Annotated in this window: 50 protein-coding genes and 1 pseudogene (1 of these 51 cut by a window edge); 29 read left to right on the top strand and 22 right to left on the bottom strand. The window is 61.4% G+C overall.

Going from position 1 to position 44,512, the window contains the following annotated elements; translation table 11 throughout:
• Positions 1–227 precede the first annotated feature (227 nt).
• Positions 228–1,271 (top strand): DUF2278 family protein, encoded by a 1,044-nt coding sequence (locus tag G9X64_RS25630; protein WP_168313540.1) that lies wholly within the window; start codon positions 228–230, stop codon positions 1,269–1,271.
• Between the two features lie 40 nt (positions 1,272–1,311).
• On the opposite strand, the gene G9X64_RS25625 is transcribed toward G9X64_RS25630, so the two are convergent.
• Positions 1,312–2,532: an aminotransferase-like domain-containing protein gene (locus tag G9X64_RS25625; RefSeq protein ID WP_168313539.1), complete on the bottom strand. Its 1,221-nt coding sequence runs from the start codon at positions 2,530–2,532 to the stop codon at positions 1,312–1,314.
• A gap of 268 nt (positions 2,533–2,800) precedes the next feature.
• Here G9X64_RS25625 and G9X64_RS25620 point away from each other — a divergent pair, with 268 nt between their 5' ends.
• The 7 genes and pseudogenes from G9X64_RS25620 (at position 2,801) to G9X64_RS25590 (ending at position 6,088) form a co-directional block, all read left to right on the top strand.
• Positions 2,801–3,901: a branched-chain amino acid aminotransferase gene (locus tag G9X64_RS25620; protein ID WP_168313985.1), complete on the top strand. Its 1,101-nt coding sequence runs from the start codon at positions 2,801–2,803 to the stop codon at positions 3,899–3,901.
• Positions 3,902–3,940: 39 nt separating this feature from the next.
• A complete protein-coding gene (locus tag G9X64_RS25615) occupies positions 3,941–4,201 on the top strand; it encodes a hypothetical protein (RefSeq protein ID WP_168313537.1) in 261 nt (86 codons plus the stop codon).
• 69 nt (positions 4,202–4,270) lie between these two features.
• Positions 4,271–4,445: pseudogene (locus tag G9X64_RS25610) on the top strand (AbrB/MazE/SpoVT family DNA-binding domain-containing protein).
• The gene (locus tag G9X64_RS25605) at positions 4,445–4,822 is read left to right on the top strand and encodes a type II toxin-antitoxin system VapC family toxin (protein WP_171377621.1); all 378 of its coding nucleotides are present in this window, start codon (positions 4,445–4,447) and stop codon (positions 4,820–4,822) included. The pseudogene G9X64_RS25610 and the gene G9X64_RS25605 overlap by 1 nt, the downstream one beginning before the upstream one ends.
• A gap of 118 nt (positions 4,823–4,940) precedes the next feature.
• Positions 4,941–5,192: a ribbon-helix-helix domain-containing protein gene (locus G9X64_RS25600; protein WP_168313541.1), complete on the top strand. Its 252-nt coding sequence runs from the start codon at positions 4,941–4,943 to the stop codon at positions 5,190–5,192.
• Positions 5,176–5,511 (top strand): type II toxin-antitoxin system RelE/ParE family toxin, encoded by a 336-nt coding sequence (locus G9X64_RS25595; RefSeq protein ID WP_024320838.1) that lies wholly within the window; start codon positions 5,176–5,178, stop codon positions 5,509–5,511. Before G9X64_RS25600 ends, G9X64_RS25595 begins: the two co-directional genes overlap by 17 nt.
• Positions 5,501–6,088 (top strand): class I SAM-dependent methyltransferase, encoded by a 588-nt coding sequence (locus G9X64_RS25590; RefSeq protein WP_168313535.1) that lies wholly within the window; start codon positions 5,501–5,503, stop codon positions 6,086–6,088. The genes G9X64_RS25595 and G9X64_RS25590 overlap by 11 nt, the downstream gene beginning before the upstream one ends.
• A gap of 49 nt (positions 6,089–6,137) precedes the next feature.
• Here the strand turns inward: G9X64_RS25590 and ilvC are convergent, their stop codons facing one another.
• A complete protein-coding gene (gene ilvC / locus G9X64_RS25585) occupies positions 6,138–7,157 on the bottom strand; it encodes a ketol-acid reductoisomerase (protein WP_168313534.1) in 1,020 nt (339 codons plus the stop codon).
• Between the two features lie 50 nt (positions 7,158–7,207).
• Positions 7,208–7,873: a TetR/AcrR family transcriptional regulator gene (locus tag G9X64_RS25580; RefSeq protein ID WP_171377620.1), complete on the bottom strand. Its 666-nt coding sequence runs from the start codon at positions 7,871–7,873 to the stop codon at positions 7,208–7,210.
• Between the two features lie 140 nt (positions 7,874–8,013).
• Here G9X64_RS25580 and G9X64_RS25575 point away from each other — a divergent pair, with 140 nt between their 5' ends.
• Positions 8,014–8,493, top strand: a complete 480-nt coding sequence (locus G9X64_RS25575) for a hypothetical protein (RefSeq protein WP_171377619.1) — start codon at positions 8,014–8,016, stop codon at positions 8,491–8,493.
• 22 nt (positions 8,494–8,515) lie between these two features.
• Positions 8,516–8,881 carry a DUF4087 domain-containing protein gene (locus G9X64_RS25570; protein ID WP_168313531.1) on the top strand — a complete coding sequence of 122 codons (366 nt, stop codon included), beginning with the start codon at positions 8,516–8,518 and terminating at the stop codon, positions 8,879–8,881.
• A 12-nt stretch (positions 8,882–8,893) separates the two neighbouring features.
• Here G9X64_RS25570 and G9X64_RS25565 read toward each other — a convergent pair whose 3' ends face one another.
• From G9X64_RS25565 to G9X64_RS25555, 3 genes are all read right to left on the bottom strand, one after another.
• Complete coding sequence (locus tag G9X64_RS25565) at positions 8,894–10,576, bottom strand: hypothetical protein (protein ID WP_171377618.1); 1,683 nt, start codon at positions 10,574–10,576, stop codon at positions 8,894–8,896.
• Positions 10,576–11,634, bottom strand: a complete 1,059-nt coding sequence (locus G9X64_RS25560) for a glycosyltransferase family 2 protein (protein WP_168313529.1) — start codon at positions 11,632–11,634, stop codon at positions 10,576–10,578. Before G9X64_RS25560 ends, G9X64_RS25565 begins: the two co-directional genes overlap by 1 nt.
• A gap of 107 nt (positions 11,635–11,741) precedes the next feature.
• The gene (locus G9X64_RS25555) at positions 11,742–12,650 is read right to left on the bottom strand and encodes an AraC family transcriptional regulator (RefSeq protein WP_168313528.1); all 909 of its coding nucleotides are present in this window, start codon (positions 12,648–12,650) and stop codon (positions 11,742–11,744) included.
• Between the two features lie 204 nt (positions 12,651–12,854).
• On the opposite strand from G9X64_RS25555, the gene G9X64_RS25550 reads away from it, so the two are divergent.
• A complete protein-coding gene (locus G9X64_RS25550) occupies positions 12,855–13,901 on the top strand; it encodes an NAD(P)-dependent alcohol dehydrogenase (protein WP_012758194.1) in 1,047 nt (348 codons plus the stop codon).
• Between the two features lie 58 nt (positions 13,902–13,959).
• Here G9X64_RS25550 and G9X64_RS25545 read toward each other — a convergent pair whose 3' ends face one another.
• The 3 genes from G9X64_RS25545 to G9X64_RS25535 form a co-directional block, all read right to left on the bottom strand.
• Positions 13,960–15,915: an elongation factor G gene (locus G9X64_RS25545; RefSeq protein WP_168313527.1), complete on the bottom strand. Its 1,956-nt coding sequence runs from the start codon at positions 15,913–15,915 to the stop codon at positions 13,960–13,962.
• Between the two features lie 429 nt (positions 15,916–16,344).
• Entirely contained in the window at positions 16,345–17,607 is a 1,263-nt protein-coding gene (locus tag G9X64_RS25540) for an NAD(P)/FAD-dependent oxidoreductase (protein ID WP_168310067.1), read from the bottom strand.
• 108 nt (positions 17,608–17,715) lie between these two features.
• Positions 17,716–18,180 carry an Lrp/AsnC family transcriptional regulator gene (locus G9X64_RS25535; protein WP_168310066.1) on the bottom strand — a complete coding sequence of 155 codons (465 nt, stop codon included), beginning with the start codon at positions 18,178–18,180 and terminating at the stop codon, positions 17,716–17,718.
• A 158-nt stretch (positions 18,181–18,338) separates the two neighbouring features.
• Here G9X64_RS25535 and G9X64_RS25530 point away from each other — a divergent pair, with 158 nt between their 5' ends.
• The 4 genes from G9X64_RS25530 (at position 18,339) to G9X64_RS25515 (ending at position 22,232) form a co-directional block, all read left to right on the top strand.
• Positions 18,339–19,058 carry an aspartate/glutamate racemase family protein gene (locus G9X64_RS25530; RefSeq protein WP_168313989.1) on the top strand — a complete coding sequence of 240 codons (720 nt, stop codon included), beginning with the start codon at positions 18,339–18,341 and terminating at the stop codon, positions 19,056–19,058.
• 247 nt (positions 19,059–19,305) lie between these two features.
• Positions 19,306–20,223 (top strand): bifunctional helix-turn-helix transcriptional regulator/GNAT family N-acetyltransferase, encoded by a 918-nt coding sequence (locus G9X64_RS25525; RefSeq protein WP_168310064.1) that lies wholly within the window; start codon positions 19,306–19,308, stop codon positions 20,221–20,223.
• Between the two features lie 61 nt (positions 20,224–20,284).
• Entirely contained in the window at positions 20,285–20,908 is a 624-nt protein-coding gene (locus tag G9X64_RS25520; protein WP_168310063.1) for a TetR/AcrR family transcriptional regulator, read from the top strand.
• A 109-nt stretch (positions 20,909–21,017) separates the two neighbouring features.
• A complete protein-coding gene (locus tag G9X64_RS25515; protein WP_168310062.1) occupies positions 21,018–22,232 on the top strand; it encodes an MFS transporter in 1,215 nt (404 codons plus the stop codon).
• On the opposite strand, the gene G9X64_RS25510 is transcribed toward G9X64_RS25515, so the two are convergent.
• A complete protein-coding gene (locus tag G9X64_RS25510; protein ID WP_171377617.1) occupies positions 22,229–22,645 on the bottom strand; it encodes a winged helix-turn-helix transcriptional regulator in 417 nt (138 codons plus the stop codon). The two genes, G9X64_RS25515 and G9X64_RS25510, sit on opposite strands and share 4 nt — an antisense overlap.
• 123 nt (positions 22,646–22,768) lie before the next feature.
• Between G9X64_RS25510 and G9X64_RS25505 the strand changes: the two genes are divergently transcribed.
• Positions 22,769–23,656 (top strand): SDR family oxidoreductase, encoded by an 888-nt coding sequence (locus G9X64_RS25505; RefSeq protein ID WP_171377616.1) that lies wholly within the window; start codon positions 22,769–22,771, stop codon positions 23,654–23,656.
• 228 nt (positions 23,657–23,884) lie between these two features.
• Here G9X64_RS25505 and G9X64_RS25500 read toward each other — a convergent pair whose 3' ends face one another.
• Positions 23,885–25,615 (bottom strand): WG repeat-containing protein, encoded by a 1,731-nt coding sequence (locus G9X64_RS25500; protein ID WP_171377615.1) that lies wholly within the window; start codon positions 25,613–25,615, stop codon positions 23,885–23,887.
• Between the two features lie 277 nt (positions 25,616–25,892).
• Positions 25,893–26,645 carry a pyridoxine 5'-phosphate synthase gene (locus G9X64_RS25495; protein WP_168310058.1) on the bottom strand — a complete coding sequence of 251 codons (753 nt, stop codon included), beginning with the start codon at positions 26,643–26,645 and terminating at the stop codon, positions 25,893–25,895.
• Between the two features lie 451 nt (positions 26,646–27,096).
• On the opposite strand from G9X64_RS25495, the gene G9X64_RS25490 reads away from it, so the two are divergent.
• Complete coding sequence (locus tag G9X64_RS25490) at positions 27,097–27,789, top strand: MerR family transcriptional regulator (protein WP_171377614.1); 693 nt, start codon at positions 27,097–27,099, stop codon at positions 27,787–27,789.
• A gap of 85 nt (positions 27,790–27,874) precedes the next feature.
• On the opposite strand, the gene G9X64_RS25485 is transcribed toward G9X64_RS25490, so the two are convergent.
• Together G9X64_RS25485 and G9X64_RS25480 are read right to left on the bottom strand one after the other, a co-directional pair.
• Entirely contained in the window at positions 27,875–29,002 is a 1,128-nt protein-coding gene (locus G9X64_RS25485) for an ATP-dependent DNA helicase (protein WP_131666372.1), read from the bottom strand.
• Between the two features lie 72 nt (positions 29,003–29,074).
• Positions 29,075–29,998, bottom strand: a complete 924-nt coding sequence (locus tag G9X64_RS25480; protein ID WP_168313992.1) for a LysR family transcriptional regulator — start codon at positions 29,996–29,998, stop codon at positions 29,075–29,077.
• Positions 29,999–30,129: 131 nt separating this feature from the next.
• On the opposite strand from G9X64_RS25480, the gene G9X64_RS25475 reads away from it, so the two are divergent.
• The 4 genes from G9X64_RS25475 to G9X64_RS25460 all read left to right on the top strand — a co-directional run bounded on the left by G9X64_RS25475 (position 30,130) and on the right by G9X64_RS25460 (position 33,592).
• Positions 30,130–30,609 (top strand): carboxymuconolactone decarboxylase family protein, encoded by a 480-nt coding sequence (locus tag G9X64_RS25475; protein ID WP_012758208.1) that lies wholly within the window; start codon positions 30,130–30,132, stop codon positions 30,607–30,609.
• Between the two features lie 68 nt (positions 30,610–30,677).
• Complete coding sequence (locus tag G9X64_RS25470) at positions 30,678–31,433, top strand: SDR family oxidoreductase (protein ID WP_171377613.1); 756 nt, start codon at positions 30,678–30,680, stop codon at positions 31,431–31,433.
• Positions 31,434–31,500: 67 nt separating this feature from the next.
• Entirely contained in the window at positions 31,501–31,917 is a 417-nt protein-coding gene (locus G9X64_RS25465; protein ID WP_171377612.1) for a cupin domain-containing protein, read from the top strand.
• A gap of 193 nt (positions 31,918–32,110) precedes the next feature.
• Positions 32,111–33,592 carry a cyclic nucleotide-binding domain-containing protein gene (locus tag G9X64_RS25460; protein WP_171377611.1) on the top strand — a complete coding sequence of 494 codons (1,482 nt, stop codon included), beginning with the start codon at positions 32,111–32,113 and terminating at the stop codon, positions 33,590–33,592.
• 15 nt (positions 33,593–33,607) lie between these two features.
• Here G9X64_RS25460 and G9X64_RS25455 read toward each other — a convergent pair whose 3' ends face one another.
• Both G9X64_RS25455 and G9X64_RS25450 read right to left on the bottom strand, forming a co-directional pair.
• Positions 33,608–34,096 carry an RrF2 family transcriptional regulator gene (locus G9X64_RS25455; RefSeq protein WP_168310053.1) on the bottom strand — a complete coding sequence of 163 codons (489 nt, stop codon included), beginning with the start codon at positions 34,094–34,096 and terminating at the stop codon, positions 33,608–33,610.
• A 132-nt stretch (positions 34,097–34,228) separates the two neighbouring features.
• Complete coding sequence (locus G9X64_RS25450) at positions 34,229–34,780, bottom strand: MarR family winged helix-turn-helix transcriptional regulator (protein ID WP_168310052.1); 552 nt, start codon at positions 34,778–34,780, stop codon at positions 34,229–34,231.
• A 145-nt stretch (positions 34,781–34,925) separates the two neighbouring features.
• Between G9X64_RS25450 and G9X64_RS25445 the strand changes: the two genes are divergently transcribed.
• From G9X64_RS25445 to G9X64_RS25425, 5 genes are all read left to right on the top strand, one after another.
• Entirely contained in the window at positions 34,926–35,261 is a 336-nt protein-coding gene (locus tag G9X64_RS25445; RefSeq protein ID WP_171377610.1) for a cupin domain-containing protein, read from the top strand.
• A 56-nt stretch (positions 35,262–35,317) separates the two neighbouring features.
• Positions 35,318–35,734: a VOC family protein gene (locus tag G9X64_RS25440; protein WP_168313994.1), complete on the top strand. Its 417-nt coding sequence runs from the start codon at positions 35,318–35,320 to the stop codon at positions 35,732–35,734.
• A 345-nt stretch (positions 35,735–36,079) separates the two neighbouring features.
• Positions 36,080–36,460, top strand: a complete 381-nt coding sequence (locus G9X64_RS25435) for a COG4315 family predicted lipoprotein (RefSeq protein WP_171377609.1) — start codon at positions 36,080–36,082, stop codon at positions 36,458–36,460.
• Positions 36,461–36,490: 30 nt separating this feature from the next.
• Complete coding sequence (locus G9X64_RS25430) at positions 36,491–37,006, top strand: RNA polymerase sigma factor (protein WP_168310050.1); 516 nt, start codon at positions 36,491–36,493, stop codon at positions 37,004–37,006.
• On the top strand, positions 37,003–37,785 hold the full coding sequence (locus G9X64_RS25425; RefSeq protein WP_171377608.1) for an anti-sigma factor family protein: 783 nt from the start codon (positions 37,003–37,005) through the stop codon (positions 37,783–37,785). The genes G9X64_RS25430 and G9X64_RS25425 overlap by 4 nt, the downstream gene beginning before the upstream one ends.
• Before the next feature lie 3 nt (positions 37,786–37,788).
• Here the strand turns inward: G9X64_RS25425 and G9X64_RS25420 are convergent, their stop codons facing one another.
• The 3 genes from G9X64_RS25420 to nthA are packed head-to-tail and all read right to left on the bottom strand — an operon-like array spanning position 37,789 to position 39,453.
• Positions 37,789–38,157: a nitrile hydratase accessory protein gene (locus tag G9X64_RS25420; RefSeq protein WP_168313996.1), complete on the bottom strand. Its 369-nt coding sequence runs from the start codon at positions 38,155–38,157 to the stop codon at positions 37,789–37,791.
• A complete protein-coding gene (gene nthB, locus G9X64_RS25415) occupies positions 38,144–38,803 on the bottom strand; it encodes a nitrile hydratase subunit beta (protein WP_168310047.1) in 660 nt (219 codons plus the stop codon). The genes G9X64_RS25420 and nthB overlap by 14 nt, the downstream gene beginning before the upstream one ends.
• Positions 38,800–39,453 carry a nitrile hydratase subunit alpha gene (nthA, locus tag G9X64_RS25410; RefSeq protein ID WP_171377607.1) on the bottom strand — a complete coding sequence of 218 codons (654 nt, stop codon included), beginning with the start codon at positions 39,451–39,453 and terminating at the stop codon, positions 38,800–38,802. The genes nthB and nthA overlap by 4 nt, the downstream gene beginning before the upstream one ends.
• A gap of 97 nt (positions 39,454–39,550) precedes the next feature.
• On the opposite strand from nthA, the gene G9X64_RS25405 reads away from it, so the two are divergent.
• The gene (locus tag G9X64_RS25405) at positions 39,551–40,825 is read left to right on the top strand and encodes an SDR family oxidoreductase (RefSeq protein WP_171377606.1); all 1,275 of its coding nucleotides are present in this window, start codon (positions 39,551–39,553) and stop codon (positions 40,823–40,825) included.
• Positions 40,825–41,301, top strand: coding sequence for a DUF2269 family protein (locus G9X64_RS25400; RefSeq protein WP_171377605.1), 477 nt, complete (start codon positions 40,825–40,827; stop codon positions 41,299–41,301). Before G9X64_RS25405 ends, G9X64_RS25400 begins: the two co-directional genes overlap by 1 nt.
• Here G9X64_RS25400 and G9X64_RS25395 read toward each other — a convergent pair.
• Positions 41,293–41,886, bottom strand: coding sequence for a LysE family translocator (locus tag G9X64_RS25395; RefSeq protein ID WP_171377604.1), 594 nt, complete (start codon positions 41,884–41,886; stop codon positions 41,293–41,295). The two genes, G9X64_RS25400 and G9X64_RS25395, sit on opposite strands and share 9 nt — an antisense overlap.
• A 152-nt stretch (positions 41,887–42,038) precedes the next feature.
• Here G9X64_RS25395 and G9X64_RS25390 point away from each other — a divergent pair, with 152 nt between their 5' ends.
• Positions 42,039–42,887: an aldo/keto reductase gene (locus tag G9X64_RS25390; protein WP_168310042.1), complete on the top strand. Its 849-nt coding sequence runs from the start codon at positions 42,039–42,041 to the stop codon at positions 42,885–42,887.
• Positions 42,888–42,923: 36 nt separating this feature from the next.
• Here the strand turns inward: G9X64_RS25390 and ilvN are convergent, their stop codons facing one another.
• Together ilvN and G9X64_RS25380 are read right to left on the bottom strand one after the other, a co-directional pair.
• Positions 42,924–43,496 carry an acetolactate synthase small subunit gene (gene ilvN / locus G9X64_RS25385; protein WP_168310041.1) on the bottom strand — a complete coding sequence of 191 codons (573 nt, stop codon included), beginning with the start codon at positions 43,494–43,496 and terminating at the stop codon, positions 42,924–42,926.
• 20 nt (positions 43,497–43,516) lie between these two features.
• Positions 43,517–44,512: the 3' portion of an acetolactate synthase 3 large subunit gene (locus G9X64_RS25380; protein WP_171377603.1), read on the bottom strand. It continues 795 nt past the right edge of the window; 996 of the gene's 1,791 nt are visible here — the last part of the coding sequence; the start codon falls outside the window, past its right edge; its stop codon occupies positions 43,517–43,519.

Raw genomic sequence — 44,512 nt, 5'->3', positions numbered from 1 at the left:
CGTTTTTCCATCTTATCGGGGGCAACCACCCTCGCCAGCCATCACTCTTGAAAATGGTCCTGGGTGATCGCGCCGCGATTACCCCATGTTTTGCGACCACGACATGCTCAAATCAAAAACCTAAAGTGTGGCAGGCGAATCTGAGGATCGCGCCCTACTTTAGCCGTCACAAAAGATGCACTTTCGCCGTGTTACCGTAAGATCCCGCCATCCCCGCGAGGTTCTCCATGCTGAAGAATTACAAGGTCTTGAAGGGTACGGCGAGCGCACTCGCCCTTGATGACGACAACGATCCCCATATCGAGATCCGCATCGAGGCGGGCGGCGTCAGCTACCGGATCGCTCTGAATGTCCGCTCGAAGATGTCGCCGCACGACCTGCTCTATGCCAACATCGTCGATTTCAAGCATTCGGCACTGACGGACGCCCTCGAAGCCCTGCCGATGGGCCTGACCGACATCCGCAAGGACCGTCCGGAGCTTGCGATCGACTATGTCCGCGGCGGGCTGATCGAGCGCGAGGACATGAATGTCGCGCCCTTCCAGCTCTCCGGCCCGAAGAACGACCTGCGCGATTTCATCGAGCCGATCGTCGAGGAAGGCATTGCCGATCCCGACATCCATTTCTATGCCTTCGGCGAGGCCTGGGGCCCCGAGCACAACAAGCCCGACCAATATTTTGATTTCGAGCCGGGCAACGGCATCCACGACATCCACATGAACCAGGGCGATGGCGGCAGCTTCAAGGCCACCAACGGGCCGAACCAGGACGGCGCGCTGCTCGTCCATTTCAACGATACCGACGAATGGGCGGCGATCTTCCTCTGCTTTCAGTCGCAGAACTGGAATACCGATGCGGCGACCGGCCATCCGGTTTCCGACAGCCGTGGCGGCCAGGGCCGCGGCGAAGGGACACGCCGGCCGCAGCCGATCGTCGCCTCGTCGCTGCGCATCGTCGCCGCGCTGATCAACCCGGTCAACGGCGAAGGCGGCACCGAGGCCGAAACGGTGACGATCATCAACCGCTCCGACATGGAGGCATCGCTCGAAGGCTGGAAGCTGGAAGACGAAAACGGCAGGACCCAGACGCTGTCGGGATCGCTTAACGCAGGCGAGCTGCGCACCATAGCGCTCGATGCCGCAGCCGGCGGCCCGCAGCTTGCCAACCGGGGTGGCGACATCATCCTGCGCAATGCCGACGGTGCCGTTGCCGATCGGGTCGGCTACGGCAAGAGCGAGACGGCGAACGAAGGCTGGACGACGATCTTCTGATCGGCGCCCTGCCCTTGATCCGTCCGCCGGGCGGCTGGAATCAGCTGCCGATTTCGGCCGAGATCAGCGCGCTCAGGCGGCCGATGCCGTCTTCGATCATCTGCTCGTTGGCGCAGGAGAAGCTGAGGCGGAAGGTGTTGGCGCCCGAACCGTCGGCGAAGAACGCCTTGCCGGGCACGAAGGCGACCTTGGCGGTCTCGATCGATTTCGCCAGCAGCTTGGCGCCGTCCATGCCCTCCGGCAGCGTGATCCAGATAAACATGCCGCCCTCCGGCTTCGTCCAGCTGGTGCCTTCAGGCATGTATTTCTCAAGCGCGGCCAGCATGCAGTCGCGACGTTGGCTGTAGGCGGCCTTGATCTTGGCGACCTGCGCGTCAAAGCCGCGCTCGGCGACATCTGATATCGCCATCTGGTTGATCGTCGAAGAATGCAGGTCGGCCGCCTGCTTCATCAGCACAAGCTTGCGGATGACGGGCGCATTGGCGACGATGAAACCGACGCGAAGGCCGGGCGCCAGCGTCTTCGAGAAGCTGCCGCAATAGATCGTGCGCGTATCGTTGATATGACCCTTCTCGGCGATTTCGAGCGCCAGGATCGGCGGGATAGGATCGCCGTCATAACGCAGCGACTGGTAGGCCGCATCCTCGATGACCGCGATGTCGAGATCTTCCGCCAGTGCCAGGACCTTCTTGCGACCGTCAAGATCGACGGTCTCGCCGGTCGGATTGGAGAAGTCTGCGGAGAGATAGGCGAACTTGACCTTGCCGCCGGCAGCGGAAGCGGCCGCGCGGTAGGACTCGGGCGTCCGGTTGCCGTTCGGCGTCAGCTGGTCGTAGGCTGGTTCATAGGCGTTGAAGGCCTGCAGCGCGCCGAGATAGGTCGGCCACGTTACGAGCGCGGTGTCATCAGGCGACAGGAAGAGCTTGCCGAGATAATCGAGGCCCTGCTGCGAACCGGACACGATGAAAACGTTGTCGAGTTCGCAGGGGATGCTGAGAGCCGCCATCTGCCCGACCAGCCATTCGCGCAGCGGCTTGTAGCCCTCGCTGACCGAATATTGCAGTGCCGCGTTGACGGCGGCTCCGTCGAAGATATCGGCATAGGCCTGCTTGAATTCCTGATCGGGAAAGAGCGCCGGATCCGGAATGCCGCCGGCAAAGGAGATGATGTCAGGCCGGTCGAGAAGCTTCAAGAGCTCGCGGATCTCGGATGCGCGCATGCGCGACGAGCGCGACGCAAACATGGTGTCCCAGTTCAGCATGGGGGTTTCCTCATATTTTCTATACCGGCGACAAACCATGCCACGGAAATTATGTCAATAATACTGACCTATTTTCTTGTCATGATGACAAGTGTAGACGCCATCCAATAACGAAGGCGCTCGATCCGGAATTTGCTGCTCGACGTCAGCCCCATCAAGCGATTATTCCTCTGATCAAAGCGGAAACCGGTCGATTCAGACCTTCCAAGACCAGCCCGGCGGCGGTAGTGTCGCCGCCACTATCCAATGTACTATCAAGGTGCCAGCAATGACCGCGACGACGACCTCTCCTGAAATCAAAATCGAACTCCACAAGTCTCCCGTCTCGGACGCCGATCGCATCCAGGCACTGGAGACGCCCGGCTTCGGTAAGGTCTTCACGGATCACATGGTCCTAGCACGATGGACTGCCGACAAGGGTTGGCACGATACGAAGGTTACGCCGAGGCGTCCTCTGGAGCTCGATCCTGCGAGCGCCGTGCTGCACTATGCTCAGGAAATTTTTGAAGGCATGAAAGCCTACAAGGCAGATGATGGCCGGATTCTGCTCTTTCGGCCTGAAGAGAACGCCCGCCGCTTCGCGCAATCGGCGATCCGCATGGCGATGCCTCCCGTGCCCGAGGAACTCTTCCTGAAGGCGGTCGAAGAACTGGTCCGCGTTGACAAGGCCTGGATTCCGTCCGGCGACGCCAGCCTGTACCTTCGCCCCTTCATGTTCGCCAACGAGGCGTTTCTCGGCGTTCGTCCGGCTCAGGAATATGTCTTCTGCATCATCGCCTCTCCGGTCGGCGCCTACTTCAAAGGCGGAGCGAAGGCGGTCTCCCTATGGGTCGAGACCGAATACACCCGTGCTGCCGCCGGCGGCACTGGTGCTGCAAAATGCGGCGGTAACTACGCGGCCAGCCTCGTGGCGCAAGCCGAAGCGGCGAAGAAGGATTGCGATCAGGTCGTCTTCCTGGACGCCGCAGAGCATCGCTGGGTCGAGGAACTCGGCGGCATGAACGTCTTCTTCGTCATGAACGACGGATCCGTGGTGACCCCGCCTCTTGGCGGCACGATCCTGCCGGGTATCACCCGTGCCTCGGTGATCGTGCTCGCTCAAGAAAAGGGCTTACGCGTCGAGCAGCGTCCCTACTCCTTCGCAGAATGGCAGCAGGACGCAACCAGCGGCAAGCTGGTTGAAGCCTTTGCTTGCGGCACTGCCGCGGTCCTGGCGGGCATCGGCCTGGTTCGACATGCCGGCGGCGAGTTTCTGGTCGGAGACGGGCAGACCGGCAAGTTGACCAGCGAACTGCGCCAGCAGCTCGTCAGCCTGCAGAAAGGCGTAACGAACGATGAGCGCGGCTGGACCCGCCTTGTCCCGGCCTGAACTCCGGACGCTTCACGCAACGGCGGCGTCAATGCCGACATGGGCGCCGCTCTCCGCCTCGCCCGCAAAGCCGTCGGGCTGGCGATCTATTCCGCCCTCGCCGAAGTTCGTTTCGATCTGCACGATACGATGTTCTTCGATCCGACAGCCATTAAGCAATCCGCGATCTCTTTCGAAACCGGGCGCCGCCCGGTTTTTTGTTGCCGAGTCAGCCGGGAAAAACCCATCGTCGAGTTCCCATTTGGCGACCGAAATAGCACCAACGCCAAAAACGGTTCGCCATTGACCGATGCCAAGTGAATTCTTAATCCATAATCGATAGAGGAAGGGTAAGAATGGCAAACCGCAACCCTCTCTACAAAATTCCAGATCTCCATTCCCAAGGAAGTGCGCGAACAACAGCACTGGTCGGCGGGAGGAATTCGTGTTCATACCCAAAGGCAAAGGCGTATTGCTGATGCCGGTCCCGACGCTTGCCGATCTTCGCGGCATCGCCGAAGGCGCAGACAACAAAAACTACCGTGACCGAAACGACCGTTTCTGATGCGCGTGATCGACAGCTCCGCATGGATAGAATGGCTGACGAAAAGTGCTGCCGGAACCCAGCTGCAGGCCGAAATCCCGGAACGCGATCAATGCATCGCTCCGACGATCGTGCAGCTCGAGCTTTCCAAATGGCTAGCACGCGAAAGGGACGAGGAAGCCGTCGACAGCTTCATCGCTTATACCGCGAAATGCATGGTTGTTTCTCTCGACACAACGCTTGCTCGCCGGGCTGCCGAAATATCGGCAGCCCATAAACTCGCCACCGCCGATGCGATCATTTATGCGACCGCGGAGCGCCACGACGCCGACATCCTGACCTGCGGTGCCCATTTTAAGGATCTCGAACGCGTCATCTATATCGATAAAAAAGACTGATCCGCATGTGACCCAAGCCCTCGACGACTGGGCACAACGCTTCTATCACAAACTGGGAAATGATAATCTGGCATCTGGAATGGCTGAAAACCGGCATGTGCAGGCGGCACCGAATCCAATGGCGAAAATGACGATCTCGCTTCCGGATCATCTGGCGGAATACGTCGAAAACCGTGTCGCAAGCGGCAGATATAGCAATGCCGACGCATTCCTGGCGGAGCTTATTCTGAAGGATCAGCTCCATCACAAGCTTGATGACGAAGAACTGCGCAACATTCTGAGACAGGCTGAGGAAAGCGGCACGAGCGAGCGGCGTATTCCCGACATCCTGTCGGAAACGAAGGCAAAGCTGCGTGACAACCACCTATAGGCTAACCCGAACCGCAGACGCAGTGCTATCAGGCATTGACGAATATGCTTGCCTCAATTTCGGCGAGGCGCAGGCAGACGCCTATCTTCTCGACTGGGACAGGATTTTCGTGCTTCTTTCGCATGCTCCCTCCATGGGAGAAGAGTGCGACGAACTCGGCGCTGGCCTTCGCCGCCTCCTCCATATGCGTCACGTCGCCTTCTACCGGGTGACGTCAGAAGGGATTGTCGTCATTGACATCATCGACGCCGACCGGCTTCCTGAAAGACATCTTCAATCCAACCGACGCCCGCGATCGGCCGAACAGCATGCCTCTTAACCGCACCTCCGCCTTCTATGAGGGAAATGCCGAGACATACGCCAAGCGGGCGCGCAGCCTGCCGAAGCAGCAGCTCGATGCCTTCCTCGCTGGGCTTGTGCCGGGTGCGGCAATCCTCGAACTCGGCTGCGGCGGCGGGCAGGACAGCGCCTACATGCTGGCGCAGGATTTCGACGTGACCCCGACGGATGGCTCGACCGAGCTTGCAAGACAGGCGGAAGCGCTGATCGGCAGGCCGGTCAGGGTCATGCTGTTCAAGGAGCTCGACGCCGACAGCGCCTTCGACGGCGTCTGGGCGCATGCAAGCCTTCTCCATGTTCCGAGACTTGAACTGCCCGACGTCTTTGCCCGCATCCGCCGCGCCCTGCGGCCCAGCGGCCTCCTTCACGCAAGCTTCAAGGCAGGCGATGCAGAAGGCCATGACGGCTTCGGTCGTTATTACAACTATCCCTCCGCCGAATGGCTCTCGGAGCTTTTGACGAAAGGTGGTTGGCGGAATATCGCCATAAGCGAATACGACGGTGGCGGATATGACGGCAAGCCGACCCGTTGGCTCACCGTCAGCGCACAACGATAAAGGCCGGAGCTTTCGCCCCGGCCTTCAATTCCTACAGTCCGAAAACCGCTTAGTTGACCGACTTGTCGACCAGCTTGTTCTTGCCGATCCAGGGCATCATGCCGCGCAGTTTGGCCCCGACTTCTTCGATCGGGTGGCTGTCGTTCAGGCGGCGGATGCCCTTGAAGCGCGAGCCGCCGGCGCGGTATTCCTGCATCCAATCGGACGTGAATTTGCCGGTCTGGATGTCCTTGAGGACGCGCTTCATCTCGGCCTTGGTCTCGGCAGTGATGATGCGCGGACCGGAGACATATTCGCCCCACTCGGCCGTGTTGGAGATCGAGTAGTTCATGTTGGCGATGCCACCTTCATAAATCAGGTCGACGATCAGCTTCACTTCGTGCAGGCACTCGAAATAGGCCATTTCCGGCGCGTAACCGGCTTCGGTGAGCGTTTCGAAACCAGCGCGGATAAGCTCGACAAGACCGCCGCAGAGAACGACCTGTTCGCCGAAGAGGTCGGTTTCGCACTCTTCGCGGAAGTTGGTTTCGATGATGCCCGAACGGCCGCCGCCGACGCCGCAGGCGTAGGAGAGAGCGAGTTCAAGTGCATTGCCGGAAGCGTTCTGGTGAACGGCAACGAGGCAGGGAACGCCGCCGCCCTTCTGGTATTCGCCGCGAACCGTATGGCCCGGGCCCTTCGGTGCGATCATGACGACGTCGACCGAAGCCTTCGGCTCGATGAGGCCAAAGTGAACGTTGAGGCCGTGAGCGAAGGCGATGGCTGCGCCATCGCGGATGTTGCCGGCGATGTCGGCCTTGTAGATGTCGGCCTGCAGTTCGTCCGGGGTCGCCATCATCATCAGGTCGGCCCAGCCGGCAGCTTCGGCAACTGTCATGACCTTGAAGCCATCGGCTTCGGCCTTCTTGACGGTCGGCGAACCGGCCTTGAGCGCGATGACGACGTTCTGGGCGCCGCTGTCCTTCAGGTTCAGCGCATGGGCACGGCCCTGCGAACCGTAGCCGATGACGGCGACCTTCTTGGCCTTGATGAGGTTGAGATCGGCATCACGATCGTAATAGACGCGCATTTGAAGTTCCTTCCCTTGTGCTTGTCTTGTTGACTGTCATTAAAGCGGAATCAGCCGAGAACCGGCATCTCCGCCAGAACCTTGTCCGTGCCGTAGAGCCGGAGGAAGGCGGTGACCGCCTTCTCCGCCTGGCGAGCGGTATCCTTGAGGCCTGGTTCGCCGAGCAGCATGCGCACATGCAGGTCGGAGACAACAAGGCCGTAAAGCGTGTGATAGGCTTCGTCGGCATCGGAAAAACGCAGCAGCCCTGCCCTCTTTCCGGCATCGATCAGCGCCATGGCGCGCCGGTCGATCTGGCGGCGGCCGCGTTCGAGCAGCAGCTTGCCGAGCTTCGATCCGTCGCGGTTGGATTGGCCGATCGCCAGCCGGTTCAGCGCCAGCGAGACGTCGCCGGCCAGAACCTCCAGCAGGTCACGCGCGAAGATGACGACATGATCGTGCAGGCTCGCCGCCGTCAGCCGCTCGCCGTTGCGCTCGAAGGTGCGCACCTTGCTCGCCTGATAGGCAATCATCGCCGACAAGAGCCCGTCGCGGTCGCCGAACCACTTGTAGAGGCTTTCCTTGGAGCAGTTGGCGGCGCGCGCCACACCGGATGTCGTCAGCGCCTTCTCGCCGCCGTCCACGAGCAACCGCAGCGCCTGCTCCAGTACGGCGTTCTGGCGCGGCGAAAATTCGCTCGGCTCTGCGGTATCGACGGACACGGTCGTAGCTCCCATATACGTACCGTACGGTACGGTTCGTGACGTTTATGCGATAAACCAGCCACGTCGTCAAGAAGTCCAGATAGATTTTTTAATACGTGAAACCGCGATGAAACACCAGAATTGGATAGGCGCGAATCCTCGCCGATCGCATAATGTCGGGCTATACCATTTGCCCGGAGGCTTCGATGTCACGCCTTTCTGCAGCTCTTCTCCTGCTCGGAGCAATCCTCCTTGGCGGCTCAAGCGCTCTCGCGCAGTCCGACAACGACATCTATAATCGCATCGAAGAGCTGCACGGCGATGCCGCGGGCCTCGACCGACCGCTGCGCCAGCTTGTCAAGGCGATGCGCTCGGTCGACGCCAAGACCATCGCCGGCCTCGCCGAATACCCGCTGACGGTCAAGGCCAATGGTGAGACCTACGACGTCGAGAACGCCGAGGATTTCATCGACAATTTCGATGATCTCGTGACGCCGGAAACGCGCCGCGCCGTCGGACGCCAGCAATACGAGGATCTTTTCGTCAACAGCGACGGCGTCATGCTGGCCGGCGGTGCCGTCTGGATGGGCGCGATCTGCGAAGACAACGCCTGCGAGGCGAGCCATTGGGCGATCATCGCGATCAACAACTGATATCTGTCGAGGAGAAAAGGCAATGAGATACCGGATAGCCGCCGCGGTCATGATCGCAGCTCTTGTCGTCGCAGCCAATGCGCAGGCCGCCGAAACGCGCTGCGGCTGGATCGAGAATCCGACGCCCGCCAACTGGTGGCTGGAGGATGCGGAGAACACCTGGACGATCTTGACCCAGGGCGACGATGCCGGCGAGGTCGAAGGCATGGAGCTGATTTCCGACATCTCCGAACATGACTATGTCAGAACCAACGGCAATTACGGCTACGCCTGCGCCTGCATGAGTGTGGAAACGGATGGCGAGGACCGCATCACCCGCATCCTGTCCTTCCGCCAGCTAAAGCTCGCCAAATGCCGTGCCGACAAGGCGCTGAAATTCCCCGGCTGATCCAAGAAACGCCTATGATGCCACAGCGCAACCGGCAGGGATCACGAGAGGCTCCGCCGGCATCGTCTTCTCGATCGCGTATAGCTTCGCGAAACCGGCATCATCGACCAGTGTCAGGCCCGCCGGCATCAGGGTGCCGACATAGCGGTCGGGGATATCGGCATTGGCGACAAGGACGAAATCGAAACGTCTGCGCCAGTCCGACAGATAAGGCGTGAAATCGCGATAAGCTTGCATCATTGCCGGGCATGAAAGCACGCCGATCGACAGCAGATTGCCCTCGGGAACCGCGATCTCAGACCATGGCGACAGAACGGATAACGGCTGCTTGCCTTTTGCAGTGAAGAGCGTCGGCACGAAAGCATGCGACAAGGGGACGGCGAGCGTCGGCAGATGCCGGAAGGTGTCCAAGCCCCAGGCAAAATGGCGGCTGGAGTGAGCAAGGTTGCTCACCGTCTCGGGTTCGTGCCCCAGAGGCAACACGGCAGCACCGGCCGGCACCTTTTTCAGCACCGCCTCGACGGCAGCAACGTCCTTCTGCGCCAGCCACCAATTCCAGCCGACCCAGCCGGTACGGCCGAAGACTGCGAGATTGATGATGAGCGCCAGCAACAGCGCTTGCCGGCGCGTGAGATTGGCGAAGGGGCACACCATCGCCATGGCGACGAGTGCCGCCATGATCGGAAAGCGCCAGCTGATCCAGCCGGTGCCGAGCATGTGGCGAGGTGCAATGCAGGACAGCAGCAGCAATCCGCAGGCGGTGACGGCAAGCCCCGCATGCATGCGGATATCGCCCGCGCGGATGGCACGCGTGCAGATGAGTATCAGCGGCAGAACCAGAACGACATCCACCACCGGGACATAGGTGGTGATGGCGGAGAGCAGGTTCAGAACGATCAGGACGATGCCGTCGTTCCAGGCAAGGCCAAGACCGTCGCCCCCGGCATTAGGCAGAGCTGCCGTATGAAGATAGAGCGCAAGCGGCGGTAGGACGCAGGCGCCAAGCGCCAGTGCCAACCGGCCCGCGAGCCTCATCAGACCCGCCTTCGATCGCAGTATATCGAATCGCCAGGAAAACTCGAGCCCGCAGACGACCGCCATGTAGAAGCCGAGCGAGAAGATGTGCATCACCGTCAGCAGCAATGCGGCGGCGAGCCGCCAGGCAAAAACCAGGGCGGGATTTTTGCGCTGCAGCCGCAGGTCGACGCAGGCAAACAACAACGCCATGCCGAGGCCGATCTGGAAGTTGATGAAGCCGCCGATCATGGTGGCGCACCAGCCCAGCGACAGCATGGCGACCTGCCAGTAGTGCCGGCCGCCGAAAAGCGCGCGATGTAGGCCGATCGCGGCAAGCGGCGGCAGCACGATCGCCAGGAAAAGCAAAGCCCGCGCTAGCTTGTCGGCGCCGACAAGCGGTCCCAGCCAGGTGGCCAGAACGTCAATCCCGACATTGGTGAAGGTGCGGTTCCAATCGACTGCATAGATCTCTGGAAACGGCTGCTCCCCGATCCCGCCCGAAAGGAGCCAGATACGGGCGTAGTGATTGGCGTAATCGAGAACCGGCGGAAAGGGAAACAAGAGAACCAAAGCCGCGGCAAATCCGACGAAAGCGGCAATCGCAATGGTGGAATCCTGCCTGGCGATCGATTCCTCAGGCCCGGCTGTGGCCACAGCAGGCGTGGCAATCCGGTCCATTATCCGATCCGGCTGTTCTTTTGCGAGCGCGGCGGCTCTTCGGATGCAAAGGCCGCTTCCAGCGCGGCGCGTTTATCGCCGGCGCTCATCTCCGAAAAAGCCGTCGACAGCTCGGCGTGTTCGCTGCCGCGCAGGATCGTCTCGATCATAAATATCGGCCGTCTCTTGCTCTCCTGTACCAGACGGCCGAGATACTCGCCGATGATGCCGATGCAGATCAGCTGGATGGCGCTGAAGGCGCTGACCGCGGCCATAATCGACGACCAACCGGTGACCGTCTCGCCCTGCAGCCAGCGAACGAAGGTATAGACGAGCAACGCGATCGCGACACCGGCACTCATCATGCCAAGCCATGTGGCTATACGCAGCGGCGTCGTTGAAAAGCTGGTGATCGCATCCAGCGCAAAATTGATCATCTTGCGCAGCGGATATTTCGTCGAGCCGGCAAAACGGGCGTCGCGTTCGTAAGGCAGCGCCACCTGCCTGCCGCCGATCCAGCTGACCATGCCGCGGATGAAGCGATCGCGCTCCGGCATCGCCAGCAGGATATCGACGACGCGCCGGCGCATCAGTCGGAAATCGCCGGTGTCGCGCGGGATGGTCACGGAAGCGAGTTTGGACAGGGCGCGATAGAAAAGTGAAGCGGAGGCGAGCTTGAACCAGGTTTCGCCCTGGCGGCCCGTACGCTGGCCATACACGACATCGGCGCCGCGCTCCATGATTGGCATCATCATCAAAAGCAGTTCGGGCGGATCCTGAAGATCGGCGTCGATCAAAAGCACGCGCTCTCCCCGCGACGCGGCAAGACCCGCCGTAGATGCCAGCTGGTGGCCGTGATTGCGCAGAAGACGAACGCCGAGCAGCTGCGGCATACCGGCCGCCAGATCGGAGATGATCTCCCACGTGCGGTCGGATGAGCCGTCATCGACGAGAATGAGTTCGAAAGCATCGCCGGCAACGCTATGCGCGGCAGCAGCGGCGCGGCGGCAGAATTCGCGCAAGCCCTCTTCCTCGTTGTGACAAGGCGCGACGATGGAGAGGAACGGTGCTTGCGTCATGCGGACATCTGGGCCTGCTTGATATCTGCCGCAAGACTAGCCGGAAACGTCAAACAATCCTTTAATGATCGCACCGCGCTTGGCAGTTTCTTGCTGGGCGCGGTATTCTATTCCGCCGCCATGACATCGCGGGCGCCGTCGACATCGCGGGCCGGTGAAGCGCCATAGAGGCGGCTGTATTCGCGGCTGAACTGCGACGGGCTCTGATAGCCGACGCGATGGCCGGCCGTGCCCGCATCGAGCCGCTCCACAAGCATCAGACGGCGCGCCTCGTGCAGGCGAAGCTGCTTCTGATACTGCACCGGCGTCATCGCCGTGACCGATTTGAAGTGATGATGGAAGGACGACACGCTCATGCTGACGCGGTCGGCAAGGTCTTCGATGCGCAGTGGCCGCGCGAAATTCTCCTTCAGCCATGCTACGGCGCGCGCAATCCTGTTGCTGTGGCTGTCTGCAGTGGCGATGTTGATCAGCCGCCCGCCATCCGGCCCGGTCAGCACCCGGTAAAGGATTTCCTGCTCGATCAGCGGCGCCATAGCAGGAATGTCGCCTGGACGATCGAGCAAGCGCAGCAGGCGGACGGCCGCATCCAGAAGCTCAGGCGGAGCGACGTTCACCGCCATACCGCGCTGCCCATCAGTATCGGCGGCCGGGCGCGGAACATCGATGCGGCTGAGCAACTCCAGCAGCTTTTCGGAATCGATTGCCAGGCCCAGGCAGAGATGCGGAACCTCGGGGCTTGCCTCCGTGACGCGCCAGGCGACCGGCAGGTCGAGCGAGGTCAGCAGATAGTCGCCAGTTCCGTAGCTGATAAGTTCCGTGCCGAGGCGCAGGCTCTTGGCTCCTTGCAGCACAAAGGCAAAACAGGGCCGGTAGCTGCTGTGCAGTGGATCGCTAGGCTTGGACCGACGGCTGATATGAAGATTGCCGATATCCGTCGCAAACTCGCCGTCGCCAACCGCGAAGCGCATCGCGATATCGACAATTTCCTGATAGGGGCTGAAGGGCAAAGTCATGCGGCAACTCTTTCTGTCAACTGTCTGACGCCGGCGATACCGCTCTTATCTAGAGTGCCTTGGCCATTTCGCAAACAGGCCGGCGCCTCACTTTTGCAGGATCGTGCAAAAAGCTGAGAGGATCGCTCTAACCCTCTGACGCAGTTCCGGGCAATAGTCCAACATCTCTTTCAACCCCCACCACAATCGAAAAGGATGGTTCCCATGCCTATTGCAAGAGGCTACGCCGCGACCGACGCTTCCAAGCCGCTGACCCCTTTCACCTTCGAACGCCGCAACCCGAACCCCGATGACGTCGTTATCGACATCAAATTTGCCGGCATCTGCCATTCGGACATCCACACTGTCCGCAACGAATGGAAGAACGCCGTTTATCCGATCGTGCCGGGCCATGAGATCGCCGGCATCGTCTCGGCCGTCGGTTCCGATGTGACCAAATTCAAGGTCGGCGATCGCGTCGGCGTCGGCTGCTTCGTCGATTCCTGCATCGGCTGCGCCGAGCGCGACCTCGATCGGGAACAGTATATGCCGGGGCTCGCCGGCACCTACAACGACTTCGAAGCCGACCGCAAGACACGGACCCAGGGCGGCTATTCCGACTCGATCGTGGTTCGGGAAGGCTATGTCATGTCCATTCCGGACAATCTGCCGCTCGATGCCTCCGCGCCGCTGCTCTGCGCCGGCATCACGCTCTATTCGCCGCTGCGTCACTGGAATGCCGGCCCCGGCAAGAAGGTCGCGATCGTCGGCATGGGCGGCCTCGGCCACATGGGCGTCAAGCTCGGCGCCGCCATGGGCGCCGATATCACCGTTCTTTCCCAGAGCCTTTCCAAGAAGGAAGATGGGCTGAAGCTCGGCGCCAAGGAATATTACGCAACCAACGACCCGGAAACCTTCACGAAGCTCGCCGGCACTTTCGACCTGATCATCTGCACCGTCAGCGCCGAAATCGACTGGAATGCCTATCTCGGCCTCCTGAAGGTGGATGGTTCCTTCGTGGTGGTCGGCGCGCCGGAAAACCCGATCCCCGTGCATGCCTTCTCGGTCATCCCCGGCCGCAAAAGCATATCCGGCTCGATGATCGGCTCGATCAAGGAAACCCAGGAAATGCTCGACTTCTGCGGCGAGCACAACATCGTCTCCGAGATCGAGAAGATCAACATCCAGCAGGTCAACGAAGCGTATGAACGCGTCCTGAAAAGCGACGTCCGCTACCGCTTCGTCATCGACATCGCCTCGCTGGCGGCTTGAGAAAACGAGAGGCGGCTCGCGAGAGCCGCCTTTTTGATAACGGCATCCCCATCCGTCCTCATGCTGAGGCTCTCGTGGACTGCAGCCGCAGCAGATATTCGACTGGTTTGAACGGATCGAGGCCTGAGCGCTGGCGCGAGCGCGGCGGGCCGGCCATTGCGGCATAATGATCGAAAGAGGTTTCCATGGTCCCCGTCCCGCTCGTCAGGCCCGGCAATTGCTGCTGGACGCTCTGGATCATCGCGGACGCCATGGTGCCTTCCAGCCGGGCCATGCCGTCAGCAATCACGGAATCCGTCATCGTCGCAGCAGATTTCGCAAGCAGGGTCAGCAAGCCGCTCAAGCTCTCGGCGGGCGCTTCGAGATGAAAGCGGTCGATCGGTTCGCATAGGACGGTTTGCGCGGCCGACAGTGCATCTGCCAGCACCCAAGGCGTCAGCCGCCGGAAGTCGGCGGCGGTGCTTGCAGGCGAGCTATGCCGGGCTGCCGTCATCGCCACGTGGCAATCGATGATCTGCCAGCCGAAAATACCCTGCTTCAGCGTCTCGAACACGGTTTCTTCGACCGCCCTGTAAAAGCTGGCAGGCATCTGGCCTACGTCCACTTCAAGTGCAAAGCTGTTGCCTGCCCCGTCTCTACGCGCTTCGACGCGTAGACCGACGGTGGCGAGAAACGGATTGGGCTCCTTGAAGAGGATCTGCAGGCCTTCCCCGGTTCCCACAAGCCTTTCCACGAAGATGACCGTGCTTTCCTCGAACCCAGCCTCGAGACCGAAATCCGTCAGCAAGGTCGATTGGACGACTTCCTTCTGCACCTCGCCATAGAGCGATACGAAGATGTCGTCCGCATCATCGTTCCGGCGCAGATTGATCAACGGGTCCTGCTCGGCCATCTGGTTCAGCGCCAACCAGAGCGCCGCTTTGTCGGACGGCCGCCGGGCAAGGACGCGGGTTTCGAGGCTGGGCGGAGCAAACTGCGGCCGCCCGCCCGCGAGCAGGTCGCCGCCCACCGCATCCCCGATGCGTGCGCCGGCAAGGCCGCTTACACGCGCGATCCGCCCGGCGCGGAAGCTTGCGGCGCCATGAATCCGGCCGCCATCAAAAACCTCGATCGCGGTCACCCTATCCGGGCCTTTGGGCAAATCCAGATGTTGCCGCAGCCGGACCGTGCCTGACCTCAGGTACATATAGACCAGCTTTTCACCGCCCCAGCCGCGTTCGATCTTGAAGATTGTTCCGGCAATCGGCCCGTCCGGATCGAGGCGCCGGCCGGGCAATATCGTCGCAATGGCCGATGTCAGGGCCGGCACGCCGACGCCGGTCGTTGCCGCACCAGCGAAGACAGGATGCACCAGCCCCCTGGCGACCTGATCGGTCAGGCAGCGTTCAAGCCTATCCGCCGTCAGGCGATCGGGCGTCAAGACGTAATCGTCCAACAGTGCCTCGTCATTCTCCGCGAGCGCTTCGCAGAGCGGCGTGAAAAGCGGCTCGCATCCGGGAGCCAACGCCTCCACCCTGGCAAGCCTGCTGCCGGCATCGATCACGGAAGACATGGCGATGGAGCGAACGAGCAACTGGCTAGCAAGCGCCTCCAGCACCTCCGGATACCGCGCGCCGAGACGATCGACCTTGTTGACGAAGAAGATGAAGGGAACGCCAAGCCGCCGTAGCGCTCGCACCAGCACCCGCGTCTGGGCCTGCACGCCTTCGACCGCCGAAACGACGACGACCGCGGCATCCAGCAATCCGAGCACCCGCTCGACCTCGGCGATGAAATCCGGGTGACCGGGCGTATCGATGAGATTGACGATCCTGTCGCCGATCGTGAACGACACCACCGCGGCTCTGATCGTGATGCCGCGTTGCCGTTCGAGTTCGAGAGTGTCCGTTTGTGTATTGCCGGTATCGACGCTGCCGAGCTTGTCGATGACGCCGGCGTCAAAAAGCAGTCTTTCGGTAAGGCTAGTCTTGCCTGCATCCACATGGGCGAGGATGCCCAGATTCAAAGTGCGCATGAACCACCAACTTCTCGGAATTTCGAATGTGATTTTCGTGAGAAGTGAATCGGCGCATTGGAACCTCTACCTGATGACAGGACAGCTGGATGCGTAACTCCCGGTGGTTGGGAGACGCGGGCGGAATGCTAAGGGTGAGTGTGGAGACATGTCAAGCGGGGCGTACCCCTGCTTGGAAGCGGCGGGCGTCTGGATCGACGCTGCGGCAAGCACACCGATCAGCCCTCATGGTGAGGAGGCCCACAGGGCCGTCTCGAACCACGAGGGCGGGTGGTTGGGCGGGTGCGTGCTGCATGCCGATATCACTGGGTGAAGTGGCGGTGGCCAGCCCCGTCCTTCGAGGCCCCTTCGGGGCACGTCAGGATGAGGCCGGAGAGACGTCGCATTCCGGGGGCACGGCAGGATCGCCGTGGACGCGCCGCAGCATACCTACCCCTCCTCCCGCGTCTCCTTCTGCGTAATCAGCCGGGCACTGTGCTGGCCGCTGAGATAAATCCACAGCCAGCTCCAGGCGACAGCGAAGCGCGAGCGGGTGCCGATCAGGAAGTAGATATGGGCAAGGCCCCAGATCCACCAGGCGATCCAGCCCTTCAGTTTGATCCGGCCGAAATCGATGATCGCAGCACTCTTGCCGATCGTCGCCAAGCTGCCCTGATGCCAGTAGCGGAAGGGCGCCAGCGCGGGTTTGCCGGATATGCGGGCGCGGATGACCTTGGCGACGTAACCGCCCTGCTGCTTGGCGGCGGGCGCAATGCCCGGCACCGGCTTGCCGTCCTCGCGCATGACGGAAGCGGTATCGCCGACGACGAAGACGTCGGGCAGGCCCGGCGCGCTCAGATCCTTCTCGACCACGACGCGCCCTGCCCGGTCGGCTGCAACACCAAGCCACCGCGCCGCCGGCGAGGCAGTGACTCCGGCTGCCCAGACGATCGTCCGGCTGGGAACGAAGGTCTCGCCGATCTTCACGCCGTCGGCGTTGCACTCGGTCACCGGTTGGCCCAGATGGATCTCGACCCCGAGTTTCTCCAGCGCCTTCTGCGCATAGGCCGAAAGCTCTTCGGCGAAGGTCGGCAGCACCCGCAGGCCTGCTTCGACCAGAACGACGCGGGTCTTGCGCGTATCGATGTTGCGGAATTCCTTGGGCAGCGTGAAATGCGCGAGTTCGGCGATGATGCCGGCCAGCTCGACACCGGTCGGCCCGGCCCCGACGATGGTGAAGGTCAAAAGCGCATCGCGTAAGGCAGGATCGCTCTCCATCTCCGCCTTCTCGAAGGCAAGCAGCACGCGCCGGCGGATCGTCGTCGCGTCCTCCAGTGTCTTCAGGCCGGGCGCCACCGGCTCCCATTCGTCGTGGCCGAAATAGGCATGCGTCGCTCCGGTCGCCAACACTAGCGTATCGTAACCAAGAGTCATGCCGTTGCGTAAGGAAACAGTCTTCGCACCGCTGTCGACGCCCGTGACCTCGCCGAGCAGCACCGTCACGTCAGGCCGGTCGGCATAAAGGCGGCGGATCGGCCAGGCGATCTCGGAGGTGGAAAGAATGGTGGTCGCCACCTGATAGAGCAGCGGCTGGAAGAGATGGTGATTGCGCCGGTCGACCAGCGTGATCTTGACGCCCGCCCCCTTCAACCCGTTGACGAGCTGCAGCCCACCGAAACCGCCGCCGACAACGACGACATGATGATCGCTCATGACCTACCCCTTTGCGCCATTTCGCTCAAAGCCAATGTGGCCTTCGTCGCGAAGGTTGCAACTGCCGTTTCGGCATAGCTCCCCTGCATCCCAGTCGGTGGAGCTTGCTCAATCGGCATATCCGACGGGGATCGCCGTGCCGCCCTTCAGATGCTCCATCGAGATCGACGCTGAAACATCAAAAAGCTCGATCTTGCGGACGATCTGCTTGTAGATCACGTCGTAGTGCTCGACGCGCGGCAGCACGATCTTCAGGATATAGTCGTGATTGCCGGTCAGACGGTGCGCCTCGACGATCTCGGGAATGTCACTGATGATCCTGCGGAAGCTTTCCGTCCATTCGTCGGAATGGTGCGCCGTCTTGACCAGCGCGAAAACTGTCGTCGGCACGCCCATCTTTTCCCGGTCGAGCACGACGATGCGCCGGGCGATATGGCCGCTCTCCTCCAGCCGCTGGATTCGCCGCGAGCAGGCCGATATCGAAAGCGCCACGCGCTCGGCGAGATCGGTCACGGATATGCCAGCATCCTTTTGCAGCATGTCCAGAATTCGTCTGTCGCGATCATCAAGCATGTGTCGAACATAACCCTCTCGCGTCTTTTTTGCAGGATTTCATAAAATGACGCAAAATCCTATCACATATATGACGCGAGAGACAAACAAAGCAAACACGTCGCGTTGGGATTGCGGCATCATTTTCGAAAGTTCAGAAGCATGGAGAGCATGAAGAGATGGAAACGATCGGCCTGATCGGCGGCATGAGTTTCGAAAGTTCGGCGGTCTATTACCGCCTCGTCAACGAGATGGTTCGTGACCGCAAGGGTGGCCTCGCCTCGGCCGAACTCATCCTGCATTCGGTCAACTTCGAGGAGATCGTCGCCCTTCAGAAGGCCGGCGACTGGGATATGGCCGCCCGTCGCCTCGCCGACGTGGCTCTGCGCCTGCAGATCGCTGGCGCCGGCTGCATCCTCATCTGCACCAACACCATGCATCTGATCGCCGACAAGGTCGCAGACAAGATCTCCGTGCCACTGATCCACATCATCGACGAGACGGCGAAATCGCTGCATGTGGCCGGTCGCAAGCGCCCGCTACTGCTTGCTACCCGCTACACGATGGAACACGGCTTCTACAGCGACCGTATGAAGAGCCTTGGCCTCGATATCATGGTACCCGATGCTGGCGACCGCACGACCGTGCACGACATCATCTTCAACGAACTCTGCGCCGGCAAGGTGCTCGACAGTTCGCGTCAAAAACTGCTGGATGTCATCGCTCGCGCCGTCGAGAACGGCGCCGACAGCATCATCCTCGGCTGCACCGAAATCTGCCTGATCCTCGATCCCGACCATCTACCGTTGCCGGGCTTCGACACCACCGCGATCCATGCGCGGGCGGCGGTCGATTTCGCGCTTGGCGCGGACGAGACTGCGGAAGAGGAAGCGGCCTGACATCGCCCCGCTCTTGGGATCAGCAATTTAATTGACTCAGTCAACTAAATGCACAACTAGGTCTTCGTTCAGAGATCTTTGCCGGACTGCTGACAAGTCGGCCAACACCTCTGTCGTCATGCTCGGGCTTGTCCCGAGCATCTGCAACCGATGTAGCAGATCCTCGGCACAAGGCCGAGGATGACGCCGAGTAAAGAGCGAGGTTTGTCAGCAGTCTGACAAAGATCTCCATCTGGAGATCTTTGTCATGTCCGATATCGCCCTTATCGAAACCGCTCGCGATTTCAACCGCTTCTATACGAACTTCCTCGGCCTCTTGAACAAGGCCTATCTCGACACCCCCTTCACGCTGACCGATGCCCGCATCCTCTTCGAGATCGGCTCGCATGACGGTGTCAGCGCCGTGGCGTTAGCCCGCGACCTGCATCTCGACGCCGCTTATCTCAGCCGCATCCTCAAGCGTTTCCGCGCCGAGGGGCTGATCGAAACCAGCCCCGATCCAGCCGACCTGCGCAGCCAGGTCATCATTGTCACCGACCGGGGACGCGAGCAGTTCGAAGAACTCGGCCGGCGCGCCAATGCGCAGATCGCCGCCCGGTTCGACAATCTTGCCAGCGGCGAGCCGGAGGCAGCGGTCTCCGCGATGCACACCATTCGCGCGCTGCTCGACCCGGCCGCAAAGCCCGCACCGGCCATCATCCGCGCCCACCGCGCCGGCGATATCGGCTGGATCGTCCAGAGCCAGGGTCGCTTTTACGCAGAAGAATATGGCTGGGATCTGCGCTTCGAGGCGCTGGTCGCCGAGGTCGCCGGAAAATTCCTCGCCAATTTCGATCCGGCCAAAGAATATTGCTGGATCGCCGAACGCGGCGGCATCAATGTCGGTTCGGTCCTCGTCACCGATGGCGGCGACGGCATCGCCAAGCTCCGCCTGCTCTATGTCGACAAATCAGCCCGCGGCCTCGGGCTCGGCAAGCTGCTGGTCGACCAATGCATCCGCTTCTCCAGGGAGAAAGGCTACCGCGAACTCTCGCTCTGGACCAACGACATGCTGGAGACCGCCCGCGCCATCTACGTCAAGGCGGGCTTCCGCCTTGTCTCCGAGGAGAGACATCGCATGTTCGGCCCCGAGGCGAACGGCCAGAACTGGGTGCTCGATCTTTGAATTTGCTGCATCGCCAAAATTCTGCTTGATTTGGAAACGATCATTCCCTAATTAAGCGGTCATGACCGTTGGCAGCCTCGTATCAGATGAAAAAACCCGCAGCCGTGGTCGTCCGCGCGAGTTCGATATGGACGCCGCATTGGATTCGGCCCTACGGGTCTTTTCCGAACGCGGCTACCACGCTACGTCGATCAGCGATCTGACCGAGGCAATGGACCTCGCCTCTGGCAGTATCTACAAGGCGTTCAAGGACAAGCGCGGCGTCTTCCTCGCCGCTTTTGGTCGTTATCGCCAACTCGGCCGGCGGCGTCTCGAAGCGATGATTGCGTCGGCGGAAACAGGCCGCGACAAAGTCTTCCAGATGGTGATGTATTATACGGAACTATCCCATGGCGATGCTGGCCGTAAGGGCTGCCTCGTCGTCGGCGGCGCCAATGATTTCGCCCTGCTCGACGATGAAACGGCCACCCACGTTGCAACTGCCTTCGCCGCAGACGAAAAGCTGATGGCTGGTCTCATCCGCATCGGCCAGGCCGACGGCACCGTCCCGACGACGGTGGACCCTGATGCCGCCGCCCTTACCTTTCTCTGCTTTACCAAGGGCTTGCGCGTGATTGGCAAGACAGGACGCAGCAGGCAGGAGATGGTCGCCGCAGCCGAAGCCGCGATGAAGCTCGTGACTTGAACAGTCCACACCGTGGACGAGAGAAATACCGGCATTCGGTCAAGGATCGGGTGGCCGCAGCTAGCATTTTTGCATTCAATCCTTTCAATCTTGAAGACCGGAGCTTCCGATGAGCATTTCAGCCACCACGCCGGATGAGGCCATTCCCCGGGCGCTATCCCCCTGGCTCACCTTCCTTTTCGCCGCCGCCTGCGGGCTGGTGGCCGCCAATCTCTATTACGGCCAGCCGCTTGCCGGCCCGATCAGCGCCGATCTCGGCTTCACGCCTGCCGCCACCGGCCTGATCGTCACGCTGACGCAGATCGGCTACGGCCTCGGCCTGCTGCTGATCGTGCCACTCGGCGACCTCACCGAAAACCGTCGTCTGGTGCTGCTGCTGATCGCCGTCTCCGCCGTTGCGCTCATCGGCGCTGCGCTGTCTTCGACGCCAACGGCCTTCCTCGTCGCATCGCTCTCTATCGGCCTTTCGTCGGTCGCAGTTCAGGTCCTGGTTCCCTTCGCCGCCAACATGGCGCCCGATGCAACGCGCGGCCAGGTCGTCGGCAACGTCATGAGCGGTCTGCTCTGCGGCATCATGCTCGCCCGCCCCTTCGCAAGCTTCGTCGCCGAGGCCTCCTCCTGGCACGTGGTCTACTACGTCACCGCAGCGCTCATGCTCGTGCTCGCCGTCGTCTTGCGCATCAACCTGCCGGTTCGCCTGCCGAAAACGAAGCTGCGCTATGGCGAGCTGCTCGCCTCGATGGGCCATCTGGCGCTCACCTCGCGCGTGCTGCAGCGCCGGGCGCTCTATCAGGCCGGCATGTTCGGCGCCTTCAGCCTGTTCTGGACGACGACGCCTCTGCTGCTCGCAAGCCCAACCTTCGGCCTGACGCAGAACGGCATCGCCCTCTTCGCCCTCGCAGGTGCTGCCGGCGCCGTCGCTTCGCCAATCGCGGGCCGGCTTGCCGACCGCGGCATGACAAAGGTCGCCTCGACGCTTGCCATGCTGCTCGGCATGGCGTCCTTCCTGATCAGCCATTTCGCAAGCGATGGCTCGCTCGCCGCCTTGATCCTGCTGACGGTAGCCGCGATCATGCTCGATTTCGGGGTGACGACCAATCTCGTCTGCGGCCAGCGCGCCATCTATGGCTTGAACCCGGAACATCGCAGCCGGCTCAACGGCCTGTTCATGGCCACCTTCTTTGCCGGTGGCGCACTCGGCTCGGCCGTCGGCGGCTGGGCCTATGCGACCGGCGGCTGGACGATGACCGCCTGGATCGGCTTCGCCTTTCCAGCGCTGGCCTTCCTGCTTTTCCTCACGGAAGAGCGCGGCAAGGAAGCCTAACTATCGGCGGAATCGAATCGCGAACGGGCGGCGCGAACGGCATCATGGTTCGCTTCCGCCCAGTTCAGAAGCTGCGACAGCGGCTGGTAGAGCGAACGTCCAAGTTCGGTCATCGAATATTCGACGCTCGGCGGCTTGGTCGGAAATACCTCGCGGTCGATATAACCATCCCTCTGCAGGTCACGCAGCGTCTGCGTCAGCATGCGCTGCGAGATATCGGGGAGCATACGCCGCAGCTCGCCGAACCGATGGGGCCTGGCCGCCAGCACTTCGAGCAGCAGCGTCGACCATTTGCCGCCGATCTGCTGCATCATGTCCCTGACCGGGCAATTGCCGAAATCCAGGCCGGCGAGATCGATCTCGCGCCGCGCTCCCGGCACCCTGTTCTTCAGACTGACGACCGCACCGCTCATCTGCTGGTTCCCTTTTGGTAACGTAGAGCTGAAAAACTGCCTCCTTTACACCGCCAAGTCAATTCCTATTCTAGTGTTACTCTCTTTTCGAGACCACCTACACAACACAGAAGGAAACGGCGTATGAGCGAAATCATCCTGGTCACCGGCGCTGCGGGGCAGCTCGGCCAGCGTGTCATCCATCACCTCATCGAGACCTACAAAGTCGCCCCCGGCAACATCGTCGCAGCGACGCGCAGCCCGGAAAAGCTCTCCGAACTCGAAAGGAAGGGCGTCGTCACCCGCAAGGCCGATTTCGATGACGCGGCAGGTCTGGAAAAGGCTTTCGCCGGCGTCGACCGGCTGCTGATCATCAGCACCGACGCACTGGATACTCCCGGCAAGCGCCTCGCCCAGCACAAGGGCGCCGTCGCGGCGGCAGTCAAATCAGGCGTCAAGCACATCGCCTATACCTCGATGCCGGCGCCGGACAATTCGCTCGTCACCTTCGCGCCCGATCATCTCGGCAGCGAAAACGCCATCAAGGCAAGCGGTGTCGCCCATACGATCATCCGCGACGCCTGGTATCACGACAACTATCTGCACGGCATGCCGCACAACCTGCAGGGCGGCAAATGGTACAGCGCCATGGGCGACGGCAAGATCTCGACCATCTCGCGTGACGACTGCGCCCTGGCGATCGCCGCAGCCCTTGCCTCCGGCACATCAGAGAGCGCCACCTATACGCTGACCGGCACCCAGTCGCTGGACAGCCGACAGATTGCCGCCATCGTTTCCGACGTCGCCGGCAAGCCGCTCGAAGTGATCGACGTCACCGACGAACAACTCGGCCAGGGCATGCGCGGCGCCGGCCTTCCCGGTTTCGTCGCCGACATGCTGGTTTCTGCCGACGCCAACACCCGCGCCGGCAAGTTCGACATCGTCACCGAAGACTTCACCAAACTGACCGGCAAACAGCCGCAGCCGCTGAAGGATTTCTTCGTCGAACACAAGGCGGCCCTGACCGCCTGAGGCATCGCTTGTCGCCCCTGTCCTTTGGGTTTAACCTGAGGACAGGGTCGCAGTAGACACCGATCTTGACTGCAAAAAAGCTTCATTCCAGCTGCGCCATTCACGACAAAGACGCCCCCGCGGCTGGATTCTGCAACAGAACGTGACCGAGGGACCGCTGGAGAATACCGCGCTGCTTCTCGATACGAGATCGCCCGACAGCTTCATGACGCGGGAAATAGCCGATCCTTAGAATTGCGAGACGAAGCGAGGCGGTTTTTCCCTAAGGTCCAGGCCATATTCAAGCTCGGCCCGCATCCAGAGAACACCGCTTTCATAGGGATCGTCAGACATTGTCTCAGTTCGCGCGTCGGCGACATTGCTGTCAGGCCAGTTCTTGACGCACGCGACGTTCTCACGTTTCCGCTCGTTCCGGTCGATCGCACACCATTCTCGTCTCTCGTCGAACGGAACCCATGCGAGACCATCCCGGAAACAGGTGATGGCGCGATATTTCGGCTCGACGACGATGTTCCCGGCAGCATCCGCGATGCCCCAAAGCAAGGTTCCCTTCGAATTCCCTGAGACGCGCTGTCCGCCGTCTGGTTCGCAACGCAACTTTGATTGCCGATCCTCCAGGCGGCGCGGCTCGGCGACTTCACGTCCTGATGGGTCGATCCAAAACTTCCGCGCATCCTTCGATACCGCATAGGCGCTGGAATCGCGCTGCATCTCATCGAACTGGGGAGCGAGGGTCAATACACCGCTGCTGTCCAGTATTCCCCACTTGCCGTCAACCTTGACGCCGGCATAGCCACCGCTGAAACCAAATTGGCTCTGAAATGACGGCGGATCGACAAGCAGTTTGCCGTCCTCCTTGAGAAATCCCCATTTTCCATTGTACCGAACCGATACGGGGAATTCGCAAGTCATGTGCGTGTCGTCAAAGAGATACGAAACCGTCGGCTTTTCGTCCGCTCCGACGACCTGAATACGGTTGCCGCTGTGCATGAATTTAATACCCGAAGGACATGCCACCAGCGCCTTCCCATCCTCCGGGTTGGGCACCAGATCCCCGGCACGGTTGAGCCCGATCCACTGGCCGTCGACCAATATCTTGGCCACCTCACCGGAATAATTGGGCAATCTCGCATCGTCAAACAAACGCCCGCCAAGCAACCGCCCCGCCTCGTCAAGTAGGCCGGCTTTCTGGTCTTCGGTCACACGGTAAAAACCGTTTCGATACCCATGAATCCTAAACTGCTGTGGGGCGAGAATAGTTTGACCGTCCCGGTCGATCACGCCGCATTGGACGGTGTCGGCCCGGCCACGTTGGCTGGCCTGGCCTTTGTGTCCGGCCGGCCCGCCATAACAGACGATCGCTCTTCCGCCATGGAGTTTACCGACTGTTTCGAAGCGAGGCTCGATCTTCCAGGTTCCGTCGGGAGCAAGCAATCCGTATCGTTTGTCTCCCGGTTGAGCGGCCCAGACGAAAGTACCGAAGTCGAATTCTTTAATGGCCAGCTCGTCCTTCAGGATCTTTCCCGAGAGCAGATCGACGAGCAGATAGCGTGGATCGTCCCTCTCGAAGAGCAGTTCCCCGATCATGAAACGCGGGAAGCCAAAAGATTCCGGCACGATCGCTTTGCCGGGACGAACGAGTGCCGCGTCGGCCGCGAATGGGATGGCACGCGCGTAATTCGGCGGCAGTACAAGCTTTCCCGTCCTGTCGATGATTCCTGTCTTGTCACCGGCCACCACCTCGGCATGGCCTTTGCGAAATGCGCGGGCAAGATCGAACATAGGCGCGATCATCATATCGCCACTCGAATTGATATAGCCGAATTTGCCCTCGGAGCGCACGGCGGCCAGCCCCTCCGAGAAAGGAAGCGCAACTTCGAACTTGCGATCGATCCGCGGTTCTAACGTCGCTCTGTCGATATAGCCGCAAAGAGCGTAGACGCCGCCGCACCTTTCCACCCATCTTTCCGGCCGGGGATCGGCGACCCCGGCTCCAACGGAGCAGAGCAAACACGCCCATGCCGCCGTGACAAACATAAGTTGACGAGTAACTACTCTCATCCTAGCGCCCCCCGGTTGAAAGAACCAGGAGATGGTCGTGTGTTGGAAATATGGCCAATCTGCGGGTTTGATGTCACGAGCACAGGAATCCCTGCGCCCTCACTCGTGGGCACGGGAGATCCTCGCAATGCATCAAGTTAGTCGCCACCAATACGCGAGAAGAAAACGCCCTTCCTCAAACCGCCTGCCCGCAGGCCCGGCAGAAGCGCCGCACCGTTTCCGCCATGCCGTATTCCAGCGCATCGGCGGTCAGGCCGTGGCCGATCGAGACCTCGGCAAGCTGGGGAATGCGCCTGACCAGCGCCGGCAGGTTTTCGACCGTCAGATCGTGGCCGGCATTGACGGCAAGGCCGATTGCAAGGGCCGCATCCGCCGTCCGTCCGAGCGCTTCGAGGATCGGGGCGGCCCGCTCCGGCGCGTCAAAGCAGCCACCATAGGGACCGGTATAGAGCTCGATCCGGTCAGCGCCGACCGCCTTGGCGATCTCAACCGCCTGTGCGTCCCCGTCACCATCGGCAAACAGCGACACCCGGCATCCCATCGTCTTCAACCGCGCGACGGCATCGGTCAGGAACGCCTGGTGCTTGCGGAAATCCCAGCCGTGATCGGAGGTCGCCTGGGCGGGATCGTCAGGCACCAGCGTCACCTGCTCAGGTGCCGCCCCGGCGCAGAGTTCGAAGAATTCCTCGGTCGGATAGCCCTCGATATTAAACTCGGCCTTGGGGAATTCGTCGTCGATCAGGTTGCGGATCACCGGCAGGTCGGAAAAGCGGATGTGGCGCTGGTCGGGGCGCGGATGCACTGTCAAGCCGCTCGCACCGGATTTCAGCGCGATACGCCCGAGCGCTTCGACGCTCGGCCAGGGCAGGTCGCGCCGGTTGCGCAGCATGGCGACGGCGTTGAGGTTCACGGAGAGCTTGGCGGGCATGGCGAGATCCATCGGTCACGGAAATGGGAGGCCATGCTTTTAAGCCAAGTGCTCGGCGATGGCCAACGAGATTCACAAATGGATGCGATGCCAATCGCTGATGGGCGCCGAAATTACGCTGAGCATTTGCCGCACGCGTACCGCAGATAGTAAATCCCGTCACCTTTGAAGAGGAGCGCGAGATCCCGCATTGCAGCACATGTTTTTGTGCAACACACCCAAGAACCCGGCAAAATATGCCGGTAAAGTTGCTATCCCATTTAAAAGAGATTATTTTTAGCACTTATAAAAAAGATCGTTCACGCATAACGTGGACATCGTATCGCGTAGAGTACGCCGCGTACTGCTTCTTTCCCACTGAGAAGAACGCCTAGAGGAAACCCCACTCGCCGCGCATGGGAAGCAACTGGCAAAACCGCATGAGGTGCAACAACATGCCCCAGGAGGGTTCATGCCAGACGGTTCCAAACGCCTGTTTGCCACCGCCGGTATCGCTTCGGAGGCCCGATCGAAATATCGGTTCCTGCCTTCAGCCGCGCTACCGCCGGATCTACCTGATGGTCCTGTGCCCATCGCCGATATGGCCAATGCATTCGGGGTTACGCACAGGACACTGCATTTCTACGAAGAAAAGGGATTAATCTCGGCCAACCGCATGGGCCTGATGCGGGTCTACGGCCAGGACGACGTGATGCGCATGGCCGTCATTACCGTTTGCCGTGAGACCGGCATGCCGATCGCCGTCATCCAGGAATTGATGGACGAACTCCGCAACGCCGATTCGCAGGAAACGGCCGAGGCAATGTTCCGCGAGGCCCTGCAGGTGCGCAAGCGCGAACTGACGGCGGAGATGTCGACGCTGCACCGCCAGCTTCAGCAGGTCGGCGACCTCCTGGACTACGACGGCGGTATCGAGGAGCCGCCGTTAAACGACAATCAGGACAGTGCAAGCCTGACCCCGCAGGAGCGGGGTTGCCTGGAACTGATGGCCGAGGGTTATTCCACCCAGCGAATCGCCCGGGCACTCGACCTGAAGCATGACGAAACCCGTGACCTGGAAGCCGGAATCATCCTGAAATTCCGCGCCAACAACCGCTTCCAGGCCATCGCCAAGGCCGTTCTGCTCGGCATCGTGCAGGCCTAGCACCATCCGCCTAAGACACGGCCGCCACCGTTTCTTCCTCGCCAGTCCTGATCGGGAATGCCCCTGATCGCGAGTACGACCAGGATTAGCGGACGATCGTCAGCGTCTCCGCCGCGCGCGTGATCGCGGTATAGAGCCAGCGTTCCCTGGTATCGCGAAACGCCCAGCTCTCGTCGAAGAGGACTACGTCGTTCCATTGCGAACCCTGCGCCTTGTGAACGGTCAGCGCATAGCCGTAGTCGAACTCATCGTAGCGTTTGCGGGTGTTCCATGGAATCTCGCCCTCGACATCCTCGAAGGCCTGCTTCAGCAGCTTGATCTTGGCTGCTCCCCGGTCCATGTCGTCATCCTCTGGCCTGACGAGCAGATTGATGCCGGGCTTCGTCGTTTCCTTGGATGAGGTCATCACCTGCCAGAGCGAACCGTTGAGCAGGCCCTTTGCCGGATCGTTCCTCAGGCAGACGAGCTTGTCGCCGGTCTGCGGATAATCGGCATTGAAGCCTTTCAACTCGCGCAGGCGCTGATTGTAGCGCCGCCGCGTGCGATTGGTGCCGACGAGCACTTGGTCGGCATCGAGCACGAGCTGCTGCGTCACCTCGTTTTTCGAGATCACCTTGGCCGTACCGTAATCGCCGAACATCACCTCATTGCCTTCGCGCACCTGCATGGCGAGCTTGATGATCGGATTGTCGCGCGCCTGCCGGTGGATATCGGTGAGCAGGTAGTCCGGATCCTGGTTGGTGAAGTAGCCGCCGCCTGTCACCGGCGGCAACTGGCCGGGATCGCCGAGCACCAGGATCGGCGTGCCGAAGCTCATCAGATCCTTGCCGAGCGCCTCGTCCACCATCGAGCATTCGTCGACGATGATCAGCGCCGCCTTCGCGACCGGGCTTTGCCGGTTGATTGAAAACATCGGCGCGATCGAGGTCTTGCCCGTTTCCTCGTCTTCCACGGCCTCCTCACCACGCGGCCGATAGATCAGCGAATGGATCGTCCGAGCGTTCGAGGCGCCGCGCGAGCGCAGCACCTGCGCCGCCTTGCCGGTGAAGGCGGCAAACAACACGTCGCCATCGACATTTTCGGCAAAATGCTTGGCAAGCGTCGTCTTTCCCGTTCCGGCATAGCCGAACAGGCGAAAGAGCGGCGAGCGCCCTTCCTTCAGCCATTTCGAAACAGCCTTCAGGGCTTCATCTTGTTGCGGCGCAAATTGCATGATCGCAGGACTTGGCAGGATTCGCGGGCTTTAGGCAAGGCGGAAACGGCAAATTGCCGGGCCGGACGATCATCAGTTCCACTGGCGGTCCGCGCCGCTGGCGCACATCGACGGGTCCTGCCCCATAGCGTCAGCGAGAAAGTCCAGAACCGTCTTGACGCGCAGCGGCATGTTGCGCCGCGAGGGATACACGACGGTAACCGGCAGCCGGCTCGGCTGGAAATCCTTCATCACGGGGACCAGCCGGCCGGCGACGATATCGGGCATCGCGATGATGTGCGAAAGCACCGCAAGACCCGCTCCAGCAAGGGCTGCCCGGTGAATAGCGACGGCATTGCAGGCGGTCAGCCGCGGCGAGATCCGGACCGATATGTCTTCCGAACCGTTCGAGAAGGACCAGGTATTGGCCTCGCCTGCCCTATTGTAGCACAGGCATTCATGGTCCTTGATCTCCTTCGGTGTGCGGGGAGCCGCCCTGCGCGCGAGATAGGCGGGAGATGCAACGAGGAAGGCGGTCGTCCAGCCGATCCGCCGGCAGACGAGGCTGCTGTCGGCGACCTGGCCCAAACGCACTTCGAGATCCAGGCGCTCCTCGATCATATCCGAGCCCTGCTCCCTGAAAATGAGTTCGACCGAGAGCTTCGGATGGGCAGCGAGAAGATCGCCGAGCCGCTCGCTGAGATAGAGGCCGAGTGGTGCTGGAACGCTGAGCCTGACCTTTCCCGAGGCCATGGCGCCGTCCGATCCGGCAGCGTCGCCAAGCTCCTCAACCGCTTCGAGAATCCGCAGCGCCATCGGCAACATCCGCTCCCCCTCTGCCGTCAGCGACAGGCCGCTCGTCGTGCGATGCAGGAGGCGAGTGTTGAAATGGCCTTCGAGGGCTGCGACCTGTCGCGAGACCGCGGGCTGCGTCACGTCGAGATCGTGCGCGGCCGCCGAGAACGAACCCGTCTCCACGACACGCTGAAAGGTCCGCAATGCCCAAACGATATCCATCCCCTGCCCCTCATACTTTTGCGCATAGGCTTTATGCAGCCAGACTAAGCGAGAATGGCTTTACAGTCCAGCAATTAAGGATATCTTATGTCCATAAGGATATTTAATGTCCTTAATTAAAGGAGAGACACATGACCCAGCGACTGAACTACGCCCAGCAGTCCCCCGAGCTTTTCAAGAAATTCATGGAATTCAGCATGGCGCTGAAGAGCAGCGTGATCGACGAGAAGCTGCAGGCCCTCGTCGAGGTCCGCGCTTCGCAGATCAATGGATGCGGCTTTTGCCTCGATATGCATGTGAAGCAGGCCAAGATCCTCGGCGAGACGGAACTGCGGCTCTACCACGTCGCCATCTGGCGGGAATCGAACCTGTTCATCCCCCGCGAGCGCGCAGCCCTTGCCTGGACCGAAGCACTGACGAAGCTTCCCGAGGGCGGCATTCCCGACGAGATTTACGAACGGGTGCGCGGCCAGCTTTCCGAGAAGGAGATCTCGGATCTGACTTTCGTCGTCATGGCGATCAACGCCTGGAACCGCGTCAATGTCGGCTTCAAGACCGTGCCCGGCACGGCCGACAAGGCCTACGGCCTCGATAAGGCTGGCCTGAACTAAACCCCGCAATTCATTGAGAAGATTCACCTTTGACGCTGCCGCACCACGGCAGCGAACGGAGATCCATTATGAAAATCGTTGTCATCGGCGGAACCGGCCTCATCGGTTCGAAGACTGTCGAACGCCTGCGCAAACGCGGCCATGACGTGATCGCTGCCTCGCCGAACTCCGGCGTCAACACGATCACCGGAGAAGGACTGGCAGAGGCGCTCTCAGGCGCCGAAGTCGTGCTCGACCTCGCCAATTCGCCGTCTTTCGAGGATAAGGCCGTGCTCGATTTTTTCGAGACCTCGGGCCGCAATCTCCTCGCCGCCGGAAAACTCGCCGGCGTCAAGCACCATATCGCCCTCTCCGTCGTCGGCACCGAACGCCTGCAGGAAAGCGGCTATTTCCGCGGCAAGCTTGCCCAGGAAAAACTGATCAAGGCATCGGGAATTCCCTACACCATCGTCCATTCGACGCAGTTCATGGAATTCCTCGGCGGCATCGCCCAATCGGGCACTGTCGGCCAGACGGTCCACCTGTCGCCGGCCTATGTGCAGCCGATCGCTTCTGACGACGTGGCGGACGCCATGGCGGACGTGGCCCTCTCTGCTCCCGCCAACGCGACGCTCGAGATCGCTGGTCCGGAGCGGGCGCGCCTCAGCGAGCTCGTCGCTCGCTATCTGAAGGCCATGAAAGACCCGCGCACCACCGAGGCTGATGTCGAGGCGAGATATTTCGGCGCAAGACTAAACGACCAGTCGCTCGTTTCCGACGACAATCCGCGGCTTGGTTCGATCACCTTCGAGCAGTGGTTCGCAAAGTTCGCCCAGCCGACATGATTGACGTGCCCTCAAGACGCGACCGCCCTAGCGCGTCTCCCCCGACCCAGCAACCATGGAGATTCCGATGATCAGAACATTTTTCCTCGCCGCCGCCCTCGCCTTTCCGGCTGCCACCGGCGTTAGCGCCCATGACAGCAGCGAGTCTGCGAAGGTGACACTCGTTTATGAGCACGAGCTTCCGAACGTGCCGGGCAAGAGCGTCAAAGGCGTGCTGGTCGAATACGGCCCAGGCGGCTTCTCTGAAGGCCACACCCATCCCGACACCGCCTTCATCTACGCCACCGTGCTTGAAGGAGCGATCCGCAGCCAGGTCAATGACGGTCCGGTTAAGGTCTATCATGCCGGAGAGAGCTTCTCCGAAATGCCGGGCGACCGTCATGGCGTCAGCGCCAACGACAGCGAGAGCAAGCCCGCCCGCCTGCTCGCCGTCTTCGTCGTCGACACCAACCAGAAAGAGCTGACCTATCCGCTCAAGAAGTGACGATCCGCATTACAGCGCCGCGCGTCTTTCAGACGCGCAAAGGACGCTGTAACACTTTGAATCTACGCATCCTGCTTTCCGGAAATCGGTTCCGATTTTCGGGCCGATGCGATACCGCCTGCGCAGGCCTGATGCTTGCGCCGGCGGCCGAGATGCTGAACCATGTGCCGCCCGCGCCCCCGGAGACAGAGAGATGATTGACGACGCCCTCTTCGGCAAACCCCTGATATCCCTGATAACAGTCGGATTTGCCGGTATCGTCGTCTGGCATCTGCTCTCCCGCCAGCGGCCGACGACGCGACTGGTGGTGCAGATCCTGTTCTTTGGTGTGATGACGCTGATCCTCGTCGGCAGCGGCATCGAACCTCACCGGTTTCAGGGATATGGCTCGGAAGATCCGCAGGCCCTGCTCATCATCGTCGCAAAAACGCTCTGGTGGATCCATCTGGCATGGGCCGTCATCGGTTTCATCAGGCTCTATCTGGTGCTGGAGGGCAGCCCGCGAGAGGCCCGCCTGCTTCAGGATCTGGTTATCGGCGTCGTCTATATCGGCATGGCCCTGTCGGTTCTGGCCTTCGTCTTCGGCGTGCCGATCGGAACCCTCGTCGCAACCTCCGGCGTGGTCGCGATCATTCTCGGCCTGGCGCTGCAGAACACGCTCGCTGACGTCTTCTCCGGCATCGCGCTGACGCTCGGCCGGCCATACATCATCGGTGACTGGATCCTCTTGAGCGATGGCACAGAGGGGCGCGTCGTCGAAAGCAACTGGCGCGCGACGCATATCCTGACCAGCGCAAACAATATCGTCGTTCTGCCGAACAGTTTTCTGGCAAAGCTCGGCCTGACGAACGTCAGCCGGCCGGACGAGACCCATCTCTTGATCCTCACCATCCGCATCGCCCCGACGCGGATGCCGGCATCGGTCCGCCAAGTCATGGCAACGGCGCTTGCGAGCTGCAATTCGATCGTGCGCGAGCCGCCGCCGGTCGTAGCACTCAAGGGGCTGGATGCCACGGCGCTTGAGGTCGAGCTGCAGTTTCGGGTGACAAGCCCAAGCCAGCGGGTGCCGGCGCGGAACGAAGTGCTCGATCTCGTCTATCGCCATTGCAAATCCGCCGGCCTGTTGCTGGCCATTCCGCCGTCGGCGACGGTGCTGACCGCCGATCTGCCGACGGAAGAAAGCGCAAAGCCGCCGAGCGTAACGCCGCTTGCCCTGATCGAGGCCATTCCGGTCTTTACGACGCTGACATCCGATGAGAAGCGCAGGCTCGCCGAAACCACGACTGTCCGGGAGTTCCGCAAAGGCGATGTGATCGTGCGGGAGGACGAAATGCTCCCCTCACTGATGATGGTGCGCGCCGGCATCATCGCAGCGCGGAACGCAGGCGAGGAACGCGGACGGCTCGCGCCGGGCGACTTTTTTGGAGAGACCGGACTCCTCGCCGGCATGCAGGAAGTCTGCACCCTGGAGGCTCTGACCCCCGTGACCGCCTATGAGATCGACCAGGAGGCCTTCGCGCCGCTGCTAAGCGAACGCCCGGCGCTGGCGGAAGAAATCGCCGACCATCTCGCCAGCCGCGCCGAGCGTTTCCGCAACGGCGCCCCTTTGCCTCCCGAACATGCCCACAGTGCGCATGCCATCCTGAAGACCATCAGGACCATTTTCAAGGCGTAGAGATCGGCGCCCCGCTCAGCCAGCGCGCTTGAGCACCCATTCGAACGTGCTGCGCCAAATGTCGGCCGGCACTTCCTCGGACAAGGTCCCGACCAGATCGGAAAGCCGGACGCGCCTCAGCGTATCCCGCCAGGCCTCGTCGGCCTCCCACATGATGCGCGCGACCGCGCATGGCTTGCTGTCGCAATACCCTTCCGGCCGGCAGGGATTGTTCGCCCGGATGTTCGTACAGGTGAAGCTGCGGGCCTTCCCCTCGACCGCCTCGACGATCTCGAGAAAATTGATATCCGAGGGGGTCTTGGCAAGCCTGTAGCCGCCACTCGGACCGAGCGTGGTCTCGACCAGCGATGCCTGCGAAAGGTTCTGCAGTGCTTTGGAGAGATATTCCTTCGGCAGACCATGAAGCTCGGCGAGCGCCTTGGTGGAAAGATACCTGCCCTCTGGCAGGCCCGCGAGAATGGCGCAGCAGTGAAGCGCCCACTCGACCTGGCTTTTCAGGATCATTCAGAAACTCGTATGATGGCTGGCTCTGCCAATGGAATTAAGGACATATTATATCCGAAAACAGACTCGATGTAAATGAGCTGCAAAAGCAATGTGTTGTTACCTGAACGGCGATGCGGCTCCGATCTCCACTCAGCCCTCGTTCTCGTCCTCTCCCCGCGCCTCCCCATTTTCAATTCCGGCGATCAGTTTGCGCAGCAGCGCCGCGAGCGCCTCGCGCTCCTTTCCGTCAAGAGCCTGCAGAAACGAAGCTTCGCTCGCCATGTCGGTGCGGAAGGCCTTTTCGGCGAGTGCCGCACCCGCCTCGCTCAATGCCACCAATACGCTGCGCCCGTCACGCGGCGATTTCTCCCGGCGGATCAGGCCCGCCTTCTCCAACCGGTCGAGCCTGTGGGTCAGGCCTCCCGAGGAGATCATCAGCGCCGAATACATGTCTGTCGGGGTCAGCCGGTAAGGCGGTCCGGAACGGCGAAGCGTCGCGATCACGTCGAATTCTCCGCGGTCGAGACCAAAATCGGCAAAGGTCGCCTCAATGCTCGGGCGCACCAGGTTCGACAACCGAAAGGCCCGGCCCAGGATCGCCATCGGCTCGGTGTCGAGGTCGGGCAGTTCCAGCGCCCATTGCCGGCGCAGCCGGTCGACATGATCCTCGTAGGAGCCCTCTCCTTTAGTTCCATTCGTCATTTTCTGCCTCATATGCCACCACAGCCGAGACATACACCTTCCATCAACATCAAGGAAGATGTCTTGACAGGAAGACAGTTTTGAGAATATATCTTCTTGCGAAGATAGTTTTGTGATCGCAGATAGCACCAGCAGGAGGCATGTGATGTTCAGTATTCTTCGCCACCAGGAACCGCGACCCGATCAGAGCCGCACGGTCCGCTTCGAAGGCCGCGGCCATGGCGGCGAGATATCGCTTTTCCTGGTCGATAATGAGCCCGGCCAAGGGCCTGACCTGCATGTTCACCCCTATTCCGAAACGTGGGCAGTCAGGAAAGGCGAAGCCGAATTCACGGTGGGCGACGCCAAGACCCGCGCCTTTCCCGGCGATATCGTCGTCGTGGCCGCCAACATTCCCCACCGTTTCGAGAATGTCGGCACCGGACGGCTCGAAATCGTCTGCATTCATGCCAGCGACGAGATAGTGCAGGAGTTTGTGTGAGGCAAAGCCGCCTCAGAAGACAACCTCTGAAGACAAAGGAAGAGGAGAGAACCGCAATGCCTAAGATGATCTTCGTGAACCTGCCAGTGAAAGATCTTGCCGCTTCGACCCGTTTCTACGACGCGATCGGCTGCAGCAAGAACGAACAGTTCAGCGATCACCAGGCGTCGAACATGGTCTGGTCCGAGGCCATTATCTTCCATTTGCTGACACGCGATTTCTTCGCGAGTTTCACGCCGAAACCCGTTGCCGAAGCGCAGAAGGCGAGCGAGATGCTAATCGCGCTGACGATGGACAGCCGTGAAGAAGTGGACGCTATTGTCGAGGCAGCCGCAGCCGCCGGCGGCAGGGCCGATCCGCGCGCGCCGACGGACATGGGCTGGCTCTACAACCGTGCCTTCGAGGATCCCGATGGCCATATATTCGAAGCGGTCTGGGTCGACATGGCGGCGGCGACCGCCTCAGCACCATAACGGACGATACCTCTCTCCAGCCTCATCCTTGTGCCCCGCAGGGGCCTCGAAGGGCGGGGCTGGCCACCGGCGCTGAAACCCAGCCATATCTGCACGCAGCACGCACGCACCCAGCGACCCGCCCTCGTGGTTCGAGACGGCCCTGCGGGCCTCCTCACTATGAGGGCTGTGTGCCTCGCTCCCGCTCTCCAAGAGCGCGTCGATCATTCTCAACGGTCCGACCGCCTCGACGCAGCGGCCCCGCCATTCGCACAAAACTTTCGCCCCGCCTGGAATAAAATCGCCTCCCCTCGTGTCTCATCTCAGGCATCGCAAGATTGCGTGCCCAATCTGAGGAGAGACATCATGAAATCCGTGAAATCCCTGTCCGTCGTGGCGGCCGCCGCCCTTGCCGCGACCGCTGCTTTCGCCGCTGCTCCCGTCAAGGAAGTCGACTCCGCCAAGGGCAAGGTTCTTGCCGGCGAAAACGGCATGACGCTCTACACTTTCAAGAAGGACGTCAAGGGCGTTTCCAACTGCTACGATGATTGCGCTAAGAACTGGCCGCCGCTGATGGCGGCTTCCGATGCCAAGGCTGATGGTGCATACTCGATCATCGACCGCAAGGATGGCACGAAGCAATGGGCCAAGGACGGCATGCCGCTCTATTATTGGGTCAAGGACAAGAAGACCGGCGACATTACCGGCGACGGCGTCGGCGGCAACTGGGATCTCGCCAAACCTTGATAGTCGGACCCTGATGCCAGGAGAGCCGGCGTGAAAACACCCGCACCCGAAACCTTCGAGGGCCAGATCCTGGCCCTCCTGCCCTCGCTCAGGCGTTATTCGCGCAGCCTGACGCGCTCGGATGCCGATGGCGAGGACCTGCTCCAGGATTGTGTTGAAAAGGTTCTCACGCGCCGCGGCCAATGGCGCGGCCTCAACCTGCGCGGCTGGGTCCTGACCATCATGACCAATCTCTACCGCAACGGCCGGCGCGGCAAGACGCGCGACGGCCTTGTCGAGCTCGGTGCCGCAGAGAATCTGGCCGCGTCCGAACCGCCCGCCGATCCGCTGGAACGTGCCCGGCTGGACGATGCGCTGAACAGCCTTTCAGAGGAACACCGCGCCGTGCTGATGCTCGTGGTCATCGAGGGATACACCTATGGCGAGGTCGCCGCCGCGCTCGATATCCCGATCGGCACCGTCATGTCGCGCCTGTCGCGCGCCCGCCGGCGCGTCGCCGAGCGATTGAAGGCCGACAACATCATTACGCTTCGGAGACCGAAATGAACGAGACCAATCCGAGCGTCACCGAAGCCGACCTTCACGCCTATGCCGACGGCCAGCTGCCGGAAACGGTGCGCGTCCGCATCGAGGCCTTCCTGGTCGACAATCCCGACGAGGCGGCGATGGTCGCTGAATGGCAGGCGCAGAATTCAGGCATCCGATCGCTGTTTGCCGGCTATGAGAAGGCGAAGGACACCGATCCTCTGCTCGTCGTCCCCCCGCGCGCCGTCTCATCGAGAGCGAAACGCTGGGCGATCGCCGCATCAGCCCTCCTCGTCTTCACGCTCGGCGCCGCCAGCGGCCATTACGGCCCCGCACTTCTGGAAAAGCCGGAACTGCAGCTTGCCGGCTCCGAAACCCTACCGAAACAGGCCCAGACCGCTTTCACGGTCTATGCCGCCGAGGTTCGCCATCCCGTCGAGGTCTTCGCAAACGAGGAGGTCCACCTCGCCACCTGGCTCGGCAAGCGCCTGGCAATTCAGAACCTCAAGATCCCGAACCTGCAGCCGCTCGGCTTCAAGCTTGTCGGCGGCCGCCTGCTGCCGGTCGACGGCAGGCCGGGCGCCATGTTCATGTATGAAGACCAGGCCGGCGAGCGCCTGACCGTCATGGTCGGCCGCAACACGGAGAACCGTACGACGAGCTTCCGCTTCGCCTCATCAGGCAATCTCGAAACCTTCTACTGGATCGACGGCGAACTCGGTTATGCCGTCACCGGCGAAATCTCCCGCGAGACGCTGCGGGAGATAGCCGAGGAGTGCTACAAGCAATTCCCCTCGTGAGGATCAGCGTGAGGGATCGTTGCCGAGCTCGATCGGCCGTCCATGCGGCGTCGCCTCCGCCGCCCGCTGCCAGCTCTGTTGCAGTGCCAGGATCGTTTCCGCGTCGGCGATGCCGTTGTCGACAATGAGGTCGGAGAGTGCCGCCACCCAGCAGTCGAAATAGTCGCTGCCATCTTCGGCCCGGCCAGGCTTGTGCAGTTGCGCGGAAAGCGTTTCAGCCCATTCGCTCCAGCTGAACAGGCCTTTTGCGTGCAGGTGCACGGTCATGGCGAAAGCTTCGGCCGCCCATGGCTCGGGAAAGACCGGCTCGCCCTCCCGTGACCTCGGCAGGCTGGGCGATTGCGTCAACGGCGACATTTCATGCCGGCTCAAGATAGCTCTCCCAGGCATCAATCGACACGGTCAGCGTCGGATCGGCATCTCCGCCCCAAATCTCCACGCCGTCGAAAACGACGGTATAGAGCCATTGCGGGTTTTCGCCCTTGTCATGTGCATTGTCGTCAGGGAAAACGAAAGAGCCCTGTACTGCCTCGACCACACCAGTCCTGGCCCTGGCATAACGCGGCAGGCGCGTATGCGTCGCCGGATTGAAGTTCTTCGTCCTCACCGTCTCGCCGACCGCAAAGAGCGGCACGGTCTTGACAGGACGATCGCAAGGGCCGCCTTTCGCCAGAACGTTGGGCACCATGTCCGCCTTCAGCACCCGCTTCGGAACGGCTCCTGGCCGCTGCGCATGACCGGACAGCAGCTCCTCACGTGTTGCAAAGCCGTGCCGTTCGAGCAGCTTATCGATGCCGCGGATCCAGATCTCGTAATAGCTGGCGGCGAGGTAATCGGCCGGCGGAATATTCTCGCGCGCATGCCGGCTTTCATCGATCGTCCATGCGCCGAAAGCGCCGCAGGAAAGCGTGATGCCGAGCGCCCGCTTTTCCCATTCGGCATGGAAACAGGGCTCGTCCTTTTCGGGCGCGACGGGACCGAAGCCCATCTGCCCGCCGAGATCGTGCGGTCCGTTCATGTGGCGCTCTCCGGCTTGCGGGCAACGGCCGTGCCGATCATCGCATCGCGGCTGACGAGGCCGGCGAGCATCTGCTCATCCATTCCATCGGTCCCTTCGGGCCGTTCGGGGATGACGAGGTAACGCAGTTCCGCCGTCGAATCCCAGACGCGGATCTTCTTGTCCTCCGGCAGCGTCAGACCGAATTCGGCCAGCACGCCGCGCGGATCGATGACGGCGCGCGAGCGATAGGCCGGCGCCTTGTACCAGACCGGCGGCAGGCCAAGCACCGACCAGGGATAACAGGAGCAGAGCGTGCAGACGACGAGATTATGGGTCTCTGCCGTATTGAAGACGGCGCGCATATGCTCGCCCTGCCGGCCCGTATAGCCGAGGCTGGCGATGGCCGCCGTCGCATCACGCTTCAGCCAGTCGGCGAAATCGGCATCGCTCCAGGCCTTGGCGACGACATGCGCGCCGTTCCTCGGCCCCACCTTCGTCTCGTAGGTCTCGACGATCGCGTCGATCGCCGCCGGATCGATCAACCCCTTCTCCGTCAGGAGCGTTTCCAGCGCCTTCACGCGCGCCTGCATGTCGGAATAATGGTTGTCGTGATCATTCCCGTGGGCGTGCTCATGTCCGTGAGCATGGTCGTCGTCATGGTCGTGCAAGGCGAAGCCCTCCCGAAACTGCCCGCTATTTCTAACATATGCCGCAGGCCCGCCAAGCCCTTCTATGTCTCATGCGCTTTTCCGCTAATCTCCTGCCATGAACATTCTGATTCTCGGCGCAACCGGCTTCATAGGCTCCGTCGTTGCGGCCCGGCTCGTCGCCGACGGCCACGTCGTAACTGGGCTCGGCCGTAATCCCGCGCGTGCGCGCCTGAAACAGCAGACGATCGACTGGCGGCGCGCAGATCTCTCACGCATGACGAAACCAGCGGATTGGGACGAGATCCTCAAGGACCAGCATGTCGTCGTCAATTGCGCCGGCGCCCTGCAGGACGGCCTCTCGGATGATCTGTCGGCCACCCAGGCAGAGGCGATGCTGGCGCTCTATTCCGCCGCAAAACGCTCGTCGCGCCCGCTGATCGTGCAGATATCGGCAAGGACGGCGGGAGCGGCGGGCGATCTTCCTTTCCTCGCCACCAAGCGGCGGGCCGACCAGGCGCTGGCGGCTAGCGGCCTGCCTTACCTCATCCTGCGCCCTGCCCTCGTTCTCGGCCGCAATGCCCATGGCGGCTCGGCGCTGCTGCGGGCGCTTGCCGCCTTTCCCCTGGTGCTGCCGCTGGTCCATGCCGAAAGTCCGGTCGAAACACTTTCGGTGGACGATGTGGCGGAAGCCGTATCGCAGGCGGTCTCCGGCGGCATCTCCGGCGATATCGATCTTGCCGCCGACGAAGTTCTGACGCTCGCCGATCTCGTCGGCCTTCACCGCCAGTGGCTCGGCCTGCCGCCCGCCCGCGTGTTCGCTCTTCCCCGCTGGCTTGCCAGCCCGGTGACATGGCTGGCCGATCTATCAGGACTGCTCGGCTGGCGTTCGCCGCTGCGCTCGACGGCGATGACTGTCATGTCGGAAGGCGTGCGGAGCTCGAAAGCAGGGAGCGACCTTGCCACGACACCCGCGGCAGCGACGCTCTCGGCCAATCCCTCCGGCGTACAGGATCTCTGGTTTGCCAGGCTTTATCTTTTGAAGCCGCTCGTCATATCGGGCCTATCCGCTTTCTGGCTGCTCTCAGGTCTGATCCCGCTGCTGACGCTGGAGAAGACGTCCGCTCACTTCCTGCCGTTCATGCCTGAGGCCGCGGCAACGGCGCTGACGCTTGCAACCTGTCTGATCGACATCGCTCTCGGCGCTGCCGTCCTCCTTCGTCCGCTGGCGAAAGGCGCCCTTCTCGGCATGCTGGCCGTGTCGTTCGCCTATCTTGCCGGCGCCAGCCTGCTCGAATCCGCGCTCTGGCTCGATCCGCTCGGCCCCCTCGTCAAGGTGGTGCCGTCGCTAATGCTGACGCTCACCGCACTTGCTACGCTGGATGAACGCTGATGCTCGAGGAATGGCTGCTGCTTGTCCATGTCATCGGCGCGACCGTGCTCTTCGGCACCGGCGCCGGCATCGCCTTCTTTATGGTGATGGCGCACCGGACACGCGATCCCAAGCTGATCGCCCATGTTGCGGCAACGGTAGTGGTTGCCGACACCCTCTTTACCGCCACCGCAGTCATTCTCCAGCCGGTGACCGGCTATCTGCTGGCCCGGTCGATCGGCTGGGAGTTGTCGGAGGGCTGGATTGCGCTGTCGCTGCTGCTTTATGTCGTGACCGGCCTGTTCTGGCTGCCCGTCGTCTGGATCCAGATCCGGCTGCGCGATATTGCCCGCGCCGCAGCAGCGGCGGGACAAGCCCTGCCGCCGGCCTATTTCAGCCTCTACCGCATCTGGTTCGCCTGCGGCTTTCCGGCCTTCTTCGCCGTCATCGGCATTCTCTGGCTGATGCTCATGAAGCCGGCAATCGCTCTATTTTAGCATCGGCCAGAGGCTCGCCACCAACAGCACCGCCATGCTGATATTGAACCATTTCAATCGCACCGGATCGGAAAGCCATTCCCTCAGTGCCGAGCCGAAACCGGCCCAGGTCGAGACGCTGGGCACATTGACTGCCGCAAAAGCGAGACCGACGATCAGCACGCTGACGAGGTAGAGTTGCGGATTGGTATAGGTCGCCATCGCGGTCACCGCCATCACCCAGGCTTTCGGGTTGACCCATTGGAAGGCGGCGGCGGCGAGGAACGACATCGGCTCAGCGCCGGTTCTGCCTTCGCTGAGCGAGCGCGAGGAAGCGATCTTCCAGGCGATCCAGACGAGATAGGCGCCGCCCGCAAACTTCAGCGCCGTATAGATCACAGGTATCGTTTGCAGCAGCGCGCCAAGCCCGAAGCCGACGCCGAGCAACAGCACAAAGAAGCCAGCACCGATCCCGAACATATGCGGGATCGTCCTGCGGAAACCGAAATTCACGCCCGATGCGAAGAGCATCATATTGTTCGGCCCCGGCGTGATCGAGGTCGTGAAGGCGAAGAGAACGAAGGCGAGAAACGTATCCAGTGGCATGAAACCTCCCGGGACCGGCCATCCTTCGTAGCCGATTTCATTTAGGTCAATGTAACTGTCCTAAATTGCTGATGCCATTACATCATTGTCATGGTGACAGGATTACTTGAAAGATAAGAATTGGCGGCAATCTCCCCCAAATGGAAAAGTTCATGCAAGACGACCCGATCCCGACGATCACCTTCCCCAACGGCGCGCAAGTGCCGGCGCTCGGCCAGGGAACCTGGGCCATGGGCGAGGATGCCGGCCATGCCAAGGCCGAGATCGAAAGCCTCAAGGCAGGCATCGATCTCGGCATGACGCTGATCGACACCGCCGAAATGTACGGTGACGGTGGCGCTGAAGAGATCGTCGGCCAGGCGATCAGGGGCCGGCGCGACGAGGTCTTCATCGTCAGTAAGGTCTATCCTTGGAATGCCAGCCTGAAAGGCACGATCGAGGCTTGCGAGCACAGTCTCGAACGGTTGGGCACTGACCGCATCGATCTCTATCTCTTGCACTGGCGCGGCAACTATCCGCTCGCCGAGACCGTCGCCGCTTTCGAAACGCTGAAGGCGTCAAGCAAGATCGGCGCCTGGGGCGTCTCCAACTTCGACACCGACGACATGGAGGAACTGCTCCGCGTGCCCGACGGCGCCAACGTCGCCGCCAACCAGGTGCTTTATAATCTCTCCCGCCGCGGCATCGAATTCGACCTGCTGCCCTGGTGCCAGAACCGCGGCATTCCCATCATGGCCTATTCGCCGATCGAACAGGGACATATCCTGCACCATCCCGAACTAATCCGCATCGCCAAGGCCTATCAGGCAACACCCGCCCAGCTGGCGCTCGCCTTCCTCTTGGAACGCGACGGCGTCATCGTCATTCCGAAGACGTCGAATGCCGAACGCGCAGCCGAAAACCGCGACTGCGTCTCGCTCGACATTACCGACGACGACTGGGATGCCCTCGACGCCGCCTTTCCACCGCCCACAAAGAAAAAGCCGCTGGAGATGCTCTGATCTCCAGCGGCCTTCAACACCGTTGCGGTGCCGGGTTTACATCCCCTGCGCGCCGCGGTTCATCGCCGCAATCCCGGTACGGCAGACCTCGATGAGGCCGAGCGGCTTCATGATCGCCACGAACTGATCGATCTTCGACGATTTGCCGGTGATCTCCAGAATGAAGTGACCGACGGTCGCATCCACCACCTTGGCATGAAAGGCATCGGCAAGGCGCAAGGTCTCGGCGCGCATCTCGCCCTCGCCGATCACCTTGATCAGTGCCACTTCGCGCTCGATCGGCCGGTCCTGGCCGAGTTCGCGGGCGCGCACTGTCAGGTCGACGACGCGATGCACCGGCACGATGCGTTCCAGCTGAGCCTTGATCTGCTCCAGCACCTGCGGCGTGCCGCGTGTGACGACGGTGATGCGGGAAAGATGCGCCTGATGCTCGGTCTCGGAGACCGTCAGGCTCTCGATATTATATCCGCGGCCGGAAAACAGGCCGATGACCCGGGCAAGAACCCCCGGTTCGTTGTCGACGAGAACCGAAAGCGTGTGGCTTTCGACAGCCGCCGTTTCCGGCGAAATGAAGTAAGCGGAGCCCGTGGGCTGTAGGTGAGCGTTCATGTCCTTGGTCCCTTCCCTTATTAGACGAGCGCGCGGCCCTTGGCGTCGATCGCATTGGCGACCGCTTCATCGGTGGCCTCGTCCGGCAGCAGCATTTCGTTATGGGCCTTGCCCGAGGGGATCATCGGGAAGCAATTGGCGAGATTGGCGACGCGGCAATCGAAGATGACCGGCTTTCTGACCTCGATCATCTCCAGAATGGTGTCATCAAGCGCATCCGGCTTTTCGCAGCGCAGGCCGACGGCGCCATAGGCCTCCGCAAGCTTGACGAAATCGGGCATCGCCTCCGTATAGGAATTCGACAGGCGGTTGCCGTGCAGCAGCTGCTGCCACTGGCGCACCATGCCCATATACTGGTTGTTCATGATGAAGATCTTGATCGGCGCATCGTGCTGGATCGCTGCCGACATTTCCTGGATACACATCTGGATCGACGCGTCACCGGCAATGTCGATGACGAGACTGTCGGGATGGGCAATCTGCACGCCAAGTGCGGCCGGCAGGCCGTAGCCCATCGTGCCGAGGCCGCCCGAGGTCATCCAGCGGTTCGGCTGCTCGAAGCCGAAGAACTGCGCCGCCCACATCTGGTGCTGGCCGACCTCGGTGGTGATGTAGGTATCGCGGTCCTTGGTGTGGGCAAAGAGCCGTTCCAGCGCATATTGCGGCATGATGACGTCATTGCTCTTCGTATAGGCGAAGGAGTTGCGCGCCCGCCAGCGGGCGATATCGGTCCACCAGTCATCGAGGCGGCCCTTTTCCGGTTTCTTCGGCAGCGCCCGCCACAGACGGACCATGTCTTCAAGCACATGCCCGACATCGCCGCGGATGCCGATATCGACCCGGACGTTCTTGTTGATCGAGGACGGATCGATATCGATATGGATCTTTTTCGAATTCGGTGAAAAGGCATTGAGGCGGCCAGTGATACGGTCGTCGAAGCGGGCGCCGATGCAGACCATGACATCGCAGTCGTGCATCGCCATGTTGGCCTCGTAGGAGCCGTGCATGCCGAGCAT

Origin of the sequence: Rhizobium sophorae (assembly GCF_013087515.1) — a bacterium.
Classification (GTDB): Bacteria; Pseudomonadota; Alphaproteobacteria; order Rhizobiales; family Rhizobiaceae; genus Rhizobium; species Rhizobium sophorae.
This window is presented reverse-complemented; position numbering and strand designations above follow the sequence as displayed.

Excerpts from the sequence above, each read along its gene's own strand:
- G9X64_RS25630 (WP_168313540.1), top strand. The coding sequence starts at position 228 with ATGCTGAAGAATTACAAGGTCTTGAAGGGTACGGCGAGCGCACTCGCC.
- G9X64_RS25625 (WP_168313539.1), bottom strand. The coding sequence starts at position 2,532 with ATGCTGAACTGGGACACCATGTTTGCGTCGCGCTCGTCGCGCATGCGC.
- G9X64_RS25620 (WP_168313985.1), top strand. The coding sequence starts at position 2,801 with ATGACCGCGACGACGACCTCTCCTGAAATCAAAATCGAACTCCACAAG.
- G9X64_RS25615 (WP_168313537.1), top strand. The coding sequence starts at position 3,941 with ATGGGCGCCGCTCTCCGCCTCGCCCGCAAAGCCGTCGGGCTGGCGATC.
- G9X64_RS25605 (WP_171377621.1), top strand. The coding sequence starts at position 4,445 with ATGCGCGTGATCGACAGCTCCGCATGGATAGAATGGCTGACGAAAAGT.
- G9X64_RS25600 (WP_168313541.1), top strand. The coding sequence starts at position 4,941 with ATGGCGAAAATGACGATCTCGCTTCCGGATCATCTGGCGGAATACGTC.
- G9X64_RS25590 (WP_168313535.1), top strand. The coding sequence starts at position 5,501 with ATGCCTCTTAACCGCACCTCCGCCTTCTATGAGGGAAATGCCGAGACA.
- ilvC (WP_168313534.1), bottom strand. The coding sequence starts at position 7,157 with ATGCGCGTCTATTACGATCGTGATGCCGATCTCAACCTCATCAAGGCC.
- G9X64_RS25580 (WP_171377620.1), bottom strand. The coding sequence starts at position 7,873 with ATGGGAGCTACGACCGTGTCCGTCGATACCGCAGAGCCGAGCGAATTT.
- G9X64_RS25575 (WP_171377619.1), top strand. The coding sequence starts at position 8,014 with ATGTCGGGCTATACCATTTGCCCGGAGGCTTCGATGTCACGCCTTTCT.
- G9X64_RS25570 (WP_168313531.1), top strand. The coding sequence starts at position 8,516 with ATGAGATACCGGATAGCCGCCGCGGTCATGATCGCAGCTCTTGTCGTC.
- G9X64_RS25565 (WP_171377618.1), bottom strand. The coding sequence starts at position 10,576 with ATGGACCGGATTGCCACGCCTGCTGTGGCCACAGCCGGGCCTGAGGAA.
- G9X64_RS25560 (WP_168313529.1), bottom strand. The coding sequence starts at position 11,634 with ATGACGCAAGCACCGTTCCTCTCCATCGTCGCGCCTTGTCACAACGAG.
- G9X64_RS25555 (WP_168313528.1), bottom strand. The coding sequence starts at position 12,650 with ATGACTTTGCCCTTCAGCCCCTATCAGGAAATTGTCGATATCGCGATG.
- G9X64_RS25550 (WP_012758194.1), top strand. The coding sequence starts at position 12,855 with ATGCCTATTGCAAGAGGCTACGCCGCGACCGACGCTTCCAAGCCGCTG.
- G9X64_RS25545 (WP_168313527.1), bottom strand. The coding sequence starts at position 15,915 with ATGCGCACTTTGAATCTGGGCATCCTCGCCCATGTGGATGCAGGCAAG.
- G9X64_RS25540 (WP_168310067.1), bottom strand. The coding sequence starts at position 17,607 with ATGAGCGATCATCATGTCGTCGTTGTCGGCGGCGGTTTCGGTGGGCTG.
- G9X64_RS25535 (WP_168310066.1), bottom strand. The coding sequence starts at position 18,180 with ATGCTTGATGATCGCGACAGACGAATTCTGGACATGCTGCAAAAGGAT.
- G9X64_RS25530 (WP_168313989.1), top strand. The coding sequence starts at position 18,339 with ATGGAAACGATCGGCCTGATCGGCGGCATGAGTTTCGAAAGTTCGGCG.
- G9X64_RS25525 (WP_168310064.1), top strand. The coding sequence starts at position 19,306 with ATGTCCGATATCGCCCTTATCGAAACCGCTCGCGATTTCAACCGCTTC.
- G9X64_RS25520 (WP_168310063.1), top strand. The coding sequence starts at position 20,285 with ATGACCGTTGGCAGCCTCGTATCAGATGAAAAAACCCGCAGCCGTGGT.
- G9X64_RS25515 (WP_168310062.1), top strand. The coding sequence starts at position 21,018 with ATGAGCATTTCAGCCACCACGCCGGATGAGGCCATTCCCCGGGCGCTA.
- G9X64_RS25510 (WP_171377617.1), bottom strand. The coding sequence starts at position 22,645 with ATGAGCGGTGCGGTCGTCAGTCTGAAGAACAGGGTGCCGGGAGCGCGG.
- G9X64_RS25505 (WP_171377616.1), top strand. The coding sequence starts at position 22,769 with ATGAGCGAAATCATCCTGGTCACCGGCGCTGCGGGGCAGCTCGGCCAG.
- G9X64_RS25495 (WP_168310058.1), bottom strand. The coding sequence starts at position 26,645 with ATGCCCGCCAAGCTCTCCGTGAACCTCAACGCCGTCGCCATGCTGCGC.
- G9X64_RS25490 (WP_171377614.1), top strand. The coding sequence starts at position 27,097 with ATGCCAGACGGTTCCAAACGCCTGTTTGCCACCGCCGGTATCGCTTCG.
- G9X64_RS25485 (WP_131666372.1), bottom strand. The coding sequence starts at position 29,002 with ATGCAATTTGCGCCGCAACAAGATGAAGCCCTGAAGGCTGTTTCGAAA.
- G9X64_RS25480 (WP_168313992.1), bottom strand. The coding sequence starts at position 29,998 with ATGGATATCGTTTGGGCATTGCGGACCTTTCAGCGTGTCGTGGAGACG.
- G9X64_RS25475 (WP_012758208.1), top strand. The coding sequence starts at position 30,130 with ATGACCCAGCGACTGAACTACGCCCAGCAGTCCCCCGAGCTTTTCAAG.
- G9X64_RS25470 (WP_171377613.1), top strand. The coding sequence starts at position 30,678 with ATGAAAATCGTTGTCATCGGCGGAACCGGCCTCATCGGTTCGAAGACT.
- G9X64_RS25465 (WP_171377612.1), top strand. The coding sequence starts at position 31,501 with ATGATCAGAACATTTTTCCTCGCCGCCGCCCTCGCCTTTCCGGCTGCC.
- G9X64_RS25460 (WP_171377611.1), top strand. The coding sequence starts at position 32,111 with ATGATTGACGACGCCCTCTTCGGCAAACCCCTGATATCCCTGATAACA.
- G9X64_RS25455 (WP_168310053.1), bottom strand. The coding sequence starts at position 34,096 with ATGATCCTGAAAAGCCAGGTCGAGTGGGCGCTTCACTGCTGCGCCATT.
- G9X64_RS25450 (WP_168310052.1), bottom strand. The coding sequence starts at position 34,780 with ATGACGAATGGAACTAAAGGAGAGGGCTCCTACGAGGATCATGTCGAC.
- G9X64_RS25445 (WP_171377610.1), top strand. The coding sequence starts at position 34,926 with ATGTTCAGTATTCTTCGCCACCAGGAACCGCGACCCGATCAGAGCCGC.
- G9X64_RS25440 (WP_168313994.1), top strand. The coding sequence starts at position 35,318 with ATGCCTAAGATGATCTTCGTGAACCTGCCAGTGAAAGATCTTGCCGCT.
- G9X64_RS25435 (WP_171377609.1), top strand. The coding sequence starts at position 36,080 with ATGAAATCCGTGAAATCCCTGTCCGTCGTGGCGGCCGCCGCCCTTGCC.
- G9X64_RS25425 (WP_171377608.1), top strand. The coding sequence starts at position 37,003 with ATGAACGAGACCAATCCGAGCGTCACCGAAGCCGACCTTCACGCCTAT.
- nthB (WP_168310047.1), bottom strand. The coding sequence starts at position 38,803 with ATGAACGGACCGCACGATCTCGGCGGGCAGATGGGCTTCGGTCCCGTC.
- G9X64_RS25405 (WP_171377606.1), top strand. The coding sequence starts at position 39,551 with ATGAACATTCTGATTCTCGGCGCAACCGGCTTCATAGGCTCCGTCGTT.
- G9X64_RS25400 (WP_171377605.1), top strand. The coding sequence starts at position 40,825 with ATGCTCGAGGAATGGCTGCTGCTTGTCCATGTCATCGGCGCGACCGTG.
- G9X64_RS25395 (WP_171377604.1), bottom strand. The coding sequence starts at position 41,886 with ATGCCACTGGATACGTTTCTCGCCTTCGTTCTCTTCGCCTTCACGACC.
- G9X64_RS25390 (WP_168310042.1), top strand. The coding sequence starts at position 42,039 with ATGCAAGACGACCCGATCCCGACGATCACCTTCCCCAACGGCGCGCAA.
- ilvN (WP_168310041.1), bottom strand. The coding sequence starts at position 43,496 with ATGAACGCTCACCTACAGCCCACGGGCTCCGCTTACTTCATTTCGCCG.